The 57,671-nt window shown below is 52.5% G+C and carries 52 protein-coding genes, 7 tRNA genes and 1 pseudogene (1 of these 60 running past the window's edge); 37 read left to right on the top strand and 23 right to left on the bottom strand.

From position 1 onward, the window contains the following. Window positions 1-343 precede the first annotated feature (343 nt). The 4 genes from sdhB to sdhC are packed head-to-tail and all read right to left on the bottom strand — an operon-like array spanning window position 344 to window position 3,587. Window positions 344-1,060, bottom strand: a complete 717-nt coding sequence (sdhB, locus tag NNO03_RS14595; protein WP_202039119.1) for a succinate dehydrogenase iron-sulfur subunit SdhB — start codon at window positions 1,058-1,060, stop codon at window positions 344-346. A 15-nt stretch (window positions 1,061-1,075) separates the two neighbouring features. Then, window positions 1,076-2,842, bottom strand: a complete 1,767-nt coding sequence (gene sdhA / locus NNO03_RS14600) for a succinate dehydrogenase flavoprotein subunit (protein ID WP_271449841.1) — start codon at window positions 2,840-2,842, stop codon at window positions 1,076-1,078. After that, window positions 2,842-3,189, bottom strand: coding sequence for a succinate dehydrogenase membrane anchor subunit (sdhD, locus tag NNO03_RS14605; protein WP_271449842.1), 348 nt, complete (start codon window positions 3,187-3,189; stop codon window positions 2,842-2,844). Before sdhD ends, sdhA begins: the two co-directional genes overlap by 1 nt. After that, window positions 3,183-3,587: a succinate dehydrogenase cytochrome b556 subunit gene (gene sdhC, locus NNO03_RS14610; protein ID WP_271449843.1), complete on the bottom strand. Its 405-nt coding sequence runs from the start codon at window positions 3,585-3,587 to the stop codon at window positions 3,183-3,185. The genes sdhD and sdhC overlap by 7 nt, the downstream gene beginning before the upstream one ends. A gap of 383 nt (window positions 3,588-3,970) precedes the next feature. On the opposite strand from sdhC, the pseudogene NNO03_RS14615 reads away from it, so the two are divergent. From NNO03_RS14615 to NNO03_RS14625, 3 genes and pseudogenes are all read left to right on the top strand, one after another. Continuing rightward, a pseudogene (locus NNO03_RS14615) lies at window positions 3,971-4,081 on the top strand (hypothetical protein). 202 nt (window positions 4,082-4,283) lie between these two features. Continuing rightward, window positions 4,284-5,567, top strand: a complete 1,284-nt coding sequence (locus tag NNO03_RS14620; protein WP_271442210.1) for a citrate synthase — start codon at window positions 4,284-4,286, stop codon at window positions 5,565-5,567. Between the two features lie 184 nt (window positions 5,568-5,751). Continuing rightward, window positions 5,752-6,798, top strand: a complete 1,047-nt coding sequence (locus NNO03_RS14625) for an AbrB family transcriptional regulator (RefSeq protein WP_271449844.1) — start codon at window positions 5,752-5,754, stop codon at window positions 6,796-6,798. Here the strand turns inward: NNO03_RS14625 and nei are convergent. From nei to ybgI, 8 genes are read right to left on the bottom strand one after another with little or no spacing between them, the layout of a single operon-like run. Next, complete coding sequence (gene nei, locus NNO03_RS14630; RefSeq protein ID WP_271442208.1) at window positions 6,795-7,586, bottom strand: endonuclease VIII; 792 nt, start codon at window positions 7,584-7,586, stop codon at window positions 6,795-6,797. The two genes, NNO03_RS14625 and nei, sit on opposite strands and share 4 nt — an antisense overlap. A gap of 14 nt (window positions 7,587-7,600) precedes the next feature. Then, a complete protein-coding gene (gene pcp / locus NNO03_RS14635; protein WP_202039122.1) occupies window positions 7,601-8,245 on the bottom strand; it encodes a pyroglutamyl-peptidase I in 645 nt (214 codons plus the stop codon). A 9-nt stretch (window positions 8,246-8,254) separates the two neighbouring features. Continuing rightward, a complete protein-coding gene (locus tag NNO03_RS14640; protein ID WP_048212260.1) occupies window positions 8,255-9,250 on the bottom strand; it encodes a DUF979 domain-containing protein in 996 nt (331 codons plus the stop codon). Continuing rightward, on the bottom strand, window positions 9,247-9,969 hold the full coding sequence (locus NNO03_RS14645; protein WP_005122560.1) for a DUF969 domain-containing protein: 723 nt from the start codon (window positions 9,967-9,969) through the stop codon (window positions 9,247-9,249). Before NNO03_RS14645 ends, NNO03_RS14640 begins: the two co-directional genes overlap by 4 nt. Window positions 9,970-10,023: 54 nt before the next feature. Next, complete coding sequence (pxpA, locus tag NNO03_RS14650) at window positions 10,024-10,758, bottom strand: 5-oxoprolinase subunit PxpA (protein WP_271449845.1); 735 nt, start codon at window positions 10,756-10,758, stop codon at window positions 10,024-10,026. Further along, window positions 10,748-11,680, bottom strand: a complete 933-nt coding sequence (gene pxpC, locus NNO03_RS14655; protein WP_271442205.1) for a 5-oxoprolinase subunit PxpC — start codon at window positions 11,678-11,680, stop codon at window positions 10,748-10,750. Before pxpC ends, pxpA begins: the two co-directional genes overlap by 11 nt. Next, complete coding sequence (gene pxpB, locus NNO03_RS14660) at window positions 11,674-12,330, bottom strand: 5-oxoprolinase subunit PxpB (RefSeq protein WP_271442204.1); 657 nt, start codon at window positions 12,328-12,330, stop codon at window positions 11,674-11,676. The genes pxpC and pxpB overlap by 7 nt, the downstream gene beginning before the upstream one ends. A 15-nt stretch (window positions 12,331-12,345) precedes the next feature. After that, a complete protein-coding gene (gene ybgI / locus NNO03_RS14665) occupies window positions 12,346-13,089 on the bottom strand; it encodes a radiation resistance protein YbgI (protein WP_271449875.1) in 744 nt (247 codons plus the stop codon). Window positions 13,090-13,378: 289 nt separating this feature from the next. Here ybgI and dtpD point away from each other — a divergent pair, with 289 nt between their 5' ends. Next, a complete protein-coding gene (dtpD, locus tag NNO03_RS14670) occupies window positions 13,379-14,860 on the top strand; it encodes a dipeptide permease DtpD (RefSeq protein ID WP_137384476.1) in 1,482 nt (493 codons plus the stop codon). A 52-nt stretch (window positions 14,861-14,912) separates the two neighbouring features. Here dtpD and NNO03_RS14675 read toward each other — a convergent pair whose 3' ends face one another. From NNO03_RS14675 to NNO03_RS14690, 4 genes are all read right to left on the bottom strand, one after another. Further along, entirely contained in the window at window positions 14,913-15,827 is a 915-nt protein-coding gene (locus NNO03_RS14675) for an Rpn family recombination-promoting nuclease/putative transposase (protein WP_271449846.1), read from the bottom strand. 161 nt (window positions 15,828-15,988) lie between these two features. After that, on the bottom strand, window positions 15,989-17,407 hold the full coding sequence (phrB, locus tag NNO03_RS14680; protein WP_271449847.1) for a deoxyribodipyrimidine photo-lyase: 1,419 nt from the start codon (window positions 17,405-17,407) through the stop codon (window positions 15,989-15,991). 18 nt (window positions 17,408-17,425) lie between these two features. Then, the gene (locus NNO03_RS14685) at window positions 17,426-17,980 is read right to left on the bottom strand and encodes a DUF1722 domain-containing protein (RefSeq protein ID WP_271449848.1); all 555 of its coding nucleotides are present in this window, start codon (window positions 17,978-17,980) and stop codon (window positions 17,426-17,428) included. Between the two features lie 97 nt (window positions 17,981-18,077). Then, a complete protein-coding gene (locus NNO03_RS14690) occupies window positions 18,078-18,284 on the bottom strand; it encodes a YbfA family protein (protein WP_005122569.1) in 207 nt (68 codons plus the stop codon). A 308-nt stretch (window positions 18,285-18,592) separates the two neighbouring features. On the opposite strand from NNO03_RS14690, the gene kdpF reads away from it, so the two are divergent. Genes kdpF through kdpE form a run of 6 tightly spaced genes read left to right on the top strand, consistent with a single transcriptional unit; the run spans window position 18,593 to window position 26,374 of the window. Beyond that, the gene (gene kdpF, locus NNO03_RS14695) at window positions 18,593-18,682 is read left to right on the top strand and encodes a K(+)-transporting ATPase subunit F (protein ID WP_001670793.1); all 90 of its coding nucleotides are present in this window, start codon (window positions 18,593-18,595) and stop codon (window positions 18,680-18,682) included. After that, window positions 18,682-20,361: a potassium-transporting ATPase subunit KdpA gene (gene kdpA, locus NNO03_RS14700; RefSeq protein ID WP_271449849.1), complete on the top strand. Its 1,680-nt coding sequence runs from the start codon at window positions 18,682-18,684 to the stop codon at window positions 20,359-20,361. The genes kdpF and kdpA overlap by 1 nt, the downstream gene beginning before the upstream one ends. 20 nt (window positions 20,362-20,381) lie before the next feature. Continuing rightward, window positions 20,382-22,430, top strand: a complete 2,049-nt coding sequence (gene kdpB / locus NNO03_RS14705; RefSeq protein WP_271449850.1) for a potassium-transporting ATPase subunit KdpB — start codon at window positions 20,382-20,384, stop codon at window positions 22,428-22,430. Window positions 22,431-22,438: 8 nt separating this feature from the next. Further along, window positions 22,439-23,005, top strand: coding sequence for a potassium-transporting ATPase subunit KdpC (gene kdpC, locus NNO03_RS14710; RefSeq protein ID WP_271449851.1), 567 nt, complete (start codon window positions 22,439-22,441; stop codon window positions 23,003-23,005). A 10-nt stretch (window positions 23,006-23,015) separates the two neighbouring features. Continuing rightward, window positions 23,016-25,700, top strand: a complete 2,685-nt coding sequence (gene kdpD, locus NNO03_RS14715) for a two-component system sensor histidine kinase KdpD (RefSeq protein ID WP_271449852.1) — start codon at window positions 23,016-23,018, stop codon at window positions 25,698-25,700. Further along, window positions 25,697-26,374 carry a two-component system response regulator KdpE gene (gene kdpE / locus NNO03_RS14720; RefSeq protein WP_271449853.1) on the top strand — a complete coding sequence of 226 codons (678 nt, stop codon included), beginning with the start codon at window positions 25,697-25,699 and terminating at the stop codon, window positions 26,372-26,374. The genes kdpD and kdpE overlap by 4 nt, the downstream gene beginning before the upstream one ends. A gap of 96 nt (window positions 26,375-26,470) precedes the next feature. On the opposite strand, the gene pgm is transcribed toward kdpE, so the two are convergent. Together pgm and seqA are read right to left on the bottom strand one after the other, a co-directional pair. Further along, window positions 26,471-28,111 carry a phosphoglucomutase (alpha-D-glucose-1,6-bisphosphate-dependent) gene (gene pgm, locus NNO03_RS14725; RefSeq protein ID WP_101742411.1) on the bottom strand — a complete coding sequence of 547 codons (1,641 nt, stop codon included), beginning with the start codon at window positions 28,109-28,111 and terminating at the stop codon, window positions 26,471-26,473. Between the two features lie 24 nt (window positions 28,112-28,135). Further along, on the bottom strand, window positions 28,136-28,678 hold the full coding sequence (gene seqA / locus NNO03_RS14730) for a replication initiation negative regulator SeqA (protein ID WP_271449854.1): 543 nt from the start codon (window positions 28,676-28,678) through the stop codon (window positions 28,136-28,138). A 196-nt stretch (window positions 28,679-28,874) separates the two neighbouring features. Here seqA and ybfF point away from each other — a divergent pair, with 196 nt between their 5' ends. From ybfF to tcuB, 8 genes are all read left to right on the top strand, one after another. Then, window positions 28,875-29,648 carry an esterase gene (gene ybfF / locus NNO03_RS14735; protein WP_271449855.1) on the top strand — a complete coding sequence of 258 codons (774 nt, stop codon included), beginning with the start codon at window positions 28,875-28,877 and terminating at the stop codon, window positions 29,646-29,648. A gap of 128 nt (window positions 29,649-29,776) precedes the next feature. After that, window positions 29,777-30,064, top strand: a complete 288-nt coding sequence (ybfE, locus tag NNO03_RS14740; protein ID WP_005121400.1) for a LexA regulated protein — start codon at window positions 29,777-29,779, stop codon at window positions 30,062-30,064. Between the two features lie 155 nt (window positions 30,065-30,219). Then, on the top strand, window positions 30,220-30,750 hold the full coding sequence (gene fldA, locus NNO03_RS14745) for a flavodoxin FldA (RefSeq protein WP_003022839.1): 531 nt from the start codon (window positions 30,220-30,222) through the stop codon (window positions 30,748-30,750). Window positions 30,751-30,960: 210 nt separating this feature from the next. After that, window positions 30,961-31,047: a ryhB-regulated fur leader peptide gene (locus NNO03_RS14750; protein ID WP_100247215.1), complete on the top strand. Its 87-nt coding sequence runs from the start codon at window positions 30,961-30,963 to the stop codon at window positions 31,045-31,047. Beyond that, window positions 31,040-31,486 (top strand): ferric iron uptake transcriptional regulator, encoded by a 447-nt coding sequence (gene fur, locus NNO03_RS14755; protein WP_271441586.1) that lies wholly within the window; start codon window positions 31,040-31,042, stop codon window positions 31,484-31,486. The genes NNO03_RS14750 and fur overlap by 8 nt, the downstream gene beginning before the upstream one ends. A gap of 130 nt (window positions 31,487-31,616) precedes the next feature. Then, window positions 31,617-32,543 carry a tricarballylate utilization LysR family transcriptional regulator TcuR gene (gene tcuR, locus NNO03_RS14760; RefSeq protein WP_271449856.1) on the top strand — a complete coding sequence of 309 codons (927 nt, stop codon included), beginning with the start codon at window positions 31,617-31,619 and terminating at the stop codon, window positions 32,541-32,543. A gap of 97 nt (window positions 32,544-32,640) precedes the next feature. Then, on the top strand, window positions 32,641-34,044 hold the full coding sequence (gene tcuA, locus NNO03_RS14765; RefSeq protein ID WP_271449857.1) for an FAD-dependent tricarballylate dehydrogenase TcuA: 1,404 nt from the start codon (window positions 32,641-32,643) through the stop codon (window positions 34,042-34,044). Beyond that, on the top strand, window positions 34,031-35,143 hold the full coding sequence (tcuB, locus tag NNO03_RS14770; protein WP_271449858.1) for a tricarballylate utilization 4Fe-4S protein TcuB: 1,113 nt from the start codon (window positions 34,031-34,033) through the stop codon (window positions 35,141-35,143). The genes tcuA and tcuB overlap by 14 nt, the downstream gene beginning before the upstream one ends. Window positions 35,144-35,194: 51 nt before the next feature. Here the strand turns inward: tcuB and chiQ are convergent, their stop codons facing one another. The 4 genes from chiQ to nagE form a co-directional block, all read right to left on the bottom strand. Continuing rightward, window positions 35,195-35,527, bottom strand: a complete 333-nt coding sequence (chiQ, locus tag NNO03_RS14775; protein ID WP_005121405.1) for a ChiQ/YbfN family lipoprotein — start codon at window positions 35,525-35,527, stop codon at window positions 35,195-35,197. Window positions 35,528-35,576: 49 nt separating this feature from the next. Next, window positions 35,577-36,983, bottom strand: coding sequence for a chitoporin (gene chiP / locus NNO03_RS14780; protein ID WP_137384491.1), 1,407 nt, complete (start codon window positions 36,981-36,983; stop codon window positions 35,577-35,579). Window positions 36,984-37,419: 436 nt separating this feature from the next. After that, entirely contained in the window at window positions 37,420-39,087 is a 1,668-nt protein-coding gene (glnS, locus tag NNO03_RS14785) for a glutamine--tRNA ligase (RefSeq protein ID WP_271449859.1), read from the bottom strand. A 212-nt stretch (window positions 39,088-39,299) separates the two neighbouring features. Next, a complete protein-coding gene (gene nagE, locus NNO03_RS14790; RefSeq protein ID WP_271449860.1) occupies window positions 39,300-41,249 on the bottom strand; it encodes a PTS N-acetyl glucosamine transporter subunit IIABC in 1,950 nt (649 codons plus the stop codon). Window positions 41,250-41,599: 350 nt separating this feature from the next. Here nagE and nagB point away from each other — a divergent pair, with 350 nt between their 5' ends. The 12 genes from nagB (at window position 41,600) to NNO03_RS14850 (ending at window position 48,735) form a co-directional block, all read left to right on the top strand. Further along, window positions 41,600-42,400 (top strand): glucosamine-6-phosphate deaminase, encoded by an 801-nt coding sequence (gene nagB / locus NNO03_RS14795; protein ID WP_003022803.1) that lies wholly within the window; start codon window positions 41,600-41,602, stop codon window positions 42,398-42,400. A gap of 60 nt (window positions 42,401-42,460) precedes the next feature. Continuing rightward, window positions 42,461-43,609, top strand: a complete 1,149-nt coding sequence (gene nagA / locus NNO03_RS14800; protein WP_271449861.1) for an N-acetylglucosamine-6-phosphate deacetylase — start codon at window positions 42,461-42,463, stop codon at window positions 43,607-43,609. Window positions 43,610-43,617: 8 nt separating this feature from the next. Beyond that, window positions 43,618-44,838, top strand: coding sequence for an N-acetylglucosamine repressor (locus tag NNO03_RS14805; RefSeq protein ID WP_137384495.1), 1,221 nt, complete (start codon window positions 43,618-43,620; stop codon window positions 44,836-44,838). A gap of 250 nt (window positions 44,839-45,088) precedes the next feature. Continuing rightward, complete coding sequence (gene nagD / locus NNO03_RS14810) at window positions 45,089-45,841, top strand: ribonucleotide monophosphatase NagD (protein WP_137345352.1); 753 nt, start codon at window positions 45,089-45,091, stop codon at window positions 45,839-45,841. 299 nt (window positions 45,842-46,140) lie between these two features. Then, on the top strand, window positions 46,141-47,805 hold the full coding sequence (gene asnB, locus NNO03_RS14815; RefSeq protein WP_271449862.1) for an asparagine synthase B: 1,665 nt from the start codon (window positions 46,141-46,143) through the stop codon (window positions 47,803-47,805). Between the two features lie 223 nt (window positions 47,806-48,028). Next, window positions 48,029-48,105 (top strand) — tRNA-Met (locus NNO03_RS14820). 8 nt (window positions 48,106-48,113) lie between these two features. Continuing rightward, window positions 48,114-48,198: transfer RNA gene (locus tag NNO03_RS14825), tRNA-Leu, on the top strand. 23 nt (window positions 48,199-48,221) lie between these two features. Continuing rightward, window positions 48,222-48,296, top strand: a tRNA-Gln gene (locus tag NNO03_RS14830). Window positions 48,297-48,333: 37 nt separating this feature from the next. Then, window positions 48,334-48,408 (top strand) — tRNA-Gln (locus NNO03_RS14835). A gap of 21 nt (window positions 48,409-48,429) precedes the next feature. Further along, window positions 48,430-48,506: transfer RNA gene (locus NNO03_RS14840), tRNA-Met, on the top strand. 43 nt (window positions 48,507-48,549) lie between these two features. After that, window positions 48,550-48,624 (top strand) — tRNA-Gln (locus NNO03_RS14845). Between the two features lie 36 nt (window positions 48,625-48,660). Beyond that, a tRNA-Gln gene (locus NNO03_RS14850) sits at window positions 48,661-48,735 on the top strand. A gap of 120 nt (window positions 48,736-48,855) precedes the next feature. On the opposite strand, the gene ubiF is transcribed toward NNO03_RS14850, so the two are convergent. Further along, a complete protein-coding gene (ubiF, locus tag NNO03_RS14855) occupies window positions 48,856-50,031 on the bottom strand; it encodes a 3-demethoxyubiquinol 3-hydroxylase (protein WP_271449863.1) in 1,176 nt (391 codons plus the stop codon). A gap of 145 nt (window positions 50,032-50,176) precedes the next feature. Between ubiF and miaB the strand changes: the two genes are divergently transcribed. The 7 genes from miaB to gltJ form a co-directional block, all read left to right on the top strand. Continuing rightward, on the top strand, window positions 50,177-51,607 hold the full coding sequence (gene miaB / locus NNO03_RS14860; protein ID WP_202039144.1) for a tRNA (N6-isopentenyl adenosine(37)-C2)-methylthiotransferase MiaB: 1,431 nt from the start codon (window positions 50,177-50,179) through the stop codon (window positions 51,605-51,607). A gap of 206 nt (window positions 51,608-51,813) precedes the next feature. Further along, window positions 51,814-52,860 (top strand): PhoH family protein, encoded by a 1,047-nt coding sequence (locus NNO03_RS14865; RefSeq protein ID WP_019076268.1) that lies wholly within the window; start codon window positions 51,814-51,816, stop codon window positions 52,858-52,860. Beyond that, complete coding sequence (gene ybeY / locus NNO03_RS14870; RefSeq protein WP_137384499.1) at window positions 52,857-53,324, top strand: rRNA maturation RNase YbeY; 468 nt, start codon at window positions 52,857-52,859, stop codon at window positions 53,322-53,324. The genes NNO03_RS14865 and ybeY overlap by 4 nt, the downstream gene beginning before the upstream one ends. 96 nt (window positions 53,325-53,420) lie before the next feature. Beyond that, window positions 53,421-54,299 carry a CNNM family magnesium/cobalt transport protein CorC gene (gene corC / locus NNO03_RS14875; RefSeq protein ID WP_038638785.1) on the top strand — a complete coding sequence of 293 codons (879 nt, stop codon included), beginning with the start codon at window positions 53,421-53,423 and terminating at the stop codon, window positions 54,297-54,299. A gap of 24 nt (window positions 54,300-54,323) precedes the next feature. Next, on the top strand, window positions 54,324-55,862 hold the full coding sequence (lnt, locus tag NNO03_RS14880; protein ID WP_271441579.1) for an apolipoprotein N-acyltransferase: 1,539 nt from the start codon (window positions 54,324-54,326) through the stop codon (window positions 55,860-55,862). A gap of 387 nt (window positions 55,863-56,249) precedes the next feature. Further along, window positions 56,250-57,158, top strand: coding sequence for an amino acid ABC transporter substrate-binding protein (locus NNO03_RS14885; protein ID WP_271441578.1), 909 nt, complete (start codon window positions 56,250-56,252; stop codon window positions 57,156-57,158). Between the two features lie 162 nt (window positions 57,159-57,320). Then, a protein-coding gene (gene gltJ, locus NNO03_RS14890; RefSeq protein ID WP_271441577.1) for a glutamate/aspartate ABC transporter permease GltJ crosses the window boundary here: on the top strand, window positions 57,321-57,671 show its beginning. Its footprint extends 390 nt past the window's final position; the window shows 351 of its 741 coding nt (coding positions 1-351); the start codon lies at window positions 57,321-57,323; its stop codon lies beyond the right edge, outside the window.

Raw genomic sequence — 57,671 nt, forward strand, 5'->3', positions numbered from 1 at the left:
CCTGATGGCGCGTAGCTTTCAGGCCTACAAGGTACATAACCCGTAGGCCGGATAAGACGGTACGTCGCATCCGGCAACCATTGCCTGATGGCGCTTCGCTTATCAGGCCTACAAGGTACGTAACCCGCAGGCCGGATAAGACGGTACGTCGCATCCGGCAACCATTGCCTGATGGCGCGTAGCTTTCAGGCCTACAAGGTACATAACCCGTAGGCCGGATAAGACGGTACGTCGCATCCGGCAACCATTGCCTGATGGCGCTTCGCTTATCAGGCCTACAAGGTACGTAACCCGTAGGCCGGATAAGACGTTTACGTCGCCATCCGGCAACCACTACAACAACTTACGCACTACGTTTGAGCAGCATCGACTTAATATGCCCGATGGCACGCGTCGGGTTCAGTCCCTTAGGACAAACACTGACGCAGTTCATGATGCTATGGCAGCGGAATACGCTGAAAGCGTCACTCAAACCGTCCAGGCGGCTGTCGGTCTCGGTATCGCGGCTATCAATTAAGAAGCGATACGCGGCCAGCAGACCTGCAGGACCAATAAACTTGTCCGGGTTCCACCAGAATGATGGGCAAGACGTTGAGCAGCATGCACATAAAATACATTCATACAGCCCATCGAGCTTCTCACGCTGCTCTGGCATTTGTAAATGCTCACGAGCCGGTGGATTTTTCCCATTATTCAACAAGTAAGGTTTAATCTTCTCATACTGTGCGTAGAATTGCCCCATGTCTACCACCAAATCGCGCACAACCGGTAAACCCGGCAGCGGGCGAATGACAATCTTCTTGCCCGGCTGATTCAGCGCAGAAATAGGTGTGATACAGGCCAGTCCATTTTTACCGTTCATATTCAGACCGTCGGAGCCACAGACCCCTTCACGGCAGGAACGGCGGAACGACAGCGACGGATCTTTTTCTTTCAGCTGCATCAGTGCATCCAGCAGCATCATGTCGCGCCCTTCTTCCGCTTCCAGGGTGTAATCCTGCATGTGCGGAGCATCATCAACATCCGGGTTATAGCGATAAATTGAAAACTCGAGTCTCATTTTCCTGTCTCCGCATTAGTAAGTACGAATCTTCGGCGGGAATGCCGGGCGCAGTTTCGGTTCCATGTTGACTTGACGTCGGGTCATGGATTCCGACTCTGGCAGATACAGGGAATGGCACAGCCAGTTTTCATCATCACGTTCCGGGAAGTCGAAGCGACTATGCGCGCCACGGCTTTCGGTACGGAAGTTGGCGGATACCGCCGTTGCGTACGCGGTTTCCATCAGGTTATCCAACTCCAGGCACTCAACGCGCTGGGTGTTGAACTCGCTGGAGGTATCATCCAGACGGGCATTTTTCAGGCGCTCACGAATGGCTTTCAGCTCTTCAAGACCTTTCGCCATCGCATCACCTTCACGGAATACTGAGAAGTTATGCTGCATACATTCCTGCAGCGCTTTACGGATCACAACCGGGTCTTCACCGTCGCGGTTACCGTTCCAGCGATTCAGACGCGCCAGAGAGGCATCGATCTCTTCTTCCGTCGCATCCTGCAGGTTACCTTGCTCGGCGATAGACTCCTGCAGATGCAGACCGACCGCACGACCAAAGACCACCAGGTCCAGCAATGAGTTGCCGCCCAGACGGTTGGCACCGTGAACCGATACGCAAGCGATCTCGCCCACGGCAAACAGCCCAGGAATAACTACATCTTCGCCCTGCTCGTTCACGGTCAGCGCCTGGCCAGTCACCTTGGTCGGAATACCCCCCATCATGTAGTGACAGGTTGGAATAACCGGAATCGGCTCTTTCACCGGATCAACGTGAGCAAAGGTACGTGAAAGCTCCAGGATACCCGGCAGACGGGATTCCAGTACTTCTTTACCCAGATGGTCGAGTTTCAGTTTAGCGTGCGGACCCCATGGGCCATCACAACCACGGCCTTCACGGATTTCGATCATGATGGAGCGCGCCACCACGTCACGACCCGCAAGGTCTTTCGCGTTCGGGGCATAACGCTCCATGAAGCGTTCGCCGTGTTTGTTCAGCAGGTAACCACCTTCACCACGGCAGCCTTCTGTTACCAGCACGCCCGCACCGGCGATACCGGTTGGGTGGAACTGCCACATTTCCATGTCCTGCACCGGAACCCCGGCACGGATTGCCATACCTACGCCATCACCCGTGTTGATGTGAGCGTTAGTTGTCGACTGATAAATACGGCCTGCGCCACCGGTTGCCAGCACGGTCGCGCGGGCTTTGAAGTAAACCACTTCACCGGTTTCGATACACAGTGCGGTACAACCGACAATTGCGCCGTCGGCGTTTTTCACCAGATCTAACGCATACCACTCGGAGAAAATCGTGGTGTGGTTTTTCAGGTTTTGCTGATACAGCGTGTGCAACAGCGCGTGGCCGGTACGGTCAGCCGCCGCTGCAGTACGTGCCGCTTGCTCGCCACCGAAGTTTTTCGACTGACCGCCAAACGGACGTTGATAAATGGTGCCATTTTCCAGGCGGGAGAACGGCAGCCCCATGTGATCCAGCTCCAGAATCGCTTCCGGGCCGGTTTTACACATATATTCAATGGCGTCCTGATCCCCAATGTAGTCCGACCCTTTTACAGTGTCGTACATGTGCCATTCCCAGTTATCTTCATGGGTATTACCGAGCGCAACGGTGATACCACCCTGCGCAGAGACGGTATGGGAACGGGTTGGGAAGACTTTGGAGAGCAGCGCACAGGTCTGACCGCTCTGGGAAATTTGCAGCGCCGCGCGCATACCTGCGCCACCGGCACCAATCACAACAGCATCAAATTCTCTGACTGGCAGTTTCATTACACACCCCACACCACAACAAATCCATAAATGACGTAAACCACCAGCGCAACGACAATGGCCAGTTGCAGAATCAGGCGAACTGCCAGAGGTTTAACGTAGTCGGTCAACACCTGCCACATGCCAATCCAGGCATGAATCAAGATGGAGAAAAGCGCCAGCAGGGTGAAGACTTTGGTGAATGCCGATGAGAAGAAACCGGTCCAGGCTTCAAAGGTCAAGTCGCCACTGGTGGCGAAGAAGCCGACCATATAGATGATGTATAACGTCAGAACGATAGCGGTGGCACGGACCAGAATGAAGTCATGTACGCCATTGCGTCCTAATGCGGAGGCGTTGCTTACCATACGAGGACTCCTGCGAGAAGTGAAAGCACGACAATGATTACAAAAGAAATTTTGGCGGAACGTGTCCCTGCTTCGAGGGTTTCTTCGAGGTAGCCAAAATCCATCAACAGATGGCGAATGCCCATTACGGCGTGATAGGCCAGCGCAATCAGAATCCCCCACAGAATCAACTCCACGAAGAAATTATTCATAATGGATGACGCGGCGAGGAAACCTTCAGGGGAGGACAGGCTGGTACCCAATAACCACAACAGGATCCCGACCGCCACGAAGGTGATCACTCCAGATACGCGATGGAGAATGGACGCTATCGCCGTGATTGGGAATCGGATCGTTTGCAGATCCAGATTGACAGGTCTTTGTTTTTTCACATTTCTTATCATGAATAACGCCCACATGCTGTTCTTATTATTCCCTTTGGACTTCGGGCACAGAAGAAAAAGACTTCTGTAGTCTGAAAGACGCCGGGATTTCCTTCCTCCGGTCTGCGTGCGGGTCAGACAGCGTCCTTACTATAACTACGCGTCATATAAAACACTGCTTCCAGTTGCTAAAACGACACGTTACAACGCTGGTTGGCTCGGGATTGCAGGGTATTCCGGAGACCTGGCGGCAGTATAGGACGTTCACAAAATCATTACAATTAACCTACATATAGTTTGTCGGGTTTTATCCCGAACAGTGACATAGGTCACGATAACAACATTATTTTAATTTTTAATCATCTGATTTGACAATCATTAAACAAAGTTGTTACAAACGACACCAGAAAAAGCATATAATGCGTAAAAGTTATGGGGTCACTCTTTCACCGGAGATTTAGTTATGTAACAGTGTGGAAGTATTGACCAATACCTTCAGGACAGTTATTAGTGATAGACAGGTTAAATAATTCGGATTGCTAAGTTGTTGATTTGTTGCTAATTCACCATGAGTTAACTGATTTACCTGCAAGCGCCCATTGCTCTGTACCCTGGTTTTCTCCTCTATCGCAGAGCGGCGAGCCGAATAACAAACTGGTAATGGTTAATTGATGAGTTGAAACAGATCTCACCTGAGTAGTCTTAAGTAATAAGGCGCTAAGGAGACCGTAAATGGCTGATACTAAAGCAAAACTCACTCTTAATGGTGACGCTGCTATTGAACTGGATGTGCTGAAAGGTACGCTCGGTCAAGATGTTATTGATATTCGTAGCCTTGGCTCAAAAGGGATGTTTACTTTTGACCCAGGTTTTACCTCTACCGCATCCTGCGAATCCAAAATTACTTTCATCGACGGTGACGAAGGTGTTTTGCTGCATCGCGGCTTCCCAATTGACCAGTTGGCGACCGAGTCCAACTATCTGGAAGTGTGTTATATCCTGCTGTACGGTGAAAAACCGTCACAGGAAGAGTACGACGAGTTCAAAACCACGGTCACTCGCCATACCATGATCCACGAGCAGATTACCCGTCTGTTCCACGGTTTCCGCCGCGACTCTCACCCGATGGCCGTTATGTGCGGTGTTACCGGTGCGCTGGCCGCGTTTTACCATGACTCGCTGGATGTCAATAATGCGCGTCACCGTGAAATCGCCGCTTTCCGTCTGCTGTCCAAAATGCCAACCATGGCAGCAATGTGCTACAAATACTCCATCGGCCAGCCGTTTGTTTATCCGCGTAACGACCTTTCCTACGCCGGTAACTTCCTGAATATGATGTTCTCCACGCCGTGCGAAAAATACGAAGTAAACCCAATCCTGGAACGCGCAATGGATCGTATTCTGATCCTGCATGCTGACCACGAACAAAACGCTTCAACCTCAACCGTACGTACCGCAGGTTCTTCCGGCGCTAACCCGTTTGCCTGCATCGCAGCCGGTATCGCTTCCCTGTGGGGACCGGCTCACGGCGGCGCGAACGAAGCTGCACTGAAAATGCTGGAAGAAATCAGCTCAGTTAAACACATTCCGGAATTTGTTCGCCGCGCGAAAGACAAGAATGATTCTTTCCGTCTGATGGGCTTTGGTCACCGTGTTTACAAAAACTATGACCCGCGCGCCACCGTCATGCGTGAAACCTGTCATGAAGTACTGAAAGAACTGGGCACCAAAGATGACCTGCTGGAAGTGGCAATGGAGCTTGAGCACATCGCGCTCAACGACCCGTACTTCATCGAGAAGAAACTCTACCCGAACGTAGACTTCTATTCTGGCATCATTCTGAAAGCAATGGGCATCCCGTCCTCCATGTTTACCGTAATCTTCGCGATGGCACGTACCGTTGGCTGGATTGCACACTGGAACGAAATGCACACCGACGGCATGAAAATCGCCCGTCCTCGCCAGTTGTACACTGGCTACGATAAACGCGATTTTAAGTCTGATATTAAGCGTTAATTTGCCGTGCCGGATGGCGCTCATGCTTATCCGGCCTATAAAACGTTCCAGACATAGGCCGGATATGCCGCATGACGTTGCTATCCGGCACATTTCTGCTTTTTATTGCCCCTCGTAGTTTTATTCTTATCGCGCTTTCTCTATGATTTATTAAGCGTTACTTAATATTATTCAGGAGCATGGGATGCCTGTGTTGCGGTGGGGTTTACTGTTTTTACTGTCACTCCTTCTTTCCCTGCTCTTTCTGTCTGTTCATCTCCCGGGTCCCTTGCTGCTTGGGTCGATGATTGTCGGTATTATCTTCAGTATGCGCGGCATTTCACTACAACTCCCTCGCTGTGCATTTCTTGGCGCTCAGGCCATTCTCGGCTGTATGATTGCGCAAAACCTGACTGGCTCTATTTTAACCACGCTTGCGGCGCACTGGCCGGTGGTTATGGTCATCCTGCTGGCGACGCTTATTAGCAGCGCGGTCATCGGCTGGCTGCTGGTTCGTTACAGCAACCTGCCCGGTAACACCGGCGCGTGGGGTTCATCACCTGGCGGGGCAGCCGCGATGGTTGCGATGGCGCAGGATTATGGCGCTGACATCCGCCTGGTAGCCTTTATGCAGTATCTGCGGGTACTGTTGGTAGTCGGCGCGGCCGCACTGGTCACCCGGCTGGTAATGGGCGACCAGGCACAGGCGGTCAGCGCACAAATTGTCTGGTTTCCGCCACTGAGTATCAACCTGTTCAGTACCCTGATGTTGGCCGCCGTTGCCGGGGGGGCAGGACGCTTGCTGCGTATCCCCTCTGGCGTCATGCTCCTGCCTATGCTGGTGGGCGCATTGCTGAACGCTGGCGGTGTCATGGTAATTGAACTGCCGGAATGGCTGTTGGCAATGGCATATATGGCTATCGGCTGGCAAATAGGCCTGGGTTTTGACAAACAGATATTTTTGATGGCACTGCGTCCGTTGCCACAAATTTTATTGTCTATTTTTTCGCTGATGACGATCTGTGCCGCCATGGCCTGGGGGCTGGCACATTATATGAAAATTGACTTTCTCACCGCCTATCTGGCGACCAGTCCGGGAGGTGTGGACTCCGTCGCAGTGATTGCCGCAGGAAGCCACGCCGACATGGCACTGGTTATGGCGATGCAAACCCTGCGACTGTTCAGTATTTTATTAACCGGGCCGACAGTCGCGCGGTTTATCTCAGCGCATGCGCCAAAACAGCCCGCTTAGTGCTGGCATCCCGGGCACCAGTAAAACGGTCGTGAAGAGAGCATCGTTTTCTCAATAATGCCGCCACAGCGCTCACAGGACTCGCCATCCCGATGGAACACCTTAAAGCGAAATAACGCCCCGTGATGCTTATTCTCATCAGCCAGCCCACGGGTGTTGTAGGACAGGCGTGGGATCTCGAGCAACGCATGCGCCAGCGCGCTGAGCTGTTCATCACTCAGTTGCGATGCTTTATGCTGACCGGTCAGTCCAACCTGCCAGAGAATTTCTACCCGCAGATAGTTCCCCAGTCCCGCCAGAAACGCCTGATCCAACAGTAAGCCAGAAAACTGCCGATTGCGAAAACGGGGTGACAGCAAGCGCGCTTTAACCTCCTCAGGCGTTAAACGCAGATCCAGCACGTCCGGCCCTACCCGTTGCAGAAACGGATGGGTCGCCAATTGTGCTGATGTCAGCATCTCAATATCAGACGCGCTATAGAGCAGGATGGTTTTATCGTGTGTTTGCAGTTTGACACGCAGCACACGCGTCGTTTCCGGTATATTTCCGGTCTCCACCACCCGCCATACGCCGTAAAGCTGATTGTGGCTGTATAGCGTCAGGCCATTTGAAAAGTGGGTCAGCAATGCTTTCCCCCGCGTTTCAAGCTGGGTGACGCGCTGCCCGATGAGTTGAGACTGATACGGTTTTAACTGCTCAAAGGCAAACCAGACATCCGTCAGCGGTTTGCCTTTGACTGCCGCCTCCAGGTTATCCGCCGCGCGGCGGATCTCCGGGCCTTCAGGCATAATACTGTCCTTGGTTAGTGTGTTGCACCGCCCGTCACTGCAATATCGCTGTCCACCTGCAATGCAGTGTCAATGGCAATTTCCAGCGCCCGGCGCACCGTTTCGCTCGCCATACTTGGCGCTCCGGGGTGCGCGGCGGCCTGTTGTGGCAGATAAGGAATATGGATAAAACCGCCCTTCACTGCCGGTGTGTCGCGTAACGTATGCAGCAGGCCATACATCACATGATTACAAACAAAGGTACCTGCTGTTTGGGAAACCGAGGCTGGGATACCCGCATTGCGCATGGCCATCACCATCGCTTTGATTGGCAGTGTGCTAAACCATGCCGCCGGACCCTCGGCGACAATCGGCACATCAACAGGCTGCTGACCGTGGTTATCCGCAATACGCGCATCGTCCACGTTGATCGCCACACGCTCAACGGTTATATCTGTACGGCCTCCTGCCTGCCCCACCGCCAGCACCAACGACGGTGACAGCGCGTCAATCGCGGCATTAAGTACGGTCAGAGACTCGCCAAACACGCACGGTAGCTGACGCGCCACGACGCGGCATCCGGCAATGATAGCATTGTCGAGCCCGGAGACCACTTCCCAGGAAGGGTTAACTGACTCTCCGCCAAAGGGTTCAAATCCGGTGATTAAGACCGTTTTCATCCTTCCTCCTTACAGGAACATCAGGAAATACATCAGGAACACGTTAACCAGCAACAGCAGTATGCCGGTTGGCACCTGCGCTTTAATCACGGCGTTTTTATCCGGCAACTCCAGCAGGGCTGCAGGCACGATGTTAAAGTTCGCTGCCATCGGTGTCATTAAGGTTCCGCAATATCCGGAGAACATCCCTATAGCCGCCATCACCGCGGGGTTACCACCATGCTGCAACACAAGAATTGGAATACCGATCCCGGCGGTTACAATCGGGAAAGCAGCAAATGCGTTCCCCATGACCATCGTCAACAGCGCCATGCCAATGGTGTATACCGCCACAGCGATAAAGCGGCTATCTACCGCGAGGTACTCCTGGGTCAGATACGATATACCACTGCCCACCCCTGCCGCCGTAAACAGCAGCCCGAGCGTCGCCAGAATTTGCGGCAGGATGAACGCCCAGCCGATGGAGTCCAGCAGACGGCGGGCTTCCTGAATGGGCTGATGGACGCGCTCATGGGTCATTTTTATCGCCATTGCCAGGCCAATCAGCGAGCCTGCCGTCATAGAAAAGAGCGTGACCAGCGTGGCGTGATTCCCCGGCCCAAACAGTGCATCCTGCAAGCCCGGAATATGGTTAAACATCAGTACACCGATAACGGTCACCACCGGAATAGCCAGCGCCGGAAAAAACAGGCGATTACCCAGTCGGCTGGCGCTTTCTTCACGCTGCTGCTGGGTGCGTTGATGATAACTTCCCAGTTTCACACCGCCAAACCCGGCAATCAGCGCCAATACCACTACCGCAATGCCGACCGCGATATGTACCGTACGTTTGTCACCAAACAGTGAGTACGTCCAGTCGCCAAGCAGGAACAGCACACCATACAGTCCCCAAAACAGCCCCGTGCTCAGACGACGTGGGTTCGCTTTGTCCTGCCAGGACATCACCGCCACAATCAACAGTACCGCGCCCGCCAGCCAGTAGAGATAGCTTTGCTGAAAATTCATTGCGCTGCTCCTTTCGCTGCCGCATTGGCTTTCGCCACCTCACGCTGCAGATAGTTATCCAGACGCCACAAGCGCGTACCGTGGATCAAGAAGGCGCAAATTGCCGTTGGGATTCCCCACAAAGCAATATGCAGTGGCTCGGTCTGGATCCCACCGGACTCCAGCATAAAGTTGTGCATGAAAATGATCGCCCCAAAGGCAACGAAGATATCTTCACCGAAAAACAGACCAACGTTGTCAGTCGCCGCAGACATTGCACGCAGGCGATAACGCACGGCCCCCGGCAATTCGCCGTGGTTTTTCTCCGCTGCCCCTTCAGCCATCGGGGCTAATAACGGACGTACCATCTGAGGATGCCCACCCAGGCTGGTCAAGCCCAGCGCGGCGGTCGCTTCACGAATAAACAGATAGACAATGAGCAGACGACCACTGGTGGCGCTACGGATTTTCGCGATCCACGCCTGGGCTCGCTCTTTCAGCCCGTGACGTTCCAGCAGACCAATGACTGCCAGCGGAATCAGCAGGATAAACGGCAGGTTGCGGGTGTTGAGAAAGCCTTCACCCAGCTTTTCGAGAATAGTGGCGATTGGCATATGCGCTGCCAGCCCGGTGACGATCCCGGCAACGATAACCACCAATACCGGGTTAAAACGTAAAAGAAATCCGACCACGATGACGGCGATCCCCGTCAATGGCCAGAGAGAAATAGCCTCTCCCATAATTAAATCCCTTATGTTGTTGTGTTGTATATTATTGTTTTGTATTAAAAATACTTATGCGCTAATTTGAATATTGCAGGCGCTGAACGCGCTGCGCAAACGACGGGCAAAAGCGAGTGCGTGCTCACCATCCCCGTGAATGCATACCGTCTGCGCGGTTACGCTTGCCCATGTTCCACTCTGACTTTTTACTCTCCCGGACTGCACCATTTCTAACGTTTGCGCCAGCGCCTGCTCTTCGTCTTCGATCAGTGCACCTGGCTGACTACGCAGAACCAGACTACCATCAGCCTGATACCCCCGATCGGCAAAAACCTCCTGACGCGTCGCCAGGCCATAATGTTCACCGGCACGGATCAATTCGCTCCCCGCCAGCCCTACCAGTATCAATGACGGATCGCAGGCATAAACCGCTCTGGCTATCGCATCGGCCAGCACAGGATCTTTTGCGGCCTGGTTATAGAGCATGCCGTGCGGTTTCACGTGGCGCATCACGCCGCCTTCTGCCCGGGTGATGACAGACAGGGCACCAATTTGATACAGCGTTTGTGCATAAACCGTTTCGGCAGGCAGATTCATAGCACTACGACCAAAATTTTCCCGGTCCGGAAAGCCTGGGTGTGCCCCCACAGCCACGCCGTTTTTCAGCGCTTCCCGCACACTTACCAGCATGGTTTGTGCGTCTCCGGCATGAAATCCACAGGCGATATTAGCCGATGACACCAGTTGGAGAAGCGTCGCGTCGTTCGCACAGCCTTCACCGAGATCTGCATTCAAATCAATTTTCATCGTTAAGTCGCCATGTTAACTGTTCCAGATAGCGCTGCTGATCGTGACGTGCCTTCAACGCCTCTTCCAGCGAGCACTGAACAAAGTGAATCGGTTGTCCAAGAGGGATTTGCGCAAGGTGATACATATCCGCCTCGATGATACAGGCGATACGCGGATATCCGCCCGTGGTCTGGGCATCGTTCATCAGTACAATTGGCTGCCCGTTATGCGGGACCTGTACCACGCCGGGGAGCAAACCGTGTGACAACATCTCGCGGTCTGTCGTGCGTGTCAGTGGCTGCCCCTGCAGACGATACCCCATACGGTTACTCTGTGGACTCAGTCGCCACGGCGAGCGCCAGAACGATGCCTGCGATGCCTCGTCAAATTCCTGATATTCGGGTCCAGGTAACGCACGAATGTGGTTGCCCCACATCAACTGTTTTACCCCTTGTGGGCCATTGAATTGTCGTGTTGATACGCCAATCGCCAACTTATCACCATCGCGTAACAAACGCCCTTCAAACCCGCCAATACCGACTTTCAAATCGGTACTGCGCGATCCCATAACGTCGGGAACATCAATACCGCCCGCCACCGCCAGGTAACTGCGCATACCATGATGCGGGTGTTTTAATGACAGGCGTTGTCCGGCTTTAACTGGCAACCGCCAACCGCTCCATACCGGAGTACGATCCAAATGCGCTTCGCATCCCGCGCCGGTCAAGGCAAACCAACCATCCGCTTCAAACTCCACCACCAGCTGACCTAACGTGACTTCCAGCGCGGCAGCATTCGCATCATTTCCTACCAGCAGATTAGCAACGTTCAATGCCGGTTTGTCCAACGCGCCGCAGTGGCTTACCCCTGACTGACGAAAGCCATGACGCCCCCCATCCTGCACGGAGGTGTACAGGCCAGCACGAATGATGTTTAACATACGCCCTCCTTCTGCGGGACAAAACGTACAGTATCTCCAGCCCGTAACAGGATCGGCTCCTCGCGCTGCGGATCAAAAAGCTTAACGGCGGTACGTCCTATCAGTTGCCACCCGCCGGGTGTTGCAATCGGGTAGATACCGGTTTGTGAACCGCCGATCCCCACCGAACCTGCCGGAACAAGTAAGCGCGGTTCAGCTCGTCTTGGCGTATGCAATGGTTCCGGTAAGCTCCCAAGATAGGGAAATCCCGGCTGAAACCCCAAAAACCAGACGACATAATCAACTGACGCATGCAATTCAACGACCTGCTTGTCGCTCAAACCACTGTGCCGGGCAACTTCGGCCAGATCGGGCCCATATTCGCCGCCATAGATAACGGGGATTTCGACAAAACGCGAATCCGGCTCCATCGCCTCGCTCTCTTCCCACCAACTTTGCAGGCGTTCAATTGCATCCAGCGCCAGCGTCTGCGGGGAATTCAGGATCACCGTGATATTGTTCATCCCCGGGATGGCCTCAAGTACATTCGGAGCATCAGCCAGACGCTGAGCCAGACGCCAGATGCGTTTCTGAGTTGCCAGCGTAATCGGCGGTTCCAGCTCCAGAACCACCGCAGTTTCACCTAACAGATAACAACGCGCTCGCTGCACTTTCGTCCCTCTTTATTAGGCTGGGTTAGGGATGTCGATGAACGTCACATCCAGATCGGTATTTTCATTCAGCCATTCGCTCAATGCACGAATACCACCGCGTTCGGTAGCATGGTGACCGGCAGCATAGAAATGCAGTCCCTGCTCGCGGGCAGAGTGAATGGTTTGTTCAGAAACTTCCCCAGTAATGAAGGCATCAACACCAAAGCGGGCCGCACTATCAATGAAACTTTGACCGCCCCCCGTACACCAGGCAACACGCTGAACGTTTTCAGGCCCGGTATCGCCGCACCATAACGGTTTACGTCCCAGACGCGCTTCAATCCAGGATGCCAGTTCCAGCCCCGGAACTGGCATGGAGAGTTCCCCCCACGGTACCAGAGGCTCTATTTCCCCCATCACAGTGATGCCCAACAGCGCGGCCAACTGCGCGTTATTCCCCAGTTCGGGGTGGGCATCCAACGGCAGATGCCAGCCATACAGGTTGATATCATTTTCCAGCAGCGTTTTCAGACGTCGGCGCTTCATGCCGCGAATCACCGGAGATTCGCCCTTCCAGAAATAACCATGATGAACGATGACCGCATCGGCCCCAAGGCGAACAGCTTCATCCAGTAGTGCCTGGCTTGCGGTTACGCCGGTCACGATTTTTTGCACCGTTTCTTTGCCCTCAACCTGCAAACCATTCGGTGCATAGTCGCTTATGGCTGCGCTGTTCAGCTTGTCATTAATCAGTTGTTCCAGCTCGGTGTTTTTCATCATCGTCCTCGTTGTCATAAATTCTGCCTGCTCAATCAGCAACACAGCTTCAGTTAAAATAGCGTCCTCACCTCCGTTCGTCGATAGCCATTTCGCTGACACATCAAGAAACAATCACGCGGCCTGTAAACGTAAATTGCTTACCACCATGAGATCGTATTCATGTATATTTATGCAATCAGACAGCATATTGCAAAAATAATCAGATCTGTATCAAAGTTACAACTTTAAGGAAACACACTCACACGGCACGTTCCTCCCGTCGTGAGGCATTTACTTCGAGAAAATAATGAATAAACAAGCATCTCAGCCACGCGCGATTTATTACGTCGTCGCGCTGCAAATTTGGGAATACTTCAGTTTTTATGGCATGCGTGCACTGCTGATCCTGTATCTCACTAACCAGCTTAAGTACAACGATAATCACGCGTATGAACTGTTCAGTGCTTACTGTTCGCTGGTGTATGTCACGCCGATTCTCGGGGGATATCTGGCGGATAAAGTGCTCGGTAACCGTATGGCGGTAATGATTGGCGCATTTTTGATGGCAGTGGGACATTTGGTCCTGGGTGCCAGTGAAATGGCTCCGGCGTTTCTCTACTTATCTCTGGCCATTATTGTCTGTGGCTACGGTTTGTTTAAATCCAACATCAGTTGCCTGCTGGGTGAATTGTATAAACCGGAAGATCCGCGCCGTGACGGCGGATTCTCTCTGCTCTATGCCGCCGGTAACATTGGTTCAATTATTGCCCCTATCGCCTGCGGCTATGTGCAGGAAGAGTACAGTTGGGCAATGGGCTTTGCGCTGGCCGCTATCGGTATGCTGGCCGGGCTGGTCATTTTCTTATGCGGGAATCGTCATTTTGCTCACACCACCGGCGTCAACAAAGCCGTGCTGTGTGCCAAATCGTTCATTCTGCCGAACTGGGCCTGGCTGCTGGTTCTGCTGGTCGCCGCACCACTTTTAATTACTGTCCTGTTCTGGAAAGAGTGGTCCGTGTACGCGCTGATTGTCGCCACCGTCATTGGTTTGGCCGTTCTGGCAAAAATCTACCGTCAGGCGCAAACGCAGAAACAGCGTAAAGAGCTGGGGCTTATCGTCACGCTGACCTTCTTCAGCTTGTTGTTCTGGGCCTTTGCACAGCAGGGTGGTAGTTCCATCAGCTTGTATATCGACCGCTTTGTTAATCGCGACGTGATGGGATATTCAGTCCCAACTGCCATGTTCCAGTCAGTAAACGCCTTCGCCGTCATGTTGTGCGGCATCGTGCTGGCCTGGGTGGTCAAAGAAAGCGTGAGTGGCAATCGTACCGTTCGTATCTGGGGTAAGTTTGCTCTCGGTCTGGGGTTAATGAGTGCTGGTTTCTGTATTCTGACCTTAAGCGCCCGCTGGTCCGCCGCATATGGGCACTCCTCTATGCCGTTGATGGTTTTAGGGCTGGCAGTTATGGGTTTCGCCGAGCTGTTTATCGACCCGGTCGCCATGTCACAAATTACTCGCATTGAGATCCCAGGGGTAACCGGCGTATTAACCGGCATCTATATGCTGCTTTCCGGGGCCATTGCCAACTACCTGGCGGGTGTGATTGCCGACCAGACATCACAGGGTGCGTTTGATGCTTCCGGTGCCATCAACTATTCCATCAACGCCTATATTGATGTCTTTAGCGAAATTACCTGGGGCGCGCTGGCCTGTGTGGCGCTGGTGCTGTTGATTTGGTTATATCAATCACTCAAATTTAAAAACCGTCCTCTCGCGGTAGAGTCCTGAGTTTACGGGCCCGACGATGTAATATCACTCGGGCCCGTTATTTATCCGCAGGTTACGAATTCTTTGCCGCTAAATCCTCTTCAGACAGACCTGTAACCAGTAACACCATTTCGCGATCTATTCCCTGCGCCAGCATAGTTTGCGCTATACGCAAAGCGGCTTCGTGTTTACCTTGTTGTAACCCTTGTTGTAATCCTTCCTGTAATCCATCTAACCTTAACCGTTCTGCAATAGTCATCAGCCTCTCCTTATGTTGGGGGATCCGTTGCGCCATCTCTTGCAAAAACTCATTGAAGCGAGATTCATCACCGGATTGCAGAATGTAATTAAACATCGCCTGGAGTTGCGTGTCATTAGCACATCCAGTAAGGATCAGTGAGGCCAGCTGTTCTACCAACCCTATCAAATCCCGCTGGCGGATATGCTTTTGCATCAGTTCCAACAACGCCATTCGCCTGTGCGCCATGATTTCGTCATCCGGCACCACCGTGATATCCACCAGCGGAAATGTGTTGGCATAAAGTTGCCGGGCCGCCACAGGTTCGGCGAACGCATCCAACCAGCATAGTGAATACGGGTACGGACTTCGACAGCCATGATAAAACAGCATCGGTATTACCAGCGGCAGTTCCTTGTGCCCGGCATCCAGATGGCGCTGCATGGCTGCTATCGCATAACGCAGCAGACGAAAAGCCATATGCGGGTCGGCTGAACTTTGGTGCTCGATTACGACATAGACATAGCCATCGCCGTCGCGTGTGCGCAGCGACCAGAGCACATCGGAGTAGCGGGAACGCAAATCTGCTTCAATAAAGCTCTCGGACTCTAACTTCAGCGTATCCAAATCGCAAAGTGTTCGCAAAGAAGCAGGAAGATGTATGTCGAGGAAATCCCGCGCAGTTTCGGGATGGTATAAAAACGTTTTAAATACCGCATCATGCGGTGTGGAAGTCGTCGGCGTTATCATCGTGTTCCGTCACCTGAAAAGAAGATAACGGAACTTTACTGCCCGGGGAGCACCCCGCACATCCAGCCATTAGCAGACTTGCGCGCCCCCTTCAGCGCTAAATGTGTACGACTGCAACATATTCATTCTGCTGGAAGGCATTACACAGAAATCTTCTACCCTCACGCCTTACGCGCTGCCTCATAGGCAGCCAGCGTGGCTAACCTTGCCTGCTTATGATCGACAATCGGACGAGGATAATGGAGTATCACCTGCATTTTTTCCGCCCACGTCCACGGTTCATGAACGGCTTTTCCCGGTACATCGCGTAATTCCGGTACCCATTGGCGGATAAAATCACCGTCACGGTCGAATTTCTCCCCCTGCGTGGTGGGATTAAAAATACGGAAATACGGCGCAGCATCCGTTCCGGTAGAAGCTGCCCACTGCCAGCCACCATTATTCGCCGCCAGATCACCGTCGATCAGTTGTGACATGAAATACTGCTCACCTTTTCGCCAGTCGATCAGCAGGTCTTTCACCAAAAAACTCGCCGCGATCATGCGTAAACGATTGTGCATCCACCCTGTGTCGTTAAGCTGGCGCATCGCCGCATCCACAATGGGATAGCCCGTATTCCCCGTTTTCCAGGCCTGCAAATGCACCGGATTATTTTGCCATTGCACACGATCGGTCCAGCGAATAAAGGGCTGATGCCGACACAGTGCGGGGTAGTACGTCAGTAAATGGCGGTAAAATTCGCGCCAGATGAGCTCGTTTAACCAAACGCTCCCGGTGCCTCCCTCTAGCGCCTGCGGTTGCTCGACTAACAAACGGTGCAGACACTGGCGCGGTGATAACCCGCCGGTGGCAAGGCTTGCCGACAACCGACTGGTACCTTCATTTGCCGGAAAATCACGTTGTTGCTCGTATTCCGCCGCGCCCTGCTGGCAAAACTGACGTAATTGCGCGATAACCGATTTTTCTTCTACCGGGAAAAGCGCCACATCAAAATCCTGCTGTGGATAGTTGAGCGTAATTGGCGTTGATGGGGAGGAAATTGCGCCGCTTTCGCGGGCTTTTGGTGCCGCAACACACTCTGGGATACTGTCTTTTAACCGCTTCAGCCAGGCATTTTTAAACGGTGTAAAGACTTTATACATCTCATGATTCCCGGTCATTACCGCGCCCGGTGCCAGGATTACGCTATCGTCAAAGCCCTCACACACCACCTGCGGTAATGATTTTTCTACCTGAGCATCGCGCTGGCGTTCGTTGATTTCGTACTGATAGTTATAAAACAGTCGGCTAACGTCATGCTGTGCGCAGACATTTTTGACTATCTCTACGCTGGCTGTGAAATCCTCAACGTCATAAACCAGCAGCGGGATGCCTTTTTCTGCCAGCGCCGTTTGCAGCGCATTCAACTGCTTGCCGACAAACGCCGCCTGACGCGGTGACATATCATGCGCTTTCCACTGTGCGGGCGTGGCAATATATAACGCCAATACCCGTGACGAACGATCCCGACATGCCGCTGCCAGCGCAAGATTGTCATGCAGACGTAAATCTCGCCGAAACCAGACCAGATGAGTGGTCATAAAACTCCCGAATAAAAATTAAGCTTTGCCGTGTAAACGCAGAATCGCAGGCCAGAGTTCAAAGTAACGTTGCCCGGACAACCAGCTGTTCGGGTGTTCCGTCATATAGTGTTGGAGGAGCATCAATGGCGCAAGCAGCGGCTGCATCTCACGTCGATAGTTATCGATTATTGAGGTCAATTCCTGACGTTGATGCAGATTGAGCTGGTTACGAAAATAACCCTGCACATGCATCAGGACATTAGTATGGTTGCGTCGGGTGGCGTGATTAAACAGCAGATGAATCAACCGCAAACGGTACTCCGTATAAAAAGCATCGAGGCTTGCCCATTCGTGGATTGCGGCAACAAAAGGGCCGAGCTCACGATACTCCGGTTGGGAGTGTGCCAGTAACACCAGCTTGTAACGGGTGTGAAAATCAATCAATGCGCCACGTGACAATCCGCTCTGGCGTAGTCGGTGCAATTCATGCAAGGCATAAATACGTACCAGCGTATTCTCGTCAAACAGAAATTTATCGTTCGCTTCTGTGGTCAGACAGGCGCGGATACCAACAGAAATTCTCTTGCTCATCGCCACTCCTTATCCGTTACACAGGTAAGTGTAGACTGCGACGTATAAAAAAACCGCCACATTGCTGTTGGCGGTTTTTTTGAGCCTGAACGGTAACTTAGTAGAAATCGCAGGTGGCTTTTTCAGCCTGCTCCATCCACACCGGCTTATCACTGGTTTTCGACCAGACGCGATGCAGGTAGCTGTAAAAACGGGCACGGTCTTTCCAGAACAGCATGACCGGCAGTGCCAGAACACCAGCCAATACGGCAAAGGTACGGCGCAAGAAAACAATGTGTGCTGGATATTCTTTATAAAAGTCCATAATCCTCTCCCATATATCTGTTCGGTGAATCGCACCGGAAAAATAAACTTGGTTAACTGATGAAAATAATACCGCCTTGTGTGTAATTTTGCTACTCATCCGACCACTTATTTTTATCTATTGATGCTCCGTTTAACCTAAATTCGTAATTAGGTTACATAAAAGTTAAATTAATACTAATCATTAGTTAAATAATGGTCTTTGCCATTTTTATACTTTTTTTACACCCCGCCCGCAGATTTTTGCGAAATCTTTGCAACCAAAAACCTACGCTCTGGTTATCACATTTATGCCACTGGAGGTGCACTGTGAGTGCAGGCGTGATAACCGGCATTGTGCTGGTCTTTTTGTTACTGGGTTATCTGGTGTATGCCTTGATTAATGCGGAGGCGTTCTGATGGCAGCGCAAGGATTTTTACTCATCGCCAGTTTCCTGCTGGTGCTGTTTATTATCGCCAGGCCGCTGGGCTTTGGGCTGGCGCGTCTTATCAACAACACATCCTTACCCGGCCTTGCAGGCGTTGAGCGTGTGCTGTGGCGTGGGCTGGGTATTTCGCAGCAGGAAATGACCTGGCTGCACTATTTGCTGGCGATCCTCGCACTTAATATCCTCGGTCTGCTGATACTGTTTGCGATGTTGATGGCGCAAAACCTGCTGCCGCTCAATCCGCAACAGTTGCCGGGGCTATCGTGGGATCTCGCGCTCAATACCGCTGTTAGTTTTGTGACCAACACCAACTGGCAGTCCTATGCGGGTGAAACCACTTTAAGCTACTTCAGCCAGATGGCCGGCCTGACTGTGCAGAATTTCCTGTCTGCGGCGACAGGTATTGCAGTGATCTTTGCCCTGGCTCGCGCCTTTACGCGCCAAAGTATGAACACGCTGGGGAATGCCTGGGTGGATCTGGTACGCATTACGCTGTGGATATTACTGCCGATTTCTCTACTCATCGCGCTGTTTTTCATCCAGCAAGGTGCGCTGCAAAACCTGCTGCCTTATCAGGCGATCACCACGCTTGAAGGGGCAAAACAACTGTTGCCGATGGGACCTGTCGCCTCACAAGAGGCCATTAAGATGCTCGGTACCAATGGCGGCGGCTTTTTTAATGCCAACTCCTCACATCCGTTTGAAAACCCAACCGCGCTGACCAACATGGTACAGATGCTGGCAATCTTCTTAATTCCCGCGGCGCTGTGTTTCGCCTTCGGCGACGTCGTGGGCGATCGCCGACAGGGACGCACTCTGCTCTGGGCTATGTCGCTTATTTTTGTCGTTTGCGTGGCGGTTGTGATGTGGGCCGAAGTGCAGGGTAACCCGCATCTGATGACGCTTGGCGCAGATAGCAATATCAACATGGAAGGTAAAGAGAGCCGCTTTGGCGTGCTGGTCAGTAGCCTGTTTGCGGTCGTCACGACGGCCGCATCCTGTGGTGCAGTCATTGCTATGCACGACTCCTTCACTGCGCTGGGCGGCATGGTACCGATGTGGTTGATGCAGATTGGCGAAGTGGTGTTCGGCGGTGTGGGGTCAGGGTTGTACGGCATGCTGTTGTTCGTGCTGCTGGCGGTCTTTATTGCCGGACTGATGATTGGCCGCACTCCGGAGTATCTGGGTAAAAAAATCGATGTCCGCGAAATGAAAATGACCGCGCTGGCGATTCTGGTTACTCCTGCGTTGGTGCTGCTTGGGACAGCGATAGCCATGATGAGCGATGCCGGGCGTAGCGCCATGCTCAATCCTGGGCCGCATGGTTTTAGCGAGGTGCTGTACGCAGTCTCGTCTGCCGCCAATAACAACGGTAGCGCTTTTGCCGGATTAAGTGCCAACAGTCCATTCTGGAACAGCCTGCTGGCCGCGTGCATGTTCTTCGGCCGCTTCGGCGTCATTATCCCGGTGATGGCGATTGCCGGTTCACTTGTCGGTAAAAAGAGTCAGCCAGCAAGTCCCGGCACGCTACCTACCCACGGTGCGCTGTTTGTTGGATTGTTGATCGGTACGGTGTTGCTGGTTGGCGCCCTCACCTTTGTTCCTGCGCTGGCGCTTGGCCCGGTAGCAGAATACCTCTCTTTACGTTGAGTGATGCGGAGCACATGACTATGAGTCGCAAGCAACTGGCGCTGTTCGAACCTTCTCTGGTCGCACAAGCGCTAATGGACGCAGTGAAAAAATTAAGTCCACATACTCAGTGGCGTAACCCGGTGATGTTTATCGTCTGGCTGGGCAGTCTGTTGACCACCATGTTAACGATAGCGATGGCGACAGGCCATATGCCAGGTAACCCAGTGTTTACCGGCGCGATAAGCCTCTGGCTGTGGGTGACCGTTCTGTTCGCTAACTTTGCGGAAGCGCTGGCTGAAGGGCGTAGTAAAGCGCAGGCCAACAGCCTGAAAGGGGTCAAAAAAACCGCCTTTGCCCGTAAACTTCGTGAACCCAAATATGGCGCGCAGATGGATCACGTGCCAGCCGAGGAGTTACGCAAAGGAGATATCGTGCTGGTGGAAGCTGGCGATATTATCCCTTGTGACGGCGAAGTTATCGAAGGTGGTGCCTCGGTGGATGAAAGCGCCATTACCGGGGAATCCGCGCCAGTAATCCGTGAATCCGGCGGCGATTTTGCCTCCGTCACTGGCGGGACACGCATTCTCTCGGACTGGCTGGTGATAGAATGTAGCGTCAATCCCGGAGAAACATTTCTCGATCGAATGATTGCCATGGTCGAAGGCGCACAGCGACGTAAAACGCCAAATGAAATCGCGCTGACGATCCTGCTGATTGCCCTGACTATCGTCTTTCTGTTGGCAACCGCCACACTGTGGCCGTTCTCTGCCTGGGGCGGCAGTGCGGTCAGCATCACGGTACTGGTTGCCCTGCTGGTCTGTCTGATCCCCACCACCATCGGTGGGCTGCTCTCCGCGATTGGCGTCGCCGGGATGAGCCGCATGTTGGGTGCGAACGTTATCGCCACCAGCGGACGTGCGGTAGAAGCGGCTGGCGACGTCGATGTACTGCTGTTGGATAAAACCGGCACCATCACGCTGGGTAACCGTCAGGCCTCTGATTTTCTGCCCGCCCAGGGCGTGGACGAAAAAACGCTGGCCGACGCCGCACAGCTTTCATCACTGGCCGACGAAACGCCGGAAGGCCGCAGCATCGTTGTCCTGGCTAAACAGCGCTTTAACCTGCGGATACGTGATGTACAGTCGCTCCATGCCACCTTTGTGCCGTTTACCGCACAAAGCCGGATGAGCGGTATCAACATCGATAACCGAATGATCCGCAAAGGCTCCGTAGATGCTATTCGTCGTCACGTCGAAGCCAACGGCGGCCACTTCCCTGCCGATGTAGAGCAGAAAGTCGAAAACGTTGCTCGCCTTGGCGCGACGCCGCTGGTCGTTGCTGAAGGTTCACGGGTGCTGGGTGTGATAGCCCTGAAAGATATTGTCAAAGGTGGGATTAAAGAACGTTTTGCTCAGCTGCGCAAAATGGGCATCAAAACGGTGATGATCACGGGCGACAACCGCCTGACTGCTGCAGCAATCGCCGCAGAGGCGGGAGTGGATGACTTTTTAGCCGAAGCGACACCGGAAGCCAAGCTGGCACTGATCCGTCAGTATCAGGCGGAAGGTCGATTGGTGGCGATGACGGGTGACGGAACCAACGACGCCCCGGCACTGGCGCAGGCCGATGTCGCGGTCGCGATGAACTCCGGGACCCAGGCCGCGAAGGAAGCGGGCAACATGGTGGATCTCGACTCTAACCCCACCAAGCTGATTGAAGTGGTGCACATTGGTAAACAGATGCTGATGACGCGCGGATCGCTGACCACCTTTAGTATCGCCAACGACGTGGCGAAATATTTCGCCATCATCCCGGCTGCGTTCGCCGCAACTTACCCGCAGCTTAACGCACTGAACGTCATGCGACTGCATTCGCCGGATTCGGCAATCCTGAGCGCCGTCATCTTCAATGCGTTGGTGATTGTCTTCCTGATCCCACTGGCGCTGAAGGGGGTGAGCTACAAGCCGTTATCCGCTTCCGCCATGCTGCGCCGCAATCTGTGGATCTACGGTCTGGGCGGCCTGGTTGTGCCGTTTATTGGTATCAAAGTGATTGATTTACTGCTGACCCTGCTGGGTCTGGTGTGAGGTTTCAGATGAGTGGATTACGTCCTGCATTATCAACATTGCTTTTCCTGATGCTTATCACCGGCGGTGTTTATCCGCTGCTGACCACCGCGCTGGGGCAGTGGTGGTTTCCCCACCAGACTAACGGCTCGCTTCTGCGTGAAGGTCAGATAATTCGCGGCTCTGAACTGATCGGGCAAAATTTTACCGCCGCGGGTTATTTTCATGGACGCCCGTCGGCAACGGCAGAAGTACCCTATAATCCAATGGCTTCGGGTGGCAGCAACCTGGCAGCAAGCAACCCTGAGCTGGATAAGCAGCTACAAAGCCGAATTGCCGCACTGCGTGCTGCTAACCCACAGGCTAGCCCTGTTGTGCCCGTGGAACTGGTCACCGCGTCCGCCAGCGGTCTGGACAATAACCTGACACCCGATGCGGTCGCCTGGCAAATTCCCCGCGTGGCGCAAGCCCGCAACCTCAGCGTTGAAGAGGTTACGCAGTTGGTTGCACACTATACACAAAAGCCGCTGGTCAGTTTCATCGGCCAGCCGGTAGTGAACCTCGTGGAACTTAATTTAGCGCTGGATAAGCACTGAGAAAAAGGACATGCATAGCGAACCCCTACGCCCCAACCCCGATCGCCTGCTGGAGCAGACCACCGCGCCGCACCGGGGGAAACTGAAAATTTTCTTTGGCGCTTGTGCGGGCGTAGGGAAAACCTGGGCCATGCTGGCGGAGGCACAACGGCTACGATCGCAGGGGTTGGATGTGCTGATTGGTGTGGTGGAAACCCACGGGCGCAAGGAGACCGCCGCACTGCTGGACGGTCTCACCGTGCTACCGCTGAAACGTCAGGCACACCGTGGACGGCATATCAGCGAGTTCGATCTTGATGCCGCCCTCGCCCGCCGCCCGGCGCTGATTTTGATGGACGAACTGGCGCACAGCAATGCGCCAGGATCACGCCACCCCCGGCGCTGGCAAGATATTGAAGAACTGCTGGAAGCCGGGATTGATGTTTTTACCACCGTTAACGTTCAGCATCTGGAAAGTCTGAATGATGTGGTCAGCGGCGTCACCGGTATTCAGGTGCGCGAAACCGTTCCTGACCCGTTTTTCGATGCCGCTGACGATGTGGTACTGGTCGATCTCCCCCCCGACGATTTGCGTCAGCGCCTGAACGAAGGCAAGGTCTATATTGCCGGTCAGGCAGAGCGTGCTATCGAGCATTTCTTCCGCAAAGGTAATTTGATAGCGCTGCGTGAACTGGCCCTGCGCCGCACCGCCGATCGGGTAGACGATCAGATGCGTGCCTGGCGGGGACGCCCAGGAGAAGAAAAAGTCTGGCATACCCGCGATGCCATTTTACTGTGTATTGGACACAACACCGGCAGCGAGAAACTGGTGCGAGCCGCTGCACGCCTGGCGGCACGTCTCGGCAGCGTCTGGCATGCGGTCTATGTTGAAACACCGGCACTACACCGGCTACCCGAAAAACAGCGGCGGGCAATCTTAAGCGCGCTGCGACTAGCGCAGGAACTGGGGGCGGAAACCGCCACTCTCTCCGACCCTGCCGAAGACAAAGCCGTTGTCCGTTATGCCCGGGAACACAACCTGGGGAAAATTGTGCTCGGGCGTCCGACAACCCGTCGTTGGTGGCGCAGCGATTCCTTTGCAGACAAGCTGGCTCATCGCGCACCAGACCTCGACCTGATGATTGTCGCACTGGACGATCCCCCTTCTCGTCAGACATTACAAACCACGGATAACCGCACCTTTAAGGATAAATGGCGGGTACAAATCCAGGGTTGCGTGGTCGCGGCTGCATTGTGCGCTGTTACCACATTGATTGCTATGCAGTGGCTGGTTGCATTTGACGCAGCCAACCTGGTGATGCTCTATCTACTGGGCGTGGTGGTGATCGCCCTGTTCTACGGGCGCTGGCCGTCGGTGGTGGCCACGTTTATCAACGTCGCCAGCTTTGATCTCTTCTTTATTGCTCCACGCGGCACGCTTGCCGTATCTGACGTCCAGTACCTGCTGACCTTTGCCGTGATGTTAACGGTCGGTTTGGTTATCGGTAATCTGACCGCGGGGGTGCGTTATCAGGCCAGGGTTGCACGCTATCGTGAGCAACGAACGCGGCACCTGTATGAGATGTCGAAAGCACTGGCTGTAGGGCGCAGCCAGCAGGATATCGCGGCTACCAGCGAACAGTTCATTGCCTCGACGTTTCAGGCCCGTAGCCGGGTGTTATTACCTGACGAAAACGGTAAGTTGGTTCCCCTGACGCATCAGCAGGGTATGACACCTTGGGATGACGCCATTGCCCAGTGGAGTTTTGACAAGGGGCAGATGGCCGGTGCCGGCACCGACACATTACCCGGCGTTCCCTATCAAATTTTACCGTTAAAAAGCGCCGATAAAACCTATGGGCTACTGGTGGTGGAGCCAGGAAACCTGCGTCAGCTGATGATCCCGGAACAGCAACGCCTGCTGGAAACCTTCACCCTACTGGTGGCCAGTGCGCTGGAGCGCCTGACTCTGACGGCCAGTGAAGAGCAGGCCCGCTTTGCCAGCGAGCGAGAAAGTATTCGCAATGCACTGCTTGCCGCCCTGTCCCACGATTTACGCACGCCGCTGACGGTGCTGTTCGGTCAGGCGGAGATATTAACGTTGGATCTGGCAAGTGAAGGTTCACCACACGCTCGCCAGGCCAGCGAGATCCGCCAGCACGTGCTTAACACCACCAGACTGGTCAATAATCTGCTGGATATGGCACGAATCCAGTCTGGCGGCTTTAATCTTAAGAAAGAGTGGCTAACGCTGGAAGAGGTAGTAGGCAGCGCCCTGCAAATGTTGGAGCCCGGGCTGGCAACACCCATTAACCTGTCACTTCCGGAGCCGTTGACGCTGGTACACGTTGATGGGCCACTCTTTGAGCGGGTGCTGATCAATCTGCTGGAAAATGCCGTCAAATATGCAGGTCCGCAGGCGCAAATCGGTATCGACGCCCAGGTCGACGGCGAGCATCTGCTGCTGGATGTTTGGGACAATGGGCCCGGCATTCCTGCCGGCCTGGAACAGCGTATTTTCGACAAGTTTTCCCGTGGAAACAAAGAATCATCGGTACCGGGTGTTGGGCTGGGGCTGGCAATTTGTCAGGCGATTGTCGACGTGCACGGTGGCACGATTTCAGCGCATAATCGTCCGCAGGGAGGGGCGTGTTTCCGTGTTACACTGCCGCAGGAAGCGCCCCCTGAACTTGAAGATTTTCATGAGGATATGTGACAAACGTACTGATTGTTGAAGATGAACAAGCCATTCGTCGCTTTCTGCGCACCGCGCTGGAAGCGGATGGCCTGCGTGTGTATGAAGCGGAAACGCTGCAACGTGGTCTGTTGGAAGCCGCCACACGAAAGCCCGACCTCATCATTCTCGACCTCGGTCTTCCGGACGGTGACGGTATTGATTTTATCCGCGACCTGCGGCAGTGGAGCGCCATCCCGGTGATCGTGCTGTCAGCCCGCAGCGAAGAGAGCGATAAAATCGCCGCGCTGGATGCCGGTGCCGATGACTATCTCAGCAAGCCATTCGGCATTGGCGAGCTACAGGCGCGATTGCGCGTGGCATTGCGTCGCCACGCCAGCGGCGCGTCTCCTGATCCTGTGGTGCAATTTTCTGATGTAAAGGTGGATATTGCCGCGCGTCTGGTTCATCGCGGGGATGAGGAGGTTCATCTGACGCCAATTGAGTTTCGCCTGCTGGCCATACTGCTCAATAATGCCGGAAAAGTGCTGACCCAACGCCAGTTATTGAATCAGGTATGGGGACCGAATGCCGTTGAACACAGCCATTACTTACGTATCTATATGGGTCATCTGCGCCAGAAACTGGAGCTGGATCCGGCTCGCCCACGCCATTTTCTTACCGAAACCGGGATTGGCTACCGGTTTATGCCGTGAATCTAAGCCGAATAAAAAAAGCCGGATCAGCACAAAGCTATCCGGCTTTTTAATTTATGCCGGATGACGACGCTAGCGTCTTATCCGGCCTACTGTTTACGCGTTTTTCAGCACTTCGCTGACGATTTCAACCGCTTCTTTTTCGATCTGCTTGCGGTGTTCTTCACCGAGGAAGCTCTCGCAGTAGATCTTGTAAGCGTCTTCGGTGCCTGACGGACGTGCGGCAAACCAACCGTTGTCAGTCATCACTTTCAGGCCGCCAATCGAGGCGCCGTTACCCGGTGCTGCCGTCAGACGCGCTGTGATCGGGTCGCCCGCCAGCGTGCTGGCGCTCACCATTTCCGGAGAGAGCTTAGACAACGCCGCTTTCTGCGCGGAGGTGGCTCCAGCCTGAATTCGGTTATAGCTCGGTGCACCAAAGCGCGCCGCCAGTTCGTTGTAATGCTCTTGCGGGTTCTTGCCTGTCACAGCCGTAATTTCCGCTGCCAGCAGACACATGATGATGCCATCTTTGTCAGTCGACCACGGTGTACCGTCGAAACGCAGGAAAGATGCCCCCGCACTTTCTTCGCCGCCGAAACCAAAGCTACCGTCGAACAGACCGTCAACAAACCATTTGAAACCCACCGGCACTTCGACCAGTTTACGTCCCAGGTCGTTCACCACACGATCGATCATCGCGGAGGACACCAGTGTTTTACCCACAGCGACATCTTTGCCCCATTGTGGGCGATGCTGGAACAGGTAGTTGATCGCGACCGCCAGATAGTGGTTCGGATTCATCAGTCCAGCCGGCGTTACGATACCGTGACGGTCATAGTCCGGGTCATTGGCAAACGCCAAATCGAACTTGTCACGCAGCGCCAGCAGACCAGCCATCGCGCACTCGGAGGAGCAGTCCATACGAATGGCACCGTCTTTATCAAGATGCATAAAGCGGAAAGTCTGGTCGACCTGATCGTTAACGAGAGTCAGATTCAGGTTGTAGTGCTGAGCGATACGTTTCCAGTATTCGATACCGGAACCACCCAGTGGATCAACGCCCAGCGTCAGACCCGCTTTCTGGATTGCCGCCATATCGACGATATCTGCCAGCCCTTCCACGAAGGGTTGAACCAGGTCTTGCTCTTTAACATGACCGGACGCCAGTGCGGCATCCAGCGGGATACGCTTCACGCCTTTCAGACCATCAGCCAACAGTGCATTAGCCCTGTCCTCTACGACTTTGGTGACGTTGGTATCTGCCGGGCCACCGTTTGGCGGATTGTATTTAATGCCGCCGTCTTCTGGTGGGTTATGGGACGGCGTGATCACAATACCGTCAGCCAGCGGACCGCCTTTTTTATTGTGGACCAGGATAGCATTAGACACGGCAGGTGTTGGCGTAAAGCCGTTGTTTTCCTGCACGATGACATCAACACCGTTCGCCGCCAGCACTTCCAGTACAGAGATAAATGCCGGTTCAGACAACGCGTGGGTATCCTTGCCCACATAGCACGGGCCAGTAATCCCGTTTTTCGCACGTTCTTCGGCAATCGCCTGAGCGATAGCCAGAATATGCGGCTCATTAAAACTATGACGACCCGCACTACCGCGATGCCCGGATGTACCGAACTTCACCGCGTGCTCCGCATTCCCTGCCGTCGGTTTTAGTACATAGTATTGCGCCGTTAACTGGGCGACATTAATCAAATCACTCTGTTGTGCAGGTTGACCTGCACGGTTGTGGATTGCCATTGCCTGGTCCTTCTAATGCAAGGATTAAATTGTTCCGCAAACCTTTTCAATCAACTCCGCGGGGAATTGCATTGACTGCATGATATGTTCAACCATGCTGCATTTACGGCCGGTATTCGTGTTGGTGATCACCCAATATGGCGTGCCTGGCACGTGTTTCGGTTTGGTTTGATTACCATTTTTCAGCAACGTCTGTTCATCCGCTGCGAAATAAACGCGCGTGCGGCCATGCAACGATTCTGTTGCTTGTGCAAACGCATGTTGATCCAGTGAGTAAAGTGTAGACAGCACCAGCATAAAGCGATTCACTGCTTTTTTCTGTTCCGCATATTCATCGGAAAGCAGCAGTTCACGCATAGCGCGCACTTTGTCTTTCGCGGGGTTGACCGGCTTGGCTTCCACGACAGGTTGCACGGCGCGGATTTCTTTTACTACCGGAGTGACAGGCTGTGATGCGGCGGAAAACTTCAACATACGCCGTAAAATGTCGGATGCGCTCTCGCCAATATGCTTGGTGTGGCTGGCAATATAGCTATAGAGTTCATCATCAACTTCAATCGTTTTCATCTTAATCCAGTGCAATGTTTGGCTGAATACAAGTTGTCAGGACTTTACACGCTGTAGTGTAAAGGCAAATCCTAACAGCGGATAGCGTCGAGCCTGGTGACCAGCAAAACTCGGAGTAACCGTAGTTGTTGCAGCCATGTGGCAGAATGGTCAACATGATACCCTAACCCGTGAGTGTGAAAAAAAGAACTTTGCCATGAAATTGAATATCCGAGCGCAATCTGCGCAAAACCCGCACAATAATTCTCCCATCGTCCTGGTTCACGGTCTGTTTGGCAGTCTGGATAATCTGGGCATACTGGCACGCTCCCTGGTCGTTGATCACGATATCATCCAGGTCGATATGCGAAATCATGGCCTCTCTCCCCGCTCACCGGAGATGAATTATCCTGCAATGGCGCAGGATCTGTTGGATACCCTCGATGAGCAACACATCGAAAAAGCGACCTTTATTGGGCACTCCATGGGGGGCAAAGCCGTCATGGCACTGACCGCACTGGCACCGGAACGCATCGATCAACTGGTCGCCATCGATATTGCACCGGTTGACTATCACGTACGCCGCCACGATGAGATTTTTGCCGCCATTAACGCGGTAACAGATGCCCAGGCTTCCTCTCGCCAGCAGGCCGCAAGCGTCATGCGTCAGCATTTGCAAGAAGAAGGCGTGATCCAGTTTCTGCTGAAATCCTTTGTTGACGGCGAGTGGCGCTTTAACGTCCCGGTGTTGTGGGATCAGTATCCCCATATCGTAGGATGGGAAACCATACCCGCCTGGGAACATCCGGCGTTGTTTATCCCCGGCGGTAATTCACCTTATGTGACACAAGCGTATCGCGAGCAATTACTGGCCCAGTTTCCGCAGGCCCGCGCCCACGTTATTGCCGGCGCAGGCCATTGGGTACATGCGGAAAAACCCGATGCGGTGCTGCGCGCTATCCGTCGTTATCTGAGTGAGAAGGTTAACTGATTAAAAACTCAGCGTCCGCGCGCGATTACGTGCGTGGGCGTTGGCGCGCCTCCCCTGCTGATGTATTATGGCGCGCTATCCATCCGGGCAGACGCCTGGCTGATTGTTTCCCCGAAGTCACCAAGATCATGGCCAAAGAACAAACGGACCGTACGACATTAGATCTGTTCGCGCAGGAGCGTCGCCCGGGACGACCCAAAACCAATCCGCTTTCGCGTGATGAACAGTTACGTATTAATAAACGTAATCAGCTTAAACGCGACAAAGTTCGTGGACTCAAGCGTGTCGAACTGAAATTGAACGCGGATGCCGTTGACGCTCTAAATGAGTTGGCGGAAGCGCGCAACATGAGTCGCAGTGAACTCATCGAAGAGATGCTGATGAACCAACTCACCGCATTGCGCGGTCAGGCATAGTCTGAATTTCTGCTCTAAATCATAAATCGTGTAGCACAGAGTGCAGTCCCGCGTGTTTGCTGTTTCCGCATGCCGGACTGTTCTGCTATGATTGCCCTTATCCGTGGGCAATGCGCCACCACCATTTCAATAAGTTTCAAGAGGTTATTTTACTCATGGCAATCACTGGCATCTTTTTCGGCAGCGACACCGGTAATACCGAAAATATCGCAAAAATGATTCAAAAACAGCTTGGTAAAGACGTTGCCGATGTACATGACATTGCAAAAAGCAGCAAAGAAGACCTGGAAGGGTATGACATTCTGCTGCTCGGCATCCCAACCTGGTACTACGGTGAAGCGCAGTGCGACTGGGATGACTTCTTCCCTACTCTGGAAGACATTGATTTTAACGGTAAACTGGTGGCATTGTTCGGCTGTGGCGACCAGGAAGATTACGCAGAATATTTCTGTGATGCGTTAGGCACCATCCGCGACATCATCGAGCCACGCGGCGCTACCATCGTCGGCCACTGGCCAACGGCGGGCTACCATTTTGAAGCGTCCAAAGGCCTGGCAGATGACGACCACTTTGTGGGTCTGGCTATCGATGAAGATCGCCAGCCGGAACTGACCGCTGAGCGCGTAGAAAAATGGGTTAAGCAGATCTCTGAAGAGCTGCACCTCGACGAAATCATCAATGCCTGATTTCGTGCGGCGTAGATATTCATCTGCGCCGCATCAATAGATAAAACCAATCAAAATAATTGCTACAAATTTGTAACTTTTTCGACTGACCCTGTACAATGGCTGGATGCCAATCGGGTATTGCACAGTGTGTTTGTTGGTGATACCACGTTTTGATTAACAATATTTGCCAGAGACTTGCAGTTTTCATTTAGGCATGGCAGTTCTATAATGATACGCATTATCTCAAGTGCAATTTCTGTCACTTCTGTTAATGAAGTGAACCGTTTAGCTACAGGACAGATTCCGCATGACTGACAACAATACCGCATTAAAGAAGGCTGGCCTGAAAGTAACGCTTCCTCGTTTAAAGATTCTGGAAGTTCTTCAGGAACCGGATAACCATCACGTCAGTGCGGAAGACTTATACAAACGCCTGATCGACATGGGTGAAGAAATTGGTCTGGCGACCGTGTATCGCGTGCTGAACCAATTTGATGATGCCGGTATCGTGACCCGCCACAATTTTGAAGGTGGTAAATCCGTCTTCGAACTGACCCAGCAACATCATCACGATCACCTGATTTGCCTTGACTGCGGCAAAGTGGTCGAATTCAGCGATGACTCCATCGAAGCGCGTCAACGTGAGATTGCGGCTAAACATGGTATTCGTTTAACTAACCATAGCCTCTATCTTTACGGTCACTGCGCTGAAGGCGATTGCCGCGAAGATGATCATGCGCACGACGCCAAATAATGTGATGCTTTCTGAAAAGCCAACCTTACGGTTGGCTTTTTTTATAGACGCAATCTGACCTTTCTCCCCTTCCTTCCAACTCAATGTTGCTTTACTTTAAAACTCATCTTGCCTTCATCGGAGAGTCGAAATGGAACTTCGCCAGTTACGCTATTTTGTGCGCATTGTAGAAACCGGCAGCATGGGTAGCGCAGCGCTCGACCTCAATATCGGTGTTTCGGCGCTCAGTCAGCAAATGACCCGCCTGGAAAACGAACTCGCCATACGTCTGCTGCAACGGACTTCTCGTGGCGTGACGCCCACCAGCGCTGGACTGGCTTTTTACTCTCAGGCACAACTGGCATTACGCCACGCAGACGATGCCATCCTTGCGGCACGGGAGGCCAGACTTTCCGGGCACGTCAGCGTCGGTATGGCACCCAGCACCGCTTCCGTTCTCGGGATGCCTTTCATCAACGCTATGCGGGAAAGCTATGCCGATGTCCGCCTGCATGTAGTGGAAAGTCTCTCTGGCAATCTGGAACGAATGATTAATACCCGTCAAATTGATTTGGCCGTGGTCTTTCAGAAGGAAAAAATCCTGCGCTGGAGCGCCAGAGCAATTCTTGAGGAACAGTTATTTTTGATTGGTACTCATAACTTGCTGGCAGGTATTGCGGATGACACTATCGCCCCTGCCGAACTGGTTAATATTCCATTGATAATGCCAAGCCCAGGACATGGTCTGCGCGGCAGACTGGATGCTATCAGTCAGGAGCATGCGCTGAACATTGAGATCGCCACAGAAATTGACGGCCTGACGCTACTGATGCACGCCGTTCGCAGCGGAATTGGTGCAACACTTCAGCCCGGCGCGGCAATTTCCCATCTCGATAAAGAGACATTAAGAGTGGTCGGCATCCATAATCCCATACTTAGCCGCCCCAACTTTTTGGTCAGCCTTTCTGACGATGAACTCACCCCAGCAGGCCTCGCTGCCCGTGTGGTACTCACCAAAGTGATGCATCAACTGGTGGAATCTGGACACTGGCCAGGTGCTACCCTTTACAATAATTAAAGGGCTGTTTAGCATCACGTCATAGCGTCCCCACAACTTACTCGTATACATTTTAATTACAAACTTAACAATTGGTTAAGTGGTAATGGAGTCTGCGATGGTTGATGTTCTGGTGATTGGCGGCGGCAATGCAGCACTATGTGCCGCTTTAACCGCCCGGGAGCAAGGCGCTTCGGTATTGCTGCTTGAGGCGGCCCCGCGTGAATGGCGCGGAGGGAACTCCCAACACACGCGTAATTTACGTTGTATGCATGATGCGCCACAGGATGTACTGGTGGAGAGCTATCCTGAAGAGGAATTCTGGCAGGACCTCTGGCGTGTAACGGAAGGTAATACCAACGAAGCACTGGCTCGGCTGGTGATCCGTACCTCTTCCCAATGCCGCGACTGGATGCGCCAGCACGGCGTTAACTTTCAACCGCCACTTTCTGGCGCTTTGCATGTCGCGCGAACGAATGCCTTCTTTATGGGCGGAGGAAAAGCACTCGTAAACGCCTATTATCGCAGCGCAGAAAAACTGGGGGTGCAAATCCGCTATAACACACCAGTCCAGGCACTTGAACTGCATAATGGCAAGTTCGTGGCAGCACTGGCAGGTGCAGAACGCATTCCGGCAAAGACCTGTGTACTTGCTGCTGGCGGGTTTGAATCTAACCGCGAATGGCTGCGAGAAGCATGGGGTGAGAACGCCCGCGGTGAATGGCCAGCGGATAACTTCCTCATTCGCGGCACGCGCTTTAATCAGGGCGTACTACTCAAATTTATGATCGATGCCGGCGCGGACATTATCGGCGAGCCCTCCCAGTCACACTGCGTGGCGATTGATGCCCGGGCTCCCTTATATGACGGCGGAATTTGCACCCGGGTGGACTGTGTCTCTCTGGGCATCGTAGTGAACCGTGATGCAGAACGATTTTATGATGAAGGCGAGGATTTCTGGCCAAAACGTTATGCAATCTGGGGACGTCTGGTTGCCCACCAGCCCGGACAAATTGGTTACTCCATTATCGACAGTAAAGCGATCGGTCACTTCATGCCCCCGGTTTTTCCTGGTGCACAGGCCAATACGTTAGCAGAGCTGGCACGTCAGTTGGGACTGGATACTGAGCGCTTTACCCATACTGTCATGCAGTACAACAGCGCCTGCCGGCCAGGGCACTTTGACCACACAACACTGGATAACTGTGCAACACAAAATCTGACACCGGCAAAAACACATTGGGCGCGACCACTGGATACGCCACCTTACTATGGCTATGCCTTACGTCCGGGGATCACCTTCACCTACCTGGGGTTAAAGGTGAATGAACACGCCGCGGTGCATTTTGCAGGGCTTCCAAGTCGCAATCTGTTCGTAGCCGGAGAGATGATGGCGGGCAACGTGCTGGGAAAAGGCTACACCGCAGGTGTGGGCATGTCGATAGGGACCACCTTTGGTCGTATTGCCGGAAAAGAAGCCGCTCTGGCAGCACGTGAGGAGGCATATCATGAAACAGCTTGAGAGATTAATTATCGAAGCGAAAATGCTTACCGAACCAGAAGCAGAAGTTGAACGAGTCATGCAAGTTTGCAATGCCTGCCGCTATTGCGAGGGTTTTTGCGCCGTTTTCCCGGCGATGACTCAGCGTCTGGAATTCGGAAAAGCGGATATCAACTATCTGGCCAATTTGTGCCATAACTGCGGCGCCTGCCTGCACGCGTGTCAATACGCACTGCCCCATGAATTTGCCATCAATGTGCCGAAAGCAATGGCAGAAGTAAGGCTGGAAACCTATCAACACTATACGCAACCCGCCACTTTTGGCGCGCTTTATCGCCGGGCTGGCATGACCGTAGCGCTGTCGCTGGTTTTCGGCCTGATCCTGTTTTTACTTCTTGCCATGGGGTTAAAAGGCTCCCTGTTCCATCCTCCGCTGGCTGGAGATTTTTATCAAATTTTCCCGCATAACCTGCTGGCATGGATGTTTGGTTCAGTCTTTATTCTGGCGATGGGTCTGCTCATGGCTGGCGTTTTCCGCTTCTGGCGGGAGATTTCTCCGGGGATGCCGCGTTCTGCTGACATTGCTGAAGCCTCACACAATGCACTGACGCTGAAATATCTCGATGGTGGACACGGTAAAGGTTGTAACGAAGCGGATGATGCTTTCACCCTGATGCGCCGCCGGTTTCATCACTTCACTTTCTACGGTTTTATGCTCTGTTTTGCCGCCACCGTCGTGGCGACAGGCTACCACTACTTTGCCGGCATAGAAGCCCCCTACCCGTTTTTCAGCATCCCGGTCATCCTTGGCATCTTGGGCGGTATTGGTCTGATTATAGGGCCAGCAGGCTTGCTATGGCTGAATTTTAAACGCTCACCGCTACAGGGTGACGCAAGGCAAAAGCCGATGGACCGTGGTTTTATCCTGTTGCTGCTACTGACGAGTCTGACGGGCTTAGCGCTGTTGGCAGGCAGAGATACCTCATGGATGGCTATTTTGCTTGCTATTCATCTTGGTGTCGTCATGGCGCTATTTCTGACCATCCCATACGGAAAATTTGCCCACGGATTCTACCGTTGTGCGGCATTACTCAAGTGGGCAATTGAAAAACAACGCTAAAATGCAAACGGGCGAAGATATCTCTCCGCCCGTTCTTGTTCATACCACGTTTTATTTCGCCGTATTATTACTGCGAATTTCCTGCCAGACCTTATCGCAATCGGCCTTGACGGATTGATCGTTACCCGTACGCGTTGCCTGGATACACTGCTGGTAATCCAGAACGCGCACGCTTTCTTCATTCGCAAACTGCTGGTGCTGTTTTTCTTTCTTCAGCACATTCAACACACTTTGGCAGGCCTCGATTTTCTCCGGCGAGCCCTGTGCGGTATTGATACAAGCGCTGTAGGCTTCCTTAAGACGGCTATCTTCTTTCGGCGCGGGTGATTGCGCGCAGGCAACCAGCCCTGATGCCATGACGGCGATGAGTATCAGCTTTTTCATAACACACTCCTCAACAAAACGGCAGGCTTGCGGCCTGCCGCTGTCGGCATTAGAAGATGGTGAACGGAGCAATAACGATGAATTTCACGTCACGCTCATCCTGGAAGATGTTACCGTAACCACCGCCCCAGCTTGGAATATCTGAATGGTTGTCGTACTGCGTGAAGTGCAGTTTAAACATAGTGCCCTTCGCACGGCCGTCCTGCAGGGTATAGACCGCATCCAGGCTGTAAGACGACTCTTCGATAGTACGATTTTTGTCGTAGTACGCATCCGGGTTGAGCTGCCAGGTTGCCGGTTTAGCATCCCACGCGTAAACGTATGATGCACCCACTGCCCAGCCAGGCAGGTTCCAGTTCTTCAGGTCATACATCGCACCGAAGAACACGGCCTTTTCACCGTTGGCGTTGAAGTCAGAGCGGTTATCCCACCAAACGTCCAGACGACCGTTTGAAGACGCATAGGTCGGGGTCATACGCTGCAGGAAGTAGCCCTGCTGCCCGTCAGCTTTAACCCAGGTCCCTTCCAGTCGCAGATCAACGACTTCTGCCACTTTGTAGCCGAAGGTCAGTGCCTGCAGCCAGGCCGTGCCATCATAAATGTCGTTAACAGTGCGGTCATCTACCTTATCGCGGGCACCGTAGAACTGGTAGCTGGTGGTAAACGGATTACCGCCTAAATCAAATTTGTAGCTGGCTTTGGCGAAATACTGATCGACGTAGCCTTCAGACTGACCGAATGCCGCTTCCAGCAACAGGTTATTTTTGAAGTCATACTTTGCGCCGATTGAATGGAGGTAATCAACTTTGGTCTTTTTATCGGCCTGATAGAATTTATCGACTTCGGTGTGCCACGGTGCTTTATATTCGTTGGCCCACATATAGGAGAAGCTCAGCGCACCCGCATCGCCATAATCGAAGTTGGCACCGGCTTCAGCACCCTGATAGGTACCTGGCATAAAGCTCCAGTGTGGTGCCAGCAGAGTTTGTCCGGTTGGCTGAATATAACCCGCGCGCGCCCAGGTTGGGCCAAATTTAAATTTGGCGGCCGCTTTATACAGGCTAATCCCGCTCTTATCGCCGGAGTAATCTTCGTCATAGCCTTTATTTTTTGAAGAGAATGCGATTTCGTTTGGATGGCCACTTTCGCTACTTTCGTTCATTTCGATAGCGGTAAATGCTGCGACATCAATACCAAACATATCAGCCGCATAACCGGACTGGAAGTCGAGGTTAGCGTTCCAGGTAGAGTGAGAAAGGTTAGTTTTGTATTTGTCATGATCGGTAACGTCTTTACGGTCGCGCTCACGCTGCCAGTAATAAATGCCACCCGTTAAGGTAGAGTCATCAATAAAACCTTCGGCGTGAACCTGAGGAGCGACAACAAAACCCGACATTGCTGTGATACCGGCGATAGCCAGCGCCAGCGTACTACGTTTGCCACTAAACGTACGCATATGTTAATCCTCTTTGACGTATAAAAGCTGTCGACAAAAGCGAACAGCGAAAAAGCAAAAATTAAAAAAGTAGCGCTGAGAAAACCTCATTGACTACAATGAATAGACTATTTTTCGCGACGCGAATTATCAATCTCTTTTTGTAACCAGTATGTAAGAACATGAGCAACCGCACATATTTCATTGCTTTCTGTTACATTTTCATTGGAAGATAAAAAAGCGTTGAATAATTGAAAAAAGACTTGTTTTCCATAAAGATGAAATCGGTTTCAGTCCAGAGTGACTGATAACACAAGGTTTTTGTTAGAAAAATATAAACAGCAAAAATCATTCCTGAATAACAATTATTTCGCTGCGCAAATAGAGTCTGCTAACCATTTTCAGGCGAAAAAAAACGCCGCAGAATGCGGCGTTTGAAAGGATGCGTAACGACGGTTTATTCGCCTACTTTAGCCCATGTATCGCGCAGACCCACGGTGCGGTTAAACACCAGTTTGTCAGCTGTTGCATAGCGGCTGTCGAGGCAGAAGTACCCTTCACGCTCGAACTGGAACGCTTTACCAGCAACCGCGGCCTGTAGCGAAGGCTCACCATAGCCCTGTTTAATCACCAGCGACTCTGGGTTAATAACGGACAGGAAATCTTCCGCAACCCCCGGGTTAGGTACGCTGAACAGACGATCGTACAGGCGGATTTCAATCGGCAGCGCATGAGCCGCACTTACCCAATGAATAACGCCTTTTACTTTACGGCCATCGGCCGGGTCTTTACTCAGCGTGTCAGCATCGTAGGTGCAGAAAATAGTCGTGATATTACCTTCCGCATCTTTCTCTACGCGCTCAGCTTTGATGACGTAAGCATTACGCAGACGGACTTCTTTACCCATCACCAGGCGCTTGTACTGTTTGTTGGCTTCTTCGCGGAAATCGGCCCTGTCGATCCAGATTTCACCGCTGAACGGTACTTCACGGCTGCCCATTTCCGGCTTGCTCGGATGGTTAGGCATAGTGACCAACTCGCTTTCGCCCTGTGGGTAGTTTTCGATAACCAGTTTCACCGGATCGATAACCGCCATTGCGCGCGGTGCGTTTTCGTTCAGATCTTCACGGATGCAGGATTCCAGAGAAGCGATTTCAATGGTGTTATCCTGTTTGGTCACACCGATGCGTTTGCAGAATTCACGAATTGCAGCAGCCGTGTAACCACGACGGCGCAGACCCGAGATAGTCGGCATGCGCGGATCGTCCCAGCCTTCAACGTGCTTATCAGTCACCAGCAGGTTCAGCTTACGCTTAGACATCACAGTGTATTCAAGATTCAGGCGCGAGAATTCGTACTGGCGCGGGTGAACCGGAATGGTGATGTTATCCAGCACCCAGTCGTACAGACGGCGGTTATCCTGGAATTCCAGCGTACACAGTGAATGTGTGATGCCTTCCAGCGCATCGCTGATGCAGTGGGTGAAGTCGTACATCGGATAGATGCACCACTTGTTGCCAGTCTGATGGTGTTCAGCAAACTTAATGCGGTACAGCACCGGGTCACGCATCACGATAAACGGCGAAGCCATATCGATTTTCGCACGCAGGCAGGCTTTACCTTCTTCAAAACCACCGGTACGCATTTTTTCAAACAGCGCGAGGTTTTCTTCAACGCTGCGATCGCGGAACGGGCTGTTTTTACCAGGCTGCGTCAGCGTGCCACGGTATTCACGGATTTCGTCGGCGGACAGTTCGTCGACATACGCCAGACCTTTGTTAATAAGCTCTACCGCGTAAGCATGTAGCTGATCGAAGTAATCCGAAGAGTAGCGAATATCGCCAGTCCAGTGGAAACCTAACCATTCAACGTCGTTTTTAATCGATTCAACGTACTCGATATCTTCTTTAACCGGGTTCGTATCATCAAAACGCAGGTTGCACTGGCCCTGGTAATCTTGCGCAATACCAAAGTTCAGACAAATGGATTTCGCGTGGCCAATGTGCAGATAGCCATTTGGCTCCGGCGGAAAACGGGTATGGATAGTGGTGTGCTTACCACTGGCCAGATCTTCATCGATGATCTGACGAATAAAGTTACTCGGGCGGGCTTCAGCCTCACTCATCGTGGATTCCTCAAAGCGTAAACAACGTATAACGGCATATGATCTTATAAGCCGGACGTAGTGACAACCCTTAGTTACGGAAAATACGTATCAGACAGCTATTATGCGGGCAATTGCTGCAAAAAAAAGCGGCGGAGGATTATCCCCCGCCGCTGTTAATCATCTCATCGTGCCGGATGGCGGCGCTTACGCCTTATCCAGCCTACGAGCAATTACTTACCTTTAATCTCATACAGTGGTGTTTGACCGGCAACGACATGACCTTCGGCTTTAATAACCAGACCACCGAAATCATCGCTATTACTGCAAACAACCGGGCTAATCATGGAACGTGCGTTCGCGTTCAGGTATTCCAGATCCATTTCCAGAATCGGTTGACCTGCTGCAACAACCGCACCTTCTTCAACCAGACGTTTAAAGCCTTTACCTTCCAGTGCCACGGTATCGATACCCATATGGACCACGATTTCCGCGCCTTTTTCCGTTTCCAGACAGAACGCATGGTTGGTGTTGAAGATTTTCACAATGGTACCCGCTGCTGGAGAAACCACGATTTTATCCGTTGGTTTTACCGCCACGCCGTCACCCACTGCTTTGCTGGCGAAGGCTTCATCAGGCACTTGCTCCAGTGCAACCACATCACCGGTAATCGGAGAAACCAGCGCTTCAATGGTGGCTGCATTCGCTACCGCCTGCGGTTTTGCAACCGGGGCAGCCGCTGCCGGAGTACTGTCAGTAGACGCTGCCGCAACCGGGCCACGTGCCACAACTTTCTTCATTTCGTCGCCGATAGATTCAGCTTTCGCACCCACGATGACCTGAATAGTTTGTTTGTTCAGCTTAACCACACCCGATGCGCCTAAACGTTTGCACATCGCATCATTTACGCGGGCAGAATCGCCAACGGTCAGACGCAGGCGGGTGATACAGGCATCAATCGCTTTCAGGTTATCCGTACCGCCAACCGCTGCAATGTAGTTAGTTGCCAGTTGAGCTAAACCTTCTTCGGTATTGCTGTTCGCTTCGTCAGTAACAATCTCGTCTTCTTTATCTTCGCGACCCGGCGTTTTCAGGTTAAACATACGAATAACCGCGCTGAACAGGACGAAGTAAATAACGAAGAACACCAGACCCATGACGACCAGCATCCAGACGTTCTTACTTGCAGCCGGCAGGTTGTACATCAACACGTAGTCAATTGCACCTGCGGAGAAGGAGAAGCCGGCGTGAATCCCCAACAGCGTCGCAACGAACAGGCTGATACCTGTCAGAACAGCGTGCAAGAGGTACAGCAACGGAGCCAGGAACATAAACAGGAATTCCAGCGGCTCGGTAACACCGGTCAGGAATGCGGTGATAGCAACGGACAGCAGCATACCGCCGACCATAGGACGACGTGCTTTCGGCGCGGCGAAGTACATCGCCAGTGCCGCACCCGGCAGACCAAACATCATGATCGGGAAGAAGCCAGACATAAACATACCCGCAGTGCCGTCACCCGCGTAGAAGCGGTTGATATCACCATGGAATACTGTGCCTGCAGCGTTAGTGAATTCACCAATCTGGAACCAGGCGATGGTGTTCAGAACCTGATGCAGACCGGTTGGGATCAGCAGACGGTTGATGAAGCCAAAAATACCGGAACCCAGCGCGCCAGCGCCCACGATCCACTCACCACCCGCATGGATGGCGTTCTGCACCGGCGGCCACACGTAGCCGAAGATAGCAGCCAGCACTAAGCAGAAGAAGCCCGTGGCGATAGGTACAAAACGTTTGCCACCGAAGAAACTCAGGAAATCAGGCAGTTTGATGCCAGACCAACGGTTATACACAGCGCCGCCGACCAGACCGGTGATGATACCTGCCAGAACGCCCATGTTGATCGCTGGGTTAATGGTAACCATTGCTTTGGTCAATATGAAATAACCAACCGCACCTGCCAGCGCTGCCGCCCCCGCGCTGTCTTTAGACCAGCTGGAAGCCACACCGATAGCAAAAATTAACGCGAGGTTATCAAAGATAGCCCCACCCGCTTGCGCGATGAAGGGTACGTTCAGTAAATCTGGTTGGCCGAATCGCAGCAACAGTGCCGCGACTGGCAGCACCGCGATGGGGAGCTGTAACGCCCTACCCAGCCGCTGGAAAAAACCTAAAATATTCATTTTATTCCCCCTACGAGACCCCGATTAGGCTCCTTTGAAGCCATATTTTTATTGTGCGACCATTCCTAACTGCAACAGCAAGAGATTTTGGAACAACAACATTAACCATTCATCTACATTCAGAGTGTGTGAAAAATTAATTCGTATCGCAAATTAAAAGCGTGTTTTTTGTGATTCCAATCACCAAATATCGTTATTAACCCTCCCTTACACTGGCTAACTACGAAAACTTATTTTATCATTCAAAAAATCGAAACGGATTGATCCTTACCGATGCAAAACCAGGTTACGCTTAATACTGCACAGAGACTCAATCCGCCAACTGCTTACATTTACTTTTGAGGTGAAGAATGAGACTGATCCCCCTGAATACCGCTGAACAAGTCGGCAAATGGGCTGCTCGCCATATCGTTAACCGTATTAACGCGTTCAAACCAACGGCAGATCGTCCGTTCGTTCTGGGCCTGCCAACTGGTGGTACTCCGCTGACTGCCTATAAAGCATTAGTCGAAATGCACAAAGCGGGCCAGGTGAGCTTCAAACATGTTGTTACTTTCAACATGGACGAATATGTTGGCCTGCCGAAAGAGCATCCAGAAAGCTATCACAGCTTTATGCACCGCAACTTCTTTGATCATGTTGATATTCCAGCAGAAAACATCAACCTGCTCAATGGTAACGCGCCGGATATTGATGCAGAATGCCGTCAGTATGAAGAGAAAATCCGTTCTTACGGTAAAATCCATCTGTTTATGGGCGGCGTAGGTAACGATGGTCACATTGCGTTCAACGAACCCGCTTCATCTTTAGCTTCCCGTACTCGTATCAAAACGCTGACCCACGACACCCGCGTAGCAAACTCACGCTTCTTTGACGGCGACGTAAGCCAGGTGCCTAAATATGCACTGACCGTAGGCGTGGGCACCTTGTTGGATGCTGAAGAAGTGATGATCCTGGTGCTGGGTCACCAGAAAGCCCAGGCGCTGCAGGCGGCTGTTGAAGGTAACGTTAACCACATGTGGACTATCAGCTGTCTGCAACTGCATCCGAAAGCGGTTGTGGTCTGCGATGAGCCTTCCACTATGGAGCTGAAAGTGAAGACGCTGAAATACTTTAACGAGTTAGAAGCGGAAAATATTAAAGGTCTGTAATGATGTCTCCGCCCTGCCGAAAACGTGCAGGGCGGCATTTTTTTGAAATCGGGGGTCGGAATGTATGCTTTAACCCAGGGCCGGATTTTTACCGGTCACGAAATTCTTGATGACCATGCGATTGTTGTCGCCAATGGCCTGATCGATAGCGTTTGCCCACTGTCTGAATTGCCGCCAGGGATTGAACAACGCTCACTGAATGGGGCCATTGTCTCCCCCGGTTTTATTGATGTGCAGTTAAACGGCTGTGGCGGTGTACAGTTTAACGATACGGCAGAGGCCGTTACCGTTGAGACGCTGGAAATCATGCAGAAAGCCAATGAAAAATCTGGCTGCACCAACTATCTGCCAACGCTAATCACCACCAGCGATGACCTGATGAAGCAGGGCGTTCGCGTCATGCGTGAATACCTCGCTAAGCATCCAAATCAGGCATTAGGGCTACACCTTGAAGGTCCGTGGCTGAATCTGGTGAAAAAAGGTACGCATAATCCGAGCTTTGTCCGCCAGCCAGACGCTGCGCTGGTCGATTTCCTGTGCGATAATGCGGATGTCATCACCAAAGTGACGCTGGCGCCTGAAATGGTTCCTGCCGAAGTGATCACCCAACTGGTGAATGCAGGTATCGTGGTGTCTGCGGGCCACTCTAACGCGACGCTGAAAGAAGCAAAAATCGGTTTCCGTGCAGGCATTTCCTTTGCAACACATCTGTTCAACGCGATGCCTTATATTACCGGCCGCGAACCAGGTCTGGCAGGAGCGGTTCTTGATGAGGCCGATATTTATTGCGGTATCATCGCCGATGGCATGCATGTTGACTATGCCAACATCCGCAATGCCAAACGCCTGAAAGGTGACAAACTGTGCCTGGTGACCGACGCGACTGCACCAGCGGGTGCAAACATTGAACAGTTCATTTTCGCTGGTAAAACAATATACTACCGCAATGGACTGTGTGTTGATGAGAACGGCACGCTGAGCGGTTCATCATTAACCATGATCGAAGGTGTACGCAATCTGGTTGAACATTGCGGTATCGCACTGGACGAAGTCCTGCGTATGGCAACGCTCTACCCTGCTCGCGCCATTGGCGTCGACAAACAACTCGGCAGTATCGCGCCAGGCAAAGTAGCCAACCTGACCGCGTTCACGCACGACTTTAAAATTATCAAGACCATCGTTAATGGCAACGAGGTCGTTACTGAGTAAGAGAAAGAATGACACCAGGCGGACAAGCTCAAATAGGTAATGTTGATCTCGTAAAACAGCTTAACAGCGCGGCAGTTTATCGTCTGATTGACCAGCATGGGCCAATCTCGCGAATTCAGATTGCCGAGCAAAGCCAGCTTGCTCCCGCCAGCGTAACCAAAATTACGCGTCAACTGATTGAACGCGGGCTGATTAAAGAAGTCGATCAGCAGGCCTCCACCGGGGGCCGCCGCGCCATCTCTATCGTCACCGAAACCCGTAATTTCCACGCAATTGGCGTTCGCCTTGGCCGCCACGACACCACGCTGACACTCTATGATATGAGCAGCAAAGTGGTTGCCGAAGAGCATTATCCGCTACCAGAGCGCACCCAGGAAACACTGGAGCACGCGCTGCTCAATACGATTGCCACCTTTATTGACAGTTGCCAGCGGAAAATCCGTGAGCTGATTGCAATCTCCGTTATCCTGCCAGGCCTCGTTGACCCCGAAAGTGGCGTCATTCGCTATATGCCCCATATTCAGGTTGAAAACTGGGGACTGGTCGACGCACTGGAAAAACGTTTTCAGGTCACCTGTTTTGTCGGTCATGATATCCGCAGCCTGGCACTTGCCGAGCACTATTTTGGGGCAAGTCAGGACTGCGAAGACTCCATTCTGGTGCGTGTCCATCGCGGAACCGGCGCAGGGATTATCTCCAACGGGCGTATTTTCATCGGACGCAACGGCAACGTGGGCGAAATAGGCCATATCCAGGTTGAGCCACTGGGCGAACGCTGCCATTGCGGTAACTTTGGTTGCCTGGAAACGATCGCTGCCAATGCGTCCATTGAACATCGCGTACAAAATTTACTGAAACAAGGCTATCCGAGCCGTCTCACGTTGGACGATTGCAGTATCAAAGCTATCTGCAAGGCAGCCAACAAAGGTGACAATCTGGCAGCAGAAGTTATCGAGCACGTGGGTCGCCACCTGGGTAAAACCATCGCGATTGCGATTAACCTGTTTAATCCGCAAAAAGTCGTCATCGCCGGTGAGATTACCGAAGCAGATAAAGTCCTGCTTCCGGCAATAGAAAGCTGCATTAATAATCAGGCACTGAAGGCGTTTCGCCACAATTTACCGGTGGTACGTTCCACGCTGGATCACCGTTCAGCGATTGGTGCATTTGCGCTGGTGAAGCGCGCCATGCTCAATGGTTCATTGCTGCAACGTTTGCTGGAAAGCTAATGCTCTCATATAGTAGTGGATTACTATACCCTAAATAATTCGAGTTACAGGACAAAACGCATTAGCGTTTTGAACAGCGCTTGTGCTGGCCCCGTAGGGGTGAGGCCGCTTGGCCGAATAACGCGGCGACGCAGCGAATCCCCTGGAGTGTACACCAGTACGTGACTGGGGTGAGCGAGGAAAGCCAACGCACATGCAACTTGAAGTATGACGGGTATATAAGACTCATAACGAATTCCCTGGGTAGTTCATGACCATTAAGAATGTAATTTGTGATATCGACGGCGTGCTGATGCACGACAATGTTGCCGTACCCGGTGCGGCAGAATTTCTGACCGGCATTCTGGAGAAAGGTTTACCGTTAGTCCTGCTGACGAACTACCCTTCGCAGACCGGGCAAGATCTGGCAAACCGCTTCGCCACCGCGGGTGTGAATGTCCCCGATAGCGTCTTTTATACTTCCGCCATGGCTACTGCTGATTTTCTCCGTCGCCAGGAAGGGAAAAAAGCCTACGTGGTGGGTGAAGGCGCGTTAATCCATGAGCTGTATAAAGCAGGCTTTACTATTACCGACGTTAACCCTGATTTTGTCATTGTCGGAGAGACCCGTTCGTACAACTGGGACATGATGCATAAAGCGGCTTACTTTGTGGCTAACGGCGCACGTTTTATCGCCACCAACCCGGATACCCACGGTCGCGGCTTTTACCCTGCCTGTGGTGCGCTCTGCGCCGGTATTGAGAAGATCTCCGGCCGTAAACCATTTTATGTCGGCAAACCCAGCCCGTGGATTATTCGCGCGGCACTCAACAAAATGCAGGCGCACTCAGAAGAAACGGTCATTGTTGGCGACAACCTGCGCACTGATATTCTGGCAGGCTTCCAGGCGGGTCTGGAAACTATCCTGGTTCTGTCTGGTGTATCCAAGCTTGATGATATTGACAACATGCCATTCAGACCAAGCTGGATCTATCCCTCCGTTGCAGAGATTGATGTGATTTGATCCCAGGCCGGATAAGACGCACGCGCGTCATCATCCGGCAATGTTGCGGCGTGAATACCGGATGATGGTGTAAGCGCCTTATTCGGCCCACAGAAATACCCCATCTAATAAAATTGCCATTTTATTGATGATTCATCAATAAATGCGCTCATTACGTAATCTTTTTTCACCATTCAACAATCATCATTGAGTTTTTTATTTTCAGCGCGCCAAACTCCTTGCGCCCCCAGCGGCTTTGCGGCATTTTCTTTATCAAGCAAACATAAAAAGCATCACGCAACAGGTTAACGGAGAAGGTTATGTGTTCTATTTTTGGCGTATTCGATATTAAAACAGACGCAGTTGAACTGCGTAAAAAGGCTCTGGAATTGTCCCGTCTGATGCGCCACCGCGGCCCGGACTGGTCTGGTATTCACGCCAGTGACAACGCCATTCTGGCGCACGAACGTCTGTCTATTGTCGACGTCAATGCGGGCGCTCAGCCGCTGTATAACGTGAAGAAAACACATATCCTGGCTGTTAACGGTGAGATTTATAACCATCAGGCGCTGCGTGCTGAATACGGCGATCGCTATCAGTTCCAGACCGGTTCTGACTGCGAAGTGATCCTTGCGCTGTATCAGGAAAAAGGTCCAGAGTTTCTGGATGACCTGCAAGGCATGTTTGCCTTCGCACTGTACGACAGCGAGCAGGACGCTTACCTGATTGGCCGCGATCACATCGGCATCATCCCACTGTATATGGGCTACGACGAACACGGTAACTTCTACGTTGCGTCTGAAATGAAGGCGCTGGTTCCGGTATGCCGCACAATCAAAGAATTCCCGGCCGGTAGCTATCTGTGGAGTAAAGACGGCGAAATTCGTCAGTATTACCAGCGTGACTGGTTTGATTACGATGCAGTAAAAGACAACGTTACGGATAAAAACGAGCTGCGTCAGGCACTGGAAGATGCCGTGAAAAGTCACCTGATGTCCGATGTTCCTTACGGCGTGCTGTTATCCGGTGGTCTGGACTCCTCCGTGATTTCCGCCATCACGAAAAAGTATGCGGCGCGTCGTGTAGAAGATCAGGAACGCAGTGAAGCCTGGTGGCCGCAACTGCACTCTTTCGCGGTTGGCCTTGAAGGCGCACCGGACCTGAAAGCCGCGCAGGAAGTGGCAAACCACCTTGGTACTGTCCACCACGAGATCCATTTCACCGTGCAGGAAGGTCTGGATGCTATTCGCGACGTGATTTATCACATCGAAACCTATGATGTCACAACCATTCGTGCCTCAACGCCGATGTACTTAATGTCGCGCAAGATTAAAGCAATGGGCATTAAAATGGTGTTATCGGGTGAAGGGTCAGATGAAGTGTTTGGCGGCTATCTCTACTTCCACAAAGCGCCAGACGCGAAAGAGTTGCACGAAGAAACCGTGCGTAAACTGCAGGCGCTGCACATGTTCGACTGCGCCCGTGCCAACAAAGCAATGTCTGCCTGGGGTGTCGAAGCCCGTGTGCCTTTCCTGGACAAAAAATTCCTTGATGTGGCAATGCGCATCAACCCACAGGACAAAATGTGCGGCAACGGAAAAATGGAAAAACATGTCCTGCGCGAATGTTTTGAATCGTATCTGCCCGCCAGCGTGGCGTGGCGTCAGAAAGAGCAGTTCTCTGACGGCGTCGGTTACAGCTGGATTGACACGCTGAAAGAAGTCGCTGCAGAGCAAGTTTCCGACCAACAACTGGAAACCGCCAGCTTCCGCTTCCCGTATAACACGCCATCATCTAAAGAAGCGTATTTGTATCGTGAGATTTTTGAGGAACTGTTCCCGGTTGCCAGCGCGGCTGAATGTGTTCCTGGTGGCCCTTCTGTTGCCTGTTCTTCAGCAAAAGCCATTGAATGGGATGAAGCGTTCAAAACCATGAACGATCCGTCTGGTCGCGCGGTTGGCGTGCATCAGTCAGCCTATAAGTAAGCGAATCATCAGCAAAGAGCCCTGCGGGGCTCTTTTTTTATGTCGATTTAACGTGCGAAAAAACAATTAATAACTAATAATTGCCGAATATTGCGTCATGCTGTTCGCAACCTAACCAAACAGTCACATTCCAGCTATTTTCAATGAAAAAGGGGTTGACGCTTCAAGGCTCAATACGCATAATGCGCCCCGCAACGCCGATAAGGTTACGCGAAAAAAAGATGGCTACGTAGCTCAGCTGGTTAGAGCACATCACTCATAATGATGGGGTCACAGGTTCGAATCCCGTCGTAGCCACCATCTTTTTTGCGGGAGTGGCGAAATTGGTAGACGCACCAGATTTAGGTTCTGGCGCCGCAAGGTGTGCGAGTTCAAGTCTCGCCTCCCGCACCATTCACCCGTAAGCGTTGCACGGATGGGGTATCGCCAAGCGGTAAGGCACCGGTTTTTGATACCGGCATTCCCTGGTTCGAATCCAGGTACCCCAGCCATTTTTTCTTCGATATAGCGGTTCACCGCGACGGTCATTGGGGTATCGCCAAGCGGTAAGGCACCGGTTTTTGATACCGGCATTCCCTGGTTCGAATCCAGGTACCCCAGCCATCGAAGAATATGATAGTATCAGGCTACGTAGCTCAGCTGGTTAGAGCACATCACTCATAATGATGGGGTCACAGGTTCGAATCCCGTCGTAGCCACCATATTAAGGACGTATCGACTCGTTCGGTAAATCCAAAAAATTGTTGGGGTATCGCCAAGCGGTAAGGCTCTGGTTTCTGATACCAGCATTCCGAGGTTCGAATCCTCGTACCCCAGCCATATTAAAGAAGTCATCCACTTTGTGGGTGCACCCGTTGGGGTATCGCCAAGCGGTAAGGCTCTGGTTTCTGATACCAGCATTCCGAGGTTCGAATCCTCGTACCCCAGCCATATTAAAAAAGCTCGCTTCGGCGAGCTTTTTGCTTTTCTAACGCCGGTTGACGGCAATCCTTATCAGGCCTACATGACTTGTAGGCCTGATAAGCGTAGCGACATCAGGTACTACCCGAGCTACAACCCTAGCGCATACTTCAGCGCCTGGCGTTTCAACACGCCTGCGCGTTCTGCAGCCATTAGTCCTAGATTACGTATGATGCGCAGCGGTTGCAGGTTATTACTGAATCCGGCGTAGAACAAATCCATGCCACTCTGCATGATAAAATTATCGGTCATACGGCGATTCTGATAGCGCTTGAGCACCGGCTGACTGGCCCAGGATTCACCGTAGCTGCGCGCGTTCACCAGCACATCAATCAACGCATCGACATCACGAAAACCCAGATTAACGCCCTGCCCCGCCAATGGATGAATGGTATGTGCGGCATCACCGACCAGCGCCAACCCCGGCTGAACATACTGCAACGCATGACGACGCGTAAGAGGAAATGCGCCTGCAGCCACAGGCAGCACGTTACCCAGTCGCGATGGGAAATGTTTGCCTATCTCTGTCTGGAGTTGCGCCATGCTTAAGCTTTGTAACTGACGGATACGCGCCGGGGTGTCGTACCACACCAACGAAGCCCAGTCGTCGAACAACGGTAAAAATGCACGCGGACCGTCAGGGGTAAACTGCTGCCAGGTGCTGTCTCCGGGTGCGTTTTCACACTGGACAGTTATCAGCATACAAGATTGCGCGTATTGCCAGGCATGGATGCCAATCCCGGCCATTTTGCGTACCTGGGAGTTGGCACCATCAGCACCGATCACCAGCTTCGCGTTGATTTTTCCACCATCTGCCAGCTCAAGTTCATGCCGGTCATTATGCCGATGTAAAGAAATCAGCGATGTGGGCACGCGCAACGTCACTTTAGGGTGAGCTTCCAGCGCCTGCCAGAGCGCTTGTTGCAGGACGGTATTCTCCACCATGTAACCCAGCAACGGCAGCTTAAGCTCCGCAGCATCAAACACCACATGGGCATTTTCCCATTCCCACGTCTCCAGCCGACGATAAGGATGGCTGCGCATCCCCTGCACCGTATCCCAGACGCCCAGCCCCTTAAGCAGCGATACCGAAGCGGAACTGATGGCCGAAATTCTGACATCCGGCTGTCCGTCAGCCACAAACGGCGCGGGCACGGCATGCTCGATAACCGTTACCGTAAATCCGTGCTGCGCCAGTCCCAGCGCCAGCGCGCCGCCGACCATCCCCCCGCCGACAATGGCAATTTCCGTTGGTTGATTTGTCATGGTCAATCATCCTGTTACATGTATTGTGTAAGTTTACAGGATTTTTTACCCCTTGAGGCTGACATCCGTCATACTGGTCACAACCGCGCCAAAGCAGTACACTATGCGCCCTGCATTTCAGCCACAATTTCGCAAGAGCAAGTCGATGACCAAAAAACTCCATATTAAAACCTGGGGCTGTCAGATGAACGAATACGATTCATCGAAGATGGCCGATCTGCTGGATGCCACTCACGGGTATCAACTGACCGACGTGGCGGAAGAAGCGGATGTGCTGCTGCTGAATACCTGCTCAATCCGCGAGAAGGCTCAGGAAAAAGTCTTCCATCAGTTAGGTCGCTGGAAGCTCTTAAAAGAGAAAAATCCCGATCTCATCATTGGTGTTGGTGGCTGCGTGGCATCTCAGGAAGGCGACCATATTCGCCAACGCGCACACTACGTCGATATTATTTTCGGGCCGCAAACTCTGCATCGTCTGCCGGAAATGATCAACAAAGTGCGCGGTAGCAATACCCGTAGCCCGGTGGTAGATATCAGCTTCCCGGAGATCGAAAAGTTCGATCGTCTGCCGGAACCGCGTGCCGAAGGCCCAAGCGCGTTTGTGTCCATCATGGAAGGCTGCAATAAATATTGTACTTACTGCGTGGTGCCCTACACCCGTGGTGAAGAAGTCAGCCGCCCGGCGGATGATATCCTGTTTGAAATCGCCCAGCTTGCGGCGCAAGGCGTACGCGAAGTGAACCTGCTGGGGCAAAACGTCAACGCCTGGCGTGGTGAAAACTACGATGGCACGATCGGTTCGTTCGCTGATCTACTCCGTCTGGTCGCTGCAATCGACGGCATTGACCGTATCCGATTTACCACCAGCCATCCGATCGAATTCACCGATGATATCGTTGAGGTCTACCGTGATACGCCAGAACTGGTGAGCTTCCTGCACCTGCCGGTACAGAGCGGTTCGGATCGTGTGCTAAACCTGATGGGTCGTACCCATACCGCGCTGGAATACAAAGCGATCATCCGTAAACTGCGCGCAGCACGTCCGGATATCCAGATTAGCTCCGACTTCATCGTCGGCTTCCCAGGTGAAACCACCCAGGACTTCGAGCAGACCATGAAGCTGATCGCTGATGTCAATTTCGACATGAGTTACAGCTTTATCTTCTCTGCGCGCCCTGGCACTCCAGCAGCCGATATGGTTGACGATGTGCCGGAAGAAGAGAAAAAACAGCGTCTGTACATCCTGCAGGAGCGTATTAACCAGCAAGCCATGGCCTGGAGCCGTCGTATGCTTGGCACGACTCAGCGTATTCTGGTAGAAGGTACATCGCGTAAGAGCATCATGGAGCTATCAGGTCGTACCGAAAATAACCGCGTGGTGAACTTCGAAGGAACCCCGGAAATGGTCGGTAAGTTTGTGGATGTTGAAATTACCGATGTCTGGACGAACTCCCTGCGCGGCAAAGTCGTGCGCACTGAAGACGAAATGGGCCTGCGCATCGCAGAAACCCCGGAGTCAGTGATCGCACGTACCCGTAAAGAAAACGATCTGGGTGTCGGTATTTATCAGCCGTAATCCTGCTGAAATACGCAAATAATGCCCGATGGTGCTGCACTTATCGGGCTTACACTTCCAGGCTCGCTGCTCCGGCGGGCCTTGTAATCCGCCCAGGCACCCCCATATTTATCGCAATGCTTGCGCCTTTCCCCCATGGCGTGAATAATTTCCTTAGATGCCGGTAAATGTTCAGCGTCCGGCGAGACATGCATAAGAGGAACAGTTTGAACATAGACACTCGCGAAATTACCCTTGAACCCGCAGACAATGCCCGCCTGTTGAGCCTTTGCGGGCCATTTGATGACAACATAAAACAACTGGAGCGTCGTCTCGGCATCGAAATTAACCGCCGCGATAACCACTTCAAACTGACCGGTCGCCCAATTTGCGTCACCGCTGCGGCTGATATTTTACGCAGCCTGTATGTCGATACCGCCCCAATGCGCGGTCAGACGCAGGACATCGAGCCTGAGCAAATTCATCTGGCGATTAAAGAAGCGCGTGTGCTTGAGCAAAGCGCGGACAGCGTGCCGGAATTTGGCAAAGCGGTGAATATCAAAACCAAGCGCGGAGTGATTAAACCGCGTACGCCGAACCAGGCGCAGTACATCGCCAACATCCTCGATCACGACATCACCTTCGGCGTTGGCCCTGCGGGTACGGGTAAAACGTACCTTGCGGTTGCTGCTGCCGTCGATGCGCTAGAGCGTCAGGAGATCCGCCGTATTCTGCTAACCCGTCCGGCGGTTGAAGCCGGTGAAAAACTGGGTTTCCTGCCAGGCGATCTGAGCCAGAAAGTCGATCCGTATTTGCGTCCACTGTATGATGCGCTGTTCGAAATGCTGGGTTTTGAAAAGGTCGAGAAGCTGATTGAGCGCAATGTCATCGAGGTCGCACCGTTGGCCTATATGCGTGGCCGCACGTTAAACGATGCGTTCATCATTCTTGATGAGAGCCAGAACACCACCATCGAACAGATGAAAATGTTCCTGACCCGTATCGGCTTTAACTCCAAAGCCGTCATTACCGGGGACATCACGCAGATTGACCTGCCGCGCAGCACCAAGTCTGGTCTGCGTCATGCCATTGAAGTGCTGGCCGAAGTCGATGAGATTAGCTTTAATTTCTTCCATAGCGAAGACGTGGTACGCCACCCGGTTGTTGCCCGTATCGTGACGGCATATGAAGCCTGGGAAGAAGCAGAACAAAAACGCAAAGCCGAGCTGGCGGCAGAACGCAAGCGCGAAGCTCAGGAGCAGGAGCAAAAATGAGTCAGGTTATTCTCGATTTACAGCTGGCATGCGAAAACGAATCCGGCTTACCACCAGAAAGTCAGTTTCAGACATGGCTGGATGCCGTGATCCCACAGTTTCAGGAAGAGTCAGAGGTCACGATTCGTTTGGTCGATGACGCTGAAAGCCACGAGCTGAACCTGACCTATCGCGGGAAAGATAAATCAACCAACGTGCTCTCTTTCCCGTTTGAAGCGCCTCCGGGCATTGAAATGCCGCTGCTGGGCGATCTGGTCATCTGCCGCCAGGTGGTTGAGAAAGAAGCTCAGGAGCAAGGCAAACCGCTTGAGGCCCACTGGGCGCATATGGTGGTACATGGTAGCCTGCATTTATTGGGCTACGACCATATTGAAGATGACGAAGCAGAAGAGATGGAATCCCTCGAAACAGAGATTATGCTTGCTCTGGGCTATGAGGATCCGTACATTGCCGAGAAGGAATAAGCCGTCGGGCATCTGCCCGGGCTTCCCATGAAGCCATGCGCTGAGTTTACGCGCATTGAGCGACCTATTAACTAACATGAGAACCCATACGACGCCATGAGCGACGACAATTCACACAGTAGTGACACGTTAACCAGCAAAAAGGGATTTTTTTCCCTGTTACTGAGCCAACTTTTCCACGGTGAACCGAAAAACCGTGACGAACTGTTGGAGCTGATCCGTGATTCCGGGCAGAACGACCTTATCGATGAAGATACGCGCGATATGCTCGAAGGGGTGATGGACATTGCGGACCAGCGCGTTCGCGACATCATGATCCCCCGCTCTCAGATGATTACCCTGAAACGCAACCAGACTCTGGACGAATGCCTTGATGTCATTATCGAGTCTGCCCACTCGCGTTTTCCGGTGATCAGCGAAGACAAAGATCACATTGAAGGGATTCTGATGGCCAAGGATCTGCTGCCCTTTATGCGCAGCGATGCCGAAGCATTCAGCATGGAGAAAGTGTTACGCCAGGCGGTTGTTGTCCCTGAGAGCAAGCGTGTTGATCGCATGTTGAAAGAGTTCCGCTCCCAGCGTTACCATATGGCAATCGTCATCGACGAATTCGGCGGCGTGTCTGGTCTGGTGACCATCGAAGACATTCTTGAGCTGATCGTCGGTGAAATTGAAGATGAGTACGACGAAGAAGACGATATCGACTTCCGTCAGCTCAGCCGTCACACCTGGACTATTCGCGCGCTGGCGCCGATTGAAGACTTCAACGAAGCCTTCGGGACCCACTTTAGCGACGAAGAAGTTGATACCATTGGCGGGCTGGTTATGCAGGCCTTTGGTCATTTACCCGCTCGCGGTGAGACCATCGACATCGATGGTTACCAGTTCAAAGTGGCGATGGCTGACAGCCGTCGTATTATTCAGGTTCATGTCAGAATTCCGGACGACTCACCCCAGCCCAAACTGGACGAATAAACCCGAAACTGGATCATACACTACATGGCATTTGCCCCATTAATTGAACGCCAGCGCATTCGCCTGCTGCTGGCGTTATTATTCGGTGCCTGCGGGACGCTGGCGTTCTCTCCGTATGACATCTGGCCCGCCGCGATTATTTCGCTGATGGGTCTGCAGGCCCTCACCCTCAACCGCCGTCCACTCCAGTCTGCTGCCATTGGCTACTTCTGGGGAATGGGGCTGTTTGGTTCAGGCATCAACTGGGTCTACGTCAGCATCGCGCAATTTGGCGGCATGCCGGGGCCGGTAAACGTTTTTCTCGTGGTTCTGCTTGCCGCCTACCTGTCGCTCTACACCGGTCTGTTTGCTGGCATTCTGTCGCGTCTGTGGCCGAAAACTAACTGGATTCGGGTAGCGATTGCCGCGCCGGTTATCTGGCAGATAACTGAATTCCTGCGCGGCTGGGTTCTGACCGGCTTCCCATGGTTGCAGTTTGGCTACAGCCAAATTGATGGCCCGCTTAAAGGGCTTGCACCGGTAATGGGCGTAGAAGCAATCAACTTCCTGTTGATGATAGTCAGCGGCCTGCTGGTGCTGGCGTTAGTCAGCCGTAACTGGCGTCCGCTGGTTGTGGCCGTGATCCTCTTCGCACTGCCCTTCCCGCTTCGCTATATCCAGTGGTATACGCTGGAACCTGAAAAAACCACGCAGGTATCGATGGTGCAAGGCGACATTCCACAGTCGCTGAAGTGGGATGAGGGCCAGCTACTTAACACGCTGAAGATTTACCTTGATGCTACCGAGCAAGAGATGGGTAAATCGCAGCTAATTATCTGGCCGGAGTCTGCAATCCCGGATCTGGAAATTAATCAGCAGCGTTTTCTGAGCATGATGGATGACCTGCTGAAATCCAAAAACAGCACGCTGATCACCGGCATTGTCGACGCTCGCCTCAACAAGCAGAACCGTTACGATACCTACAACACCATCATTACGCTGGGTAAAGACAGTCCGTACAGTTATGACTCGACCAATCGCTATAACAAAAATCACCTCGTCCCATTTGGTGAGTTTGTTCCGCTGGAATCGATTCTGCGCCCGTTAGCACCGTTCTTTGATCTTCCGATGTCGTCATTCAGCCGTGGGCCATATGTTCAGCCCCAGCTCCATGCGCATGGTTTCAAACTGACAGCGGCAATCTGCTACGAAATTATTCTTGGCGAACAGGTACGTGACAACTTCCGCCCGGATACTGACTATCTGTTGACCATCTCTAACGATGCCTGGTTCGGTAAGTCGATCGGTCCGTGGCAACATTTCCAGATGGCGCGTATGCGTTCTCTGGAGCTGGCACGCCCGCTGCTGCGTAGCACCAATAACGGTATTACCGCGGTGATTGGCCCGCAAGGTGAAATTCAGGCGATGATCCCGCAGTTTACCCGTCAGGTACTGACCACCAGCGTTACGCCAACCACGGGCTTAACCCCATATGCGCGAACCGGTAACTGGCCACTGTGGCTGCTTACCGCACTGTTTGGTTTCGGTGCAGTCGTGATGAGCCTGCGCCAACGCCGCCGTTAAATTCGCAGGCCGGATAAGGCGGTACGCCGCCGCCCGGCCATCATGCCTCCTCCGCCGGATGGCGCTGCGCTTATCCGGCTTACTCCTCTCCCATTCTGGCACGTCTATTGCTTTGTTATACAAGGCAAACGCTGTTTTGGCTGAATGTGCAACCTGGTCGCACCAAAGTTGAGCGAAGGTAGCACCTGAAAAGTGCAACAAGATATTTTTGCCCCCAAATGGTGCGGCGCACTTCGCAAAAATAAACAATAACACAGCAAATTCTTTACATTCATCCAAACTAAATGTTAACAAACATATACAAGACTGCACGTTTAAGTAGCAAACAATAACAACATCACAATGGGTATCAATGCGTCACCGGCGCAGACGATAAAGGAGTTGGATATGCAATTACGTAAGCTCGCCACAGCCATGCTGGTTATGGGAATGTCCGCTGGTCTGGCGCACGCAGAAGACGCAGCACCAGCGGCAGGCAGCACGCTGGATAAGATCGCTAAAAATGGCGTAATCGTCGTCGGACACCGCGAATCCTCGGTACCGTTTTCTTACTACGATAATCAGCAAAAAGTGGTCGGCTATTCACAGGATTACTCCAACGCAATTGTTGACGCTGTGAAGAAAAAGCTGAACAAGCCTGACCTGCAGGTGAAACTGATCCCAATTACCTCTCAGAACCGTATTCCGCTGTTGCAAAATGGCACCTTCGACTTTGAGTGTGGTTCCACCACCAACAACGTTGAGCGCCAGAAGCAAGCGGCTTTCTCTGACACTATTTTCGTTGTCGGCACCCGTCTGCTGGCGAAAAAAGGTGGCGATATCAAAGATTTTCCTGATCTGAAAGGGAAAGCGGTAGTCGTTACTTCCGGTACCACCTCAGAAGTGCTGCTGCACAAACTGAACGAAGAGCAAAAAATGGATATGCGCATCATCAGCGCGAAAGACCACGGTGACTCTTTCCGTACTCTGGAAAGTGGTCGCGCCGTTGCCTTTATGATGGATGACGCACTGCTGGCCGGCGAGCGCGCGAAAGCGAAGAAACCGGACAACTGGGAGATCGTTGGCAAGCCGCAATCTCAGGAAGCTTACGGCTGTATGCTGCGTAAAGACGATGCTGAATTCAAAAAGCTGATGGATGACACCATTGCCCAGGCTCAGACTTCAGGCGAGGCGGAAAAATGGTTTGATAAGTGGTTTAAAAACCCGATTCCACCGAAAAACCTGAACATGAATTTCGAACTGTCAGACGAAATGAAGGCTCTATTCAAGTCACCGAATGATAAAGCGCTTAACTAACTAAAATAAATGGGGCGAGTTCACCTTGCCCTCTCGATTGTTACTTGGCACGGACAGACTATAAGCCTGATGGTCGTTCCCCATCAGGCCTGAAAACCGCTAAACGCTGAATAACAATCTTCGAGGGTAGCGCTGCTACCCTTTTTTTTCTGGAGTAGATTTATGTCTATAGACTGGAACTGGGGTATTTTTTTACAACAGGCCCCGTTCGGCAACACCACCTATCTTGGCTGGCTCTGGAGCGGTTTCCAGGTCACTGTCGCATTATCCATCACCGCCTGGATTATCGCTTTCCTGGTGGGCTCGTTATTCGGCATCTTACGCACCGTTCCAAATCGTTTCCTTTCCGGGATCGGTACGCTGTATGTCGAGCTCTTTCGTAACGTACCGCTGATCGTTCAATTTTTTACCTGGTACCTGGTCGTGCCTGAGTTGCTGCCGGAAAATATTGGCATGTGGTTTAAGTCAGAGCTGGACCCTAACATCCAGTTCTTCCTTTCCTCCATGATTTGT

The sequence above is a fragment of the Citrobacter sp. Igbk 16 genome, from assembly GCF_028069755.1.
Classification (GTDB): Bacteria; Pseudomonadota; Gammaproteobacteria; order Enterobacterales; family Enterobacteriaceae; genus Citrobacter.

Coding starts and splice junctions, on each gene's coding strand:
- sdhB (WP_202039119.1), bottom strand. CDS start 1,060: ATGAGACTCGAGTTTTCAATTTATCGCTATAACCCGGATGTTGATGAT.
- sdhA (WP_271449841.1), bottom strand. CDS start 2,842: ATGAAACTGCCAGTCAGAGAATTTGATGCTGTTGTGATTGGTGCCGGT.
- sdhD (WP_271449842.1), bottom strand. CDS start 3,189: ATGGTAAGCAACGCCTCCGCATTAGGACGCAATGGCGTACATGACTTC.
- sdhC (WP_271449843.1), bottom strand. CDS start 3,587: ATGTGGGCGTTATTCATGATAAGAAATGTGAAAAAACAAAGACCTGTC.
- NNO03_RS14620 (WP_271442210.1), top strand. CDS start 4,284: ATGGCTGATACTAAAGCAAAACTCACTCTTAATGGTGACGCTGCTATT.
- NNO03_RS14625 (WP_271449844.1), top strand. CDS start 5,752: ATGCCTGTGTTGCGGTGGGGTTTACTGTTTTTACTGTCACTCCTTCTT.
- nei (WP_271442208.1), bottom strand. CDS start 7,586: ATGCCTGAAGGCCCGGAGATCCGCCGCGCGGCGGATAACCTGGAGGCG.
- pcp (WP_202039122.1), bottom strand. CDS start 8,245: ATGAAAACGGTCTTAATCACCGGATTTGAACCCTTTGGCGGAGAGTCA.
- NNO03_RS14640 (WP_048212260.1), bottom strand. CDS start 9,250: ATGAATTTTCAGCAAAGCTATCTCTACTGGCTGGCGGGCGCGGTACTG.
- NNO03_RS14645 (WP_005122560.1), bottom strand. CDS start 9,969: ATGGGAGAGGCTATTTCTCTCTGGCCATTGACGGGGATCGCCGTCATC.
- pxpA (WP_271449845.1), bottom strand. CDS start 10,758: ATGAAAATTGATTTGAATGCAGATCTCGGTGAAGGCTGTGCGAACGAC.
- pxpC (WP_271442205.1), bottom strand. CDS start 11,680: ATGTTAAACATCATTCGTGCTGGCCTGTACACCTCCGTGCAGGATGGG.
- ybgI (WP_271449875.1), bottom strand. CDS start 13,089: ATGAAAAACACCGAGCTGGAACAACTGATTAATGACAAGCTGAACAGC.
- dtpD (WP_137384476.1), top strand. CDS start 13,379: ATGAATAAACAAGCATCTCAGCCACGCGCGATTTATTACGTCGTCGCG.
- NNO03_RS14675 (WP_271449846.1), bottom strand. CDS start 15,827: ATGATAACGCCGACGACTTCCACACCGCATGATGCGGTATTTAAAACG.
- phrB (WP_271449847.1), bottom strand. CDS start 17,407: ATGACCACTCATCTGGTCTGGTTTCGGCGAGATTTACGTCTGCATGAC.
- NNO03_RS14685 (WP_271449848.1), bottom strand. CDS start 17,980: ATGAGCAAGAGAATTTCTGTTGGTATCCGCGCCTGTCTGACCACAGAA.
- NNO03_RS14690 (WP_005122569.1), bottom strand. CDS start 18,284: ATGGACTTTTATAAAGAATATCCAGCACACATTGTTTTCTTGCGCCGT.
- kdpA (WP_271449849.1), top strand. CDS start 18,682: ATGGCAGCGCAAGGATTTTTACTCATCGCCAGTTTCCTGCTGGTGCTG.
- kdpB (WP_271449850.1), top strand. CDS start 20,382: ATGAGTCGCAAGCAACTGGCGCTGTTCGAACCTTCTCTGGTCGCACAA.
- kdpC (WP_271449851.1), top strand. CDS start 22,439: ATGAGTGGATTACGTCCTGCATTATCAACATTGCTTTTCCTGATGCTT.
- kdpD (WP_271449852.1), top strand. CDS start 23,016: ATGCATAGCGAACCCCTACGCCCCAACCCCGATCGCCTGCTGGAGCAG.
- pgm (WP_101742411.1), bottom strand. CDS start 28,111: ATGGCAATCCACAACCGTGCAGGTCAACCTGCACAACAGAGTGATTTG.
- seqA (WP_271449854.1), bottom strand. CDS start 28,678: ATGAAAACGATTGAAGTTGATGATGAACTCTATAGCTATATTGCCAGC.
- ybfF (WP_271449855.1), top strand. CDS start 28,875: ATGAAATTGAATATCCGAGCGCAATCTGCGCAAAACCCGCACAATAAT.
- ybfE (WP_005121400.1), top strand. CDS start 29,777: ATGGCCAAAGAACAAACGGACCGTACGACATTAGATCTGTTCGCGCAG.
- fldA (WP_003022839.1), top strand. CDS start 30,220: ATGGCAATCACTGGCATCTTTTTCGGCAGCGACACCGGTAATACCGAA.
- NNO03_RS14750 (WP_100247215.1), top strand. CDS start 30,961: ATGATACGCATTATCTCAAGTGCAATTTCTGTCACTTCTGTTAATGAA.
- fur (WP_271441586.1), top strand. CDS start 31,040: ATGACTGACAACAATACCGCATTAAAGAAGGCTGGCCTGAAAGTAACG.
- tcuR (WP_271449856.1), top strand. CDS start 31,617: ATGGAACTTCGCCAGTTACGCTATTTTGTGCGCATTGTAGAAACCGGC.
- tcuA (WP_271449857.1), top strand. CDS start 32,641: ATGGTTGATGTTCTGGTGATTGGCGGCGGCAATGCAGCACTATGTGCC.
- tcuB (WP_271449858.1), top strand. CDS start 34,031: ATGAAACAGCTTGAGAGATTAATTATCGAAGCGAAAATGCTTACCGAA.
- chiQ (WP_005121405.1), bottom strand. CDS start 35,527: ATGAAAAAGCTGATACTCATCGCCGTCATGGCATCAGGGCTGGTTGCC.
- chiP (WP_137384491.1), bottom strand. CDS start 36,983: ATGCGTACGTTTAGTGGCAAACGTAGTACGCTGGCGCTGGCTATCGCC.
- glnS (WP_271449859.1), bottom strand. CDS start 39,087: ATGAGTGAGGCTGAAGCCCGCCCGAGTAACTTTATTCGTCAGATCATC.
- nagE (WP_271449860.1), bottom strand. CDS start 41,249: ATGAATATTTTAGGTTTTTTCCAGCGGCTGGGTAGGGCGTTACAGCTC.
- nagB (WP_003022803.1), top strand. CDS start 41,600: ATGAGACTGATCCCCCTGAATACCGCTGAACAAGTCGGCAAATGGGCT.
- nagA (WP_271449861.1), top strand. CDS start 42,461: ATGTATGCTTTAACCCAGGGCCGGATTTTTACCGGTCACGAAATTCTT.
- NNO03_RS14805 (WP_137384495.1), top strand. CDS start 43,618: ATGACACCAGGCGGACAAGCTCAAATAGGTAATGTTGATCTCGTAAAA.
- nagD (WP_137345352.1), top strand. CDS start 45,089: ATGACCATTAAGAATGTAATTTGTGATATCGACGGCGTGCTGATGCAC.
- asnB (WP_271449862.1), top strand. CDS start 46,141: ATGTGTTCTATTTTTGGCGTATTCGATATTAAAACAGACGCAGTTGAA.
- ubiF (WP_271449863.1), bottom strand. CDS start 50,031: ATGACAAATCAACCAACGGAAATTGCCATTGTCGGCGGGGGGATGGTC.
- miaB (WP_202039144.1), top strand. CDS start 50,177: ATGACCAAAAAACTCCATATTAAAACCTGGGGCTGTCAGATGAACGAA.
- ybeY (WP_137384499.1), top strand. CDS start 52,857: ATGAGTCAGGTTATTCTCGATTTACAGCTGGCATGCGAAAACGAATCC.
- corC (WP_038638785.1), top strand. CDS start 53,421: ATGAGCGACGACAATTCACACAGTAGTGACACGTTAACCAGCAAAAAG.
- lnt (WP_271441579.1), top strand. CDS start 54,324: ATGGCATTTGCCCCATTAATTGAACGCCAGCGCATTCGCCTGCTGCTG.
- NNO03_RS14885 (WP_271441578.1), top strand. CDS start 56,250: ATGCAATTACGTAAGCTCGCCACAGCCATGCTGGTTATGGGAATGTCC.